Raw genomic sequence first — 57,671 nt, forward strand, 5'->3', positions numbered from 1 at the left:
AAGCGCGGGTTGGCCTGCACCTCGGGCGGGAAGTAGGTCGGGTTATCGACGAAGTTCTGCGCGACGGCATTGACCTGCACGTTGTGCGCGGCCAGTTCCACGCCGATCGCCTGCACATAGGCCAGTTGCGCGCCGCGCGCGGCACTGTAGGTGGAGGCGCGCTTCATGCCGCGCAGGGCCGAGGCGCTGCCCATAAGCAGGATCTTGCCCGCACGGCGCTCGACCATGGCCGGCGCAGCGGCGCGCACCAGGCGTGGCAGCGGGTCGACCAGCGCAGCGAAGACGTCGCGCCATTCGGCATCGGTGACCTCGACCGCGGCGGTCGATGGGGCCTTGATGGCCAGGTTGGCGACCACGACGTCGATGTGCCCGGCCGCGCGCACCACGCGCTCGGCCGCATCGACCACGGCAAGATCATCGGCGCTGGCGACGACCTCCGCGCCCTGCTCGGCGAAGACTTCGCACAGCACGGGGCCCATGAAGGCATCGGCCTGGGTGATGAGGACGCGCTTGCCGGCGAGTGCGTTTTCCATGATCTGTTTCCCCCGCGTGGTTACAGCGCCGGCAAATTCGGGCTGCGTCCCCTTACTTATAGCAAGCAGACGCGCGCTCGGCTTGCGCTCGCGGCGGGCAGCGAAGCGCGCGAATCGGCACTATCGGGGAGAAACGGGCCGGTTCGGCTCCGGCTCAGGGCAGCGCGCTGAGGAAGGACCTCACCATGGCAACGACTTCCGCCTCGCGCTCGCGATGCGGCACATGGCGCGTCTCGGCCATCAGCGCCAGCTGCGCCGGGCCGGCGCTGAGCTCGGCAATCAGCGCCGGATGCGCTGGGGAGCCGTACTCGTCGTCGATGCCGTGGATCACCAGGCTCGGACACTTGACCTCGGGCAGCACGACGCGCAACGACCAGGCCGCGAAGTCCGGGTGCAGCCAGGAGCCGATCCAGGCGTCGAGCACCCAGCGCGCCTTGTCACCGTGGTAGCGCGCGAGACGTTCGACCTGGCCGGGGTCCTTGAACTGCTCGCGCGCGTCCTCGATCCCCGCGACGGTGCGGTCCTCGACGAAGGCCTGGGCGGATTCGGTGATCAGGGCGACGCATGCCGCGGCATGACGCACGGCGCAGTTCACCGCCATGCCGCCGCCCACGCTGTGGCCGAAGACGATGAAGCGCGCGAGATCGAGCTGGTCGATGACGGCGGCGAAATCGGCTTCGGCCTCACTGGCGATGAAGTCCTGCGCCAGCCTGCCCGGATGCGGGTCGGAGCGGCCGAAACCGAGGCGGTCATAGGCGAACACCTGGCGGCCAGTGGCCTTGCACAGCTCGGCAGGAAAGCCGCGCCACAGCTCGACGCTGCCGAGCGAGTCGTGCAACAGCACGATCGGCGCCCGCGCCGAAGGCTCGGTAGGCATCCAGCTGCGCACGAAGAGGCGGCCCTGGCGGCCGTCGACCCAGGCGTCCTGGCTCGTTGTGTGTTGTGGTTTAGCGTTCAAGCGGGAGTCCCGACAGGGAAGGTCAGCGTTGCGGGTCGGCGCGATTGCCCTCGTCCATGCGGCGGATCGCCTGCTCGCCCTGGCTGGCGAGCGCGGCGAGGCGGTCGATCTGGGCGTCGAGCCTGGGCAGGGCCTCCTGGCGGTAGCGCGACAGGTCGTCGATGGCGCCAATGACGTCGGCAAAGGCCTGCTCGAGCTGACCCATGTCGAGCATGGTCGAAGCGGCACGCTTCTGGATGTCCACGCCCTGGGTGCGCAGCGCCTGGGCGGTGCCGGCAATGAGTGCAGAGGTCGTGTCGTTGAGCGCTGCAACGCGGTCGAGCACCAGGCGCTGGTTGGCGAGGCCCAGCGCCACCGTGACCGCGACGTTGAGCGCCGACACCGTGACGTTGATTGCGCGGTCCACGCCACGGATCAGCTCGCGATTATTGCGGATCACCACCTCGAGCGCGAGCACGCCCTGCTGGCTCACCGCGACCTGCTGCTGCAGGTCGATGATGCGCTGGCGCAGCGGGAACAGGAGCTCCTCCTCGACGAAGGCGCGGCGCGCTGCGGGCAGGCCGGTGGCCGCGGCCTCGCGGGCGAGGCGGCGGTCGATCATGCGGCCGAGTTCGACCTGGCGCTCGAGCTGGGCGAGGATGGCGCGCAGGGACTGCTGGTCGTCGGCCAGGGTAAGATTGTCGCGGCGCAGCATGTCGGCACCGGCCTGCAGGTCGCGGATGATGGCGTCGAGTGCATCCTGTGCCTTCTCGTACTTCTGGAAGTAGCGCTGCATCGGCTTGCCGACGCCGGGGATGAAGGACAGCGCACGCGACAGGCCGTCGCCACTCAGCGTCTGGCGCGCAGGGTCGAGGTCCTGCATCTTGTCGCGCAAGGCCATCAGGGCCTGGGCCACCGGGCCGCCTTCGTCGCCCTGATGGGCAAGCTTGCGGATCGGCGCCTGCAGCATCTCGCTGCGCCAGGCGGCCTGGCGCTGCAACTCGACGCCCATGGTGTCGACCGCCTCGCGCTGGCGCTGCAGCTCGGCCTCGTCGACGGCGAGGACATCGCGCACGAAGGCGTCGGCGGTGGCGGCGAGTTGGGCGTCTTCGGGCGCCTCCGCAGGCTGGGGCGGCACCGCTTCGCGCGCGATGTCCTCGATCGGGGGCAGTGACAGGCTCATTGCAACACTCCTCGGTTCAGGGCTGGCGGCCGTACAGACCGGCACGCTCGGCAAAGCGGCGCAGCTCTTGCAGCGCCTGCTCCATGTTGCCCGCACTGCCGGACTGTGTGCGGCCAGTGTCGATGCGGGCGACCGCGACCGCAACATGGTCGAGCGCGGTGAGCGCGGCCTCATTGCCGGCGGCAATCTCGGCCAGCCGGCGCTCGGTCTCATCGGCAATCGCCAGCCGGCGCTGCAGCGCTTCGCGCTCGGTGGGATTGAGGCGCGCGGGGGCGCGCTCGAGACGCTCGCGCACGAAATCGGCATCCAGGCCGGCGCTGCCGTGCACCAGCTCGACCATCGCACCCAGCCCGGCGCTGGCCTCGCGACCTACCTCGGCGACCAGGCCACGGGCGCGCTCGTAGGTGAGCTCGCGCGTATCGAACTTGTCGTCCAGCACGGCGAGCGCGCGCTGGTAGCGGGTGAACAGGCGGTCGGCCTGCACGGCGAGGTCGGGGCGGCGCAGGCCGACAAGCTCGCGCTTGACCTCCCACAGCTGCAGCACCACCGCATCGGCGTTGGTAGGCGCGAGGGCGGGATCGAGGGTAAGCAGGTCGCGCTCGCGGTGCGCCTGGGCCAGTTCGTCGCGCTGGCGCTCCCGGATAGCGGCACGTTCGCGCCCCGCCCGTGCCGCACGCCAGCGCCACCAGCGCCGCTCAAGGAAAAGCGCTGTCGGCACCGCGACCAGACCGGCGAGCCAGCCGCCCAGGCTGGCACCGAACCCACCCCACAGCGAGGTCAGGAACAACAGCATCGCCAGCGCAGGCATCGCCACCGCGTAACGCAGGATCACCTGCCAGCGCGTGGCAAGCTCTTCCGGCACGGCCAGGCGCGGATCGTACAGCCCGGCCACGAACCAGGGCACGAAGGTGACGAACAGGCCAAAGGCAAAGCCCTGCAGGAATTCGAACATCGATGCCTCCGCTTCCCGGCGCCCGGGTGCCCTCAGGTCGGTCCGTTCTTCGCCTCGGCGGGCGAGGCGCCCTGATCCGAGCGTTCGTTGTGGCGCCTGGCGATGGCCGTCTTCCGTCGCCCGCTCAGCCGCGCAAGGCGGGGTTGAGCGTATACGTGCCTGTCAGCTTCGCCTCGGCGAGCACATGGCCGGCAATCGCCGCACGCACGTCCTGGCCCGTGAAGCGCCCATCCACGGCACAACGCGGGACGTCCAGCGCGTAGAGCGTGAACACGTAGTGGTGGATGATCTCGTCGTTCCAAGGCGGACAAGGGCCGTCATAGCCGTGGTAGTCGCCCTTCATCGCCTCGTCACCGGCAAACCAGGCAGTGTAGTCATTGACGCCGTGGCGTGCGCCGAGCGCAGTCTCGGGCCCGGGCTTGCCGCCGGGCGTGACCTCGCCCGAGAAATGGCCGGCGTCGATCGCGCGCAGGTCGGCGGGCAGGTCGACCACCACCCAGTGGAAGAAATCGACACGCGGCAGGCTGGCGGGCACGCTGCGCCCCTCCTGATTCACGTCGTCACCCTTGCTGGGCACATCGGGGTCGTGGCAGATCAGCACGAAGGACTGCGTACCCGCCGGCACCTCTGCCCACGACAGCTGCGGATTGCGGTTGCCGCCCAGGCAGACGTGACCTTCGTCGGCCGGAATGCAGAACGCGAACTCGCCCGGGATGGGGGCGCTGTCGGTGAAGCTCTGGCTGCTCAGTTTCAAGGCTGTCTCCTCGCTGGTTGAAGCTTGTTGGGAAGGCTGTTCGGCATCGCAGGCGCGCACATCACGGGGCCGCGCCTCAGGGCGCCTCGCACAGGCAGTGCAGGTACATGTGCTGAGGATCGTTCCAGCGCAGCAGTTCGCCCGCCGCGGTCTGCACCTCGTCGATGACGAGCGCGAGCGCCCCCGGACGCGAGCCACCGCCCAACTGCAGGCCAAGTTCGATGCCAAGCTCCTCGCCAGCACGCATCAGGCGGCGCAGCAGGCGCTGCTCGAAGGATTCGCGGGCCTCGGGCCACACCACCTCGTAACGCTCGATGCCTGCACGCCGCGCTGCCGCATCGACCGCCGCCTGCAGGCCACCGAGCTGGTCGACGAGGCCAAGCTCGGCCGCCGCTGCACCCGTCCACACCCGGCCACGCGCAACCGCATCGACTTCGTCGGGGGTCATGCCACGCGCCCGCGCGACCGTCTCCAGGAAGCGGCGGTAGCCGTGCTCGATGCTGAGCTGCATCGCATCGGCTGCCACCGGATCGAGCGGCCGGCGCGGGTCGAGGGCGCCAGCCAGCGGCGCGGTGGCCACGCCATCGACGCCGATACCCAGGCGGCGCAGCGGCTCGGCAAACTCGGGGAACATGCCGAAGATACCGATCGAACCGGTCACGGTGGCCGGCACTGCCCAGATCTCGTCGGCCCCGGCCGCAATCCAGTAGCCGCCCGAGGCGGCGACCGAACTCATCGAGGCGATCACCGGCTTGCCCGCCTGACGGGTGAGCTCGAGCTCGTGGCGAATGAGCTCGGACGCCCAGGCGCTGCCGCCGGGGCTGTCGATGCGCATCACCAGGGCCTTGATGCTGTCGTCCTCGCGCACCGAGCGGATCAGGCGCGCGAAGGTGTCGCCAGCCACTACGCCGGAAGGCTCCATGCCATCGACGATGGTGCCCTGGGCGACGATGACGGCGATGCGCTCGTCCGCGCTGTCTGCCTCCTGGCCGACCAGTGCCAGGTAGCGGCCGACGCCGATGCGGCGGATGTCATCATTGTCGGGATCCTTGCCGACCCGTTCGATGAGGCGGGCGCGCCATTCGTCGCGGGTGCTGAAACGATCGACCAGCCCGGCAGCCAATGCCGCCTGCGCCGCATCACCGGCGCTCGCAGCGAGCGCGTCGCGGATACCGTTTACATGCGCGTCGACCGCCTCAGGGCTCAGCTTGCGGCTGGCGGCGATGTCGTCGCGCATCACCTGCCACAGGCCTTGCAGCAGATCGCGCGAGGACTCGCGATCCTCATCGGACATGTCGCTGCGGGTGAAGGGCTCGGAGAAGGACTTGTACTCGCCAACGCGGAACACATGCACCTTCACGCCGAGGCGATCGAGCGCGTCCTTGAAATAGGTGCCGTAGCGCGCCAGGCCGCGCAGCAGTACGAAACCGTCCGCCGACAGGTGCAGTTCGTCGGCCACCGACGCAAGGTAGTACTGCGACTGGGTGAAGCGTTCGCCGCGCGCCAGCACGGGCTTGCCCGAGGTCTTGAAGTCCTCGATGGCGGCACGAAGCTCGGCGAGCTTGGACAGGCCACCACCAACCAGTTCGTCGGTCTCGATCACCAGCGCGGCAATGCGCTTGTCGTCGCGGGCCGCCTTCACCGCCTCGACCAGGTCGGCAAGCCGCATCTGGCCGGCCGGCGCGCCGCCAGCGCGCAGCAGCGCGAGCGGCGGCTCGAGCGCGGCCTGCTCGACGATCATCCCCACCGGACGCAGTACCAGCGCCGAGCCCTCCCGCACCGCCGGCTCGGGGCGCAGGAAAAAGGCGACGAGGGCGCCGATGCCGAAGATCATCAGCGCATAGAAGGCGCCGCGCACGACGAGGTCGAGCAGGCGCACGAACATGCGCAGCATGTTGAAGAGAAAGCGGAACAGGCCTCGTATCACGCCTTGGGGTCCTTGCTCGGATGGGTCGGTCGGGCTGCGTCGGTGGGGGCAGGATCAGTCGCTACGACGGCGATACACCAGGTCCCACACGCCGTGTCCCAGCCTGAGACCACGGTTTTCGAATTTCGTCAGCGGGCGATAGTCGGGTCGCGGCGCGAAACCGTCGGCGGTGTTCTGCAGCAGGGGTTCGGCCGAGATGATCTCGAGCATCCAGTGCGCGTAGTCCTCCCAGTCGGTTGCGCAGTGGAAGTAGCCGCCCGGAGCGAGCTTCTGCGCCACCAGGGCGACGAAGTCCGGCTGCACGATGCGACGCTTGAAATGCCGCTTCTTGCGCCAGGGGTCGGGGAAGAACAGATGCACACCCGCGAGCGCGCCGTCGGCGATCATGTCGCGCATGACCTCGACCGCGTCGTGCTGCATGATGCGCAGATTGCCCAAGTTGCCCTCGGCGATCAGCTTGCACAGCGCACCCACGCCAGGGGTATGGACTTCGATGCCGAGGAAATCGCGGTCGGGCATCGCCGCAGCGATGCGCGCCGTGGTCTCGCCCATGCCGAAGCCGATCTCGAGGATCTTCGGCGCCTGGCGTCCAAAGGCCGCATCCAGATCGAGCGGCCCGACGCGGTAGTCGATACCCACCTTGGGCAGCACCTCGTCGAGGTAGCGCTGCTGCGCCTCGGACATGCGCCCCTGGCGCAGCACGAAGCTGCGGATGCTGCGGCTGGAGAAGCGGTGCTCGGGGCTGTCGCGGCCGATGATCTCGACCTGCGCGTTGTGCGTCTCGCTCATGAACCGATCAGCCCCTGGGTCGGCGAGCTCGGGTCGGCCGAGTAGAACTTGCGTGGCATGCGCCCGGCGAGGAAGGCCTCGCGTCCGGCCTCGACCGCCTTCTTCATCGCACTCGCCATCAGCACCGGACGGCCGGCGGCGGCGATCGCAGTGTTCATCAGCACGCCGTCGCAGCCAAGCTCCATGGCGATCGCCGCATCCGACGCGGTACCCACGCCGGCATCGACCAGCACCGGCACCTTGGCGTTGTCGATGATCAGGCGCAGGTTCCAGGGGTTGAGGATGCCCATGCCGGAGCCGATCAGCGAAGCCAGCGGCATGATTGCGCAGCAGCCGATGTCTTCCAGCATCTTCGCCTGGATGGGGTCGTCGGCGCAGTACACCATGACGTCGAAGCCATCCTTGACCAGGGTCTCGGCGGCTTTCAGCGTCTCGGGCATGTTGGGGAACAGGTTCTTGGGGTCGCCAAGCACCTCGAGCTTCACCAGGGCATGGCCGTCCAGCAGCTCGCGCGCCAGTCGCAGCGTGCGCACCGCGTCGTCGGCGGTGTAGCAGCCGGCGGTGTTCGGGAGGATGGTGAACTTCTCCGGCGGCAGCACGTCGAGCAGATTGGGTTCGCCCGGGTTCTGGCCGATATTTGTGCGGCGGATGGCGACGGTGACGATGTCGGCGCCGCTGGCGTCGATGGCTTCGCGCGTCTCGGCAAAGTCCTTGTACTTGCCGGTGCCGACGAGCAAGCGCGAACCGTAGGCCTTGCCGGCGATGACCAAGGGGTCGTTCATGATGGTATGAGCCTGTGCTGTTCCGTATTGTGGGGATGCGCGCGAGTGGCGCGCCTGGATCTTGTCGTGATCGCCGCGCCGGGCTCAGCCGCCGCCGACCGCGACGACAATTTCGAGCCTGTCGCCGTCGGCGAGTTTCACCTCTGCGTGACGAGCCTTGGGCACGATCTCGCCGTTGCGCTCGACCGCGAGGCGCTTGCCGGCGAGCCCGCGGGCCTCGAGCAGGGTGAGCACGGTGAGATCGGGAGCCAGCATCTCGGGCTGGCCGTTGAGGATGACCTGGATCATGGTGTTCGGAGGTATCGGCGGGCAAAAATCTTATCACGCCAGCGCGTTTGACTTTTGGCTGGCCCGGCGCTAACTTCCATCCACCTAGCGCCGATTTGATCAACAGCTTGCGGGCGCTCAACAAATACGGCTAAAGCGAGGGCACCCAGTCCGCGTTTGCAGCCGACTGGGTTTTTGTTTTTGCAGATGACGAAGATGATCCCTCCCCAATCGGTCGGCGTGGTCACGCCGCAGCGGGCCGAGTTCACCACGCCGCTTGCGCTGCGCGGCGGCGGCACGCTGGACAGCTACCACCTCATCTACGAGACCTACGGCACGCTCAATGCCGAGCGCAGCAACGCGGTGCTGGTATGCCATGCATTGTCGGGTTCGCACCATGTTGCCGGCACCTACGCCGACGCGCCGCACAATGTCGGCTGGTGGGACAACCTGGTCGGTCCGGGCAAGCCGCTCGACACGCGCAAGTTCTTCGTCATCGGGGTGAATAACCTCGGTGGCTGCTACGGCTCGTCCGGCCCCAACCAGATCAACCCCGCCACCGGCAAGCTGTGGGGCGCAGACTTCCCCTTCGTCACCGTCGAGGACTGGGTGGAGTCGCAGGCTCGCCTGGCCGACCAGCTCGGCATCCGCCGCTTCGCCGCGGTGGTGGGCGGCTCGCTCGGTGGCATGCAGGCGATGTCGTGGGCGCTGCAGTATCCCGAGCGCGTCGGCCATGTGGCGGTGATCGCCGCCGCACCCAAGCTCACCGCGCAGAACATCGCCTTCAACGAGGTGGCGCGGCAGGCCATCCTGACCGACCCCGAGTTCCACGGCGGCCACTACTACGAGCACGGCGTGGTGCCGGCGCGCGGGCTCAAGCTGGCGCGCATGGTGGGCCACATCACCTACCTGTCCGACGATTCGATGGCGGAGAAATTCGGCCGCAGCCTGCGCCACGGCCGCAACACCTACAGCTACGACGTCGAGTTCGAGATCGAATCCTACCTGCGCTACCAGGGCGACAAGTTCGCCGGCTACTTCGACGCCAACACCTACCTGCTGACCACCAAGGCGCTCGACTACTTCGACCCCGCTTTCGAATACGGCGGCAACCTGGACGCAGCCCTGGCGCGCGCCACGGCCGACTTCCTGGTGGTGTCGTTCACCACCGACTGGCGCTTCTCGCCCGCACGCTCGCGCGAGATCGTCTACGCGCTGCTGCACAACAAGCGCAACGTCAGCTACGCCGAGATCGACTGCCCGGCCGGCCACGACTCCTTCCTGCTCGACGAGACGCGCTACCACAAGCTGCTGTCGGCCTGGTTCGACCGCATAGAGGTATAAGATGACTGCGTACCGCTACGACTACGACGTGATCACCCAGTGGATCGAGCCCGGCGAGAAAGTGCTCGACCTCGGCTGCGGCGACGGCGAACTACTGCGTCACCTGATGGAGGTCCGCCAGGTCCAGGGCTATGGCGTGGAGAACGACCCCGACAAGCTGCTCGGCAGCGTGAGGAACGGGGTGAATGTGATCCAGATGGACCTGGAAAAAGGCCTCGTCGGGCTCGAAGACGGCTTCTTCGACCACGTCATCATGAGTCTGTCGCTACAGGCCATGCACAACACCCAGGGCATCCTGCGCGAAATGCTGCGCGTGGGCCGCGAGGCGGTGGTGAGCTTTCCCAACTTCGGCTACTGGCGCCACCGCCAGAGCATCCTGAACGGCCGCATGCCGGTATCGGAGAGCCTGCCGCACCAGTGGTTCAACACGCCCAACGTGCGCTTCTTCACCATCGCCGACTTCGACGCCCTGTGCGAGATCAATGGCATCGCGGTGCGCGAGCGGCTGGCCTTCGACGAGGGCAAGCTGGTGCTGGAGGAACCCAACTTCCTCGCCAGTGTTGCGGTCTACCGGCTCGGCCTCGAGCGCTGAAACGAACTGCGGGGGCAGCCGCCCCCGCAGTTCCTTACCCGCAGCAGCCGGGTGACCTGTCGTTCAGCCCACCACGAACGAAACGACGTCGACACGAACGGCAGGACGGTCAAGCGCCGCCGCAACGACGACGGCAAACTTCTTGGCCCACTCGGCGCCCTGCTCGAAACGGCTCTCGCCGCCGTACTTGGCCACGTTGAGGATCATGTCGAGCACGAGCACCTTGCCCATCGGGTTCGACGGCGTACACTCGAGCGCCTCGAACTCCTTGGCCAACCAGCCACGCGCCTGATCCTTGGTCACGGCGGCAACCTCGCTCTCGTGCAACGAGAACTCATACTCACGCTCGGCGCCGAAAACGACGGTCACGTTATAGGACATGCAGACTTCCTCCTCGAAGCATTGGGTTCGACTGCGCGCATTGTTGGGGCAGATCGCCCCTGATTGCAAGAAAAGTACGGAATTGTGTTGACCTTGTCCGCTTCCGCCCTCCGCGGGTAACAGCCACCCCTTCATCGGCACGCTCTGGCAAACTGCCGGCGGGCGCATACGCGCCCCACCCGAAGACGCCCTCTAGCCGCCATGCCGCATCAAACCCCGGACCCCTCGCTGCCCGCCGAGCTGCAGATCGCCTACCTGGGCGGCGTGCTCGACCACCTGCCGCAAGGCATCAGCGTGTTCGACGCCGAACTGAAGCTGCTGTACTGGAATGCCCACTTTCTCGAGGTGCTCGACCTGCCCGCCGACGCGGTCCATGCCGGCGTACCGTTCGAGGATCTGATCATGTTCCCGGCTTCGCGCGGCGAGTACGGCCCCGGCGACCCGGTCGAACATGTGCGGGCGCGCAAGGCACTGGCGCTGCGCTTCGAAGCACATCGTTTCGAGCGCACCCGGCCCAACGGACGTACCCACCTGGTCTCGGGCGAACCCCTGCTGATCGACGGCCAGCTGGCCGGCTTCATCACGACCTACACCGACATCACCGACCGCAAGCGGATGGAAGAGGCGCTGCAGATCAGCCATGCCCGCCTCAGGAGCATCATCGACAACATTCCCGGCGGCGTCACGCTGTTCGACGACAACCTGCAGCTGCTCGCGTGCAACGATATGCTGCGCCGACTGCTCGATTTCCCAGACGCCCTGTTCGCCAATGGCCTGCCCTCGCTCGAGACGCTGTTCCGCTTCAACGCCGAACGCGGCGAGTACGGACCTGGCGACCCCGAGATCATCGTACGCGACCTGCTGGCGCGCGCGCGCCAGCGCATTCCGCACATCTTCGAGCGCGTGCGCCCGGATGGCACCGTGCTGCTGATCCAGGGCCAGGCACTGCAGGATGGCAGCTTCGTCACCGTCTATACGGACATCACCGAGCTGCGCCGGGCCGAGGAGCGCCTGAACCATCTCGCCCACCACGACCCGCTCACCGGGCTCGCCAATCGTCTCACGCTCGACGAACACATGCGCATGCGGGTCGCCGAGGGCACGCGCGACCAGCGCCGCTTTGCCGTGCTCTTCCTCGACCTCGACCGCTTCAAGACCATCAACGACTCCCTCGGCCACCAGATGGGCGATGCCTTGCTGGTGATGGTTGGTCGTCGCCTGCACGCCGCGGTGCGACAGACTGATCTCGTCGCGCGCCTGGGGGGCGACGAGTTCGTCGTCGTACTGAGCGCGGTCGAACAGGAAGCAAGCATCGCCCACGTCGCGGCGAAGATCCTTACCGCGCTCTCCGCGCCCTACGTCGTCAATGGCGAAGTGCTGCACGCGCCACCCTCGATCGGCATCAGCGTGTTCCCAGACGACGCACAGGACGCGGTCTCGCTGCTGCGTAACGCCGACACCGCCATGTACCACGCCAAGGCCCAGGGGAGAGCCAACTACCAGTTCTACTCCGAAGAGCTCAACCGCTCGGCGATGGCACGCCTCGATCTCGAGCGCAAACTGCGCAACGCCGCTGCAGGCGGTGAGTTCGAGCTCTGGTACCAACCCCAGTACCGCGCGTGCGACGGCCAGGCGATCGGCGTCGAGGCCTTGCTGCGCTGGCGCCACCCTCAGGACGGATTGATCCCACCCGACCGCTTCATCCCCATCTGCGAAGACAACGGGATGATCCTCGACATCGGCCGCTGGGTCATGGAGAAAGCCTGCGCTCAGCTCGCCAGCTGGCGCAACGCCGGGCTTGCGCCACTGCGCATGGCGATCAATGTCTCTGCCCGCCAGCTGCGCGACACGCGCATCATCGATCTGCTCAGGGCGCAGATCGAGCGTCACGGCATCGGACCGGGCGAACTCGAGTTCGAGGTCACCGAGAGCAGCGTGATGGAGCGGCCCGACGAAGCCGCTTTCATCCTCGGGCGGATCAAGGCGCTCGGTGTCAGCCTGGCGATCGACGACTTCGGCACGGGGCATTCCTCGCTCGCCTACCTCAAGCGCTTCCCGCTCGACCGCCTGAAGATCGACCGCTCCTTCGTATCGGACATCGAGCACGATTGCAACGACGCAGCCATCGTCTCCGCAGCCATCTCGCTCGCCCATGGGCTCGGCCTCGAGGTCGTCGCCGAAGGCGTGGAGTCCGCCGTGCAGTGGGCGCAGCTGAAGGCACTTGGCTGCGACGAGCTGCAGGGCTATCACTTCTCGCGCCCGTTGCCGGCCGAGCAGCTCGAACCGCTGCTGCGCGCCGCGCTCAACCTGCCTGCAGCCGGGGCGACACCTGCTGCCCCCCAGGATCCCGCATGCCCCTAGCCCGTCCCGCCTGGCTCACCGCCCTGCTCAACCGGCGGATGCTGATCTGCATCTTCACCGGTTTCGCTTCGGGCCTGCCGCTCTACCTGCTGCTCAACCTGGTGCCGGCCTGGCTCAAGACCGAGGGCCTGTCGCTGAAGGCGATCGGCGCCTTCGCACTGATCCAGTTCCCCTACACCTGGAAGTTTCTGTGGGCGCCCCTGCTCGATCGCTACGGCATCCTGCCCTGGCTGGGGCGGCGGCGCAGCTGGATGTTCGTCTCCCAGCTCGGCCTGCTGGCGTCCATCGCCTGGCTCGGCCAGCTCTCCCCGGTCGACCACCTGGCGCTGGTGGTCGGCCTCACGGCCGCGCTGGCGCTGCTGTCGGCGACCCAGGACATCGCGCTCGACGCCTTCCGCCGCGAGATCCTGCCCGATGCCGAGTTGGGGCTGGGCAACGCGATCCACGTCAACGCCTACCGCATCGCCGGCCTCGTACCAGGCTCGCTGTCGCTGATCCTGGCCGACCATCTGCCGTGGAGCCAGGTGTTCGTGATCACCGCCGCGTTCATGATCCCCGGCCTGGCGATGACGCTGCTGGTGAAGGAGCCGCTCGCCGCGGCCGGCACGCCGCGCACGCTGCGCGACGCCGTGGTCGAGCCCTTCCGCGAGTTCTTCGGCCGCCACGGCGTGCAATCGGCGCTGCTGGTGCTCGCCTTCCTGTTCTTCTACAAGCTCGGCGACTCGCTGTGCACCGCGCTCGCCACGCCCTTCTACCTCGACATGGGCTACAGCAAGACCGAGATCGGCGTCATCGCCAAGAACGCCGGGCTGTGGCCGATGGTGATCGGCGGCATCCTCGGCGGCATCTGGATGCTCAAGCTCGGCATCAACCGCGCGCTGTGGATCTTCGGCGTTGTGCAGTTCGTCACCATCCTCGGCTTCGTCTGGATGGCCTGGCTGGGCCCGGGCGAGTCCACGCCGGCACGGCTGGTGGTGCTCGCCACGGTGATCGCCGGCGAGGCGATCGGCGCCGGGCTGGGTACCACCGCCTTCGTCGCCTTCATGGCGCGCAGCACGCATCCGGCCTACACGGCCACCCAACTGGCGCTGTTCACCAGCCTGATGGCGGTGCCGCGCACCTTCATCAACGCCACCGCCGGCTGGCTGGTCGAAGCGCTGGGCTGGACCAACTTCTTCTGGCTGTGCTTTGCGCTTGCGGTGCCGGGCATGCTGCTGCTGTTCAAGGTCGCGCCCTGGCACGGCGATCGCACCCCGCGCACGGAAGCCGCCACCGCCTGAAGCCACCGTGACATCCGTGCGCCTTCCCTCCCGTCTCGGCGAGTTCCTCGCTGGCTGTCGTGACGAATCGCCGCTGCTGCTGGGCGTGGCGCCCTTCGGCATGATCTACGGCATCGCCGCACTCGCCGCCGGCGTGCCGGCCTGGATCGCGCAGCTGGCCTCGGCGGTGGTCTTTGCCGGCGCCGCCCAGCTCGTCATCGTACAGATGCTGGCAGCGGGCGCAGGCTTCGTGCCGATCGCGCTCACCTCCGGCCTGCTCAACCTGCGCCACATGCTCTATAGCGCCTCGATGGCGGAATACGTGCGCCACCTGCCGCGGCGCTGGCGCCTGTTGCTCGCCTACGTGCTTACCGACGAGGCCTATGCGGTGGCCGTGCTGCGCTACCAGCGCCGCGACGCGCCGCCAGCGGACGCGCCCGACTACCGCCACTGGTACTTCCTTGGCGCCGGCTTCACGCTGTGGGTGGGCTGGCAGCTGTCGACCGCCGTCGGCCTGGTGTTCGGCGCTACCATCCCGCCCGAGTGGGAGCTGGACTTCGCCGTGCCGCTCACCTTCATCGCGCTCCTCACCTTGCTGCTGCGCGAGCGTGCCGGCCAGGCCGCCGCCGTGGTGGCCGGTGCGGGGGCGCTGCTGTTCGCCGCCCTGCCCTACAAGCTTGGCCTGGTGGCGGCGATCCTGCTCGGCCTGGTGGCCGGGGCATGGACGGTGCATCGGCTGGAGCGCGCACGATGAGCAACACCGGCCTGCTCCTGCTGCTCGGCGTCGTCGGCGTGCTCACCTACCTCTATCGCTACGCAATGATCGGCCTCTTTGCCAGCCGCAGCCTGCCCGTCTGGCTGCATGCGCTGTGCCGCCACATCGCACCGGCGAGCTTCGCCGCACTGACCGCAAGCGCACTCTTCGTCACCGCTGGCGAAGTCACATTTGCCTTCGACACGCCGCGCCCTTGGGCGGCTCTGGTCGCCGTGCTGGTGGCCTGGCGCACCCGTAACGTGCTTGCGACCATCGCCGCCGGCATGGCCGCGCTATACCTTTTCAAGTTCCTCGCCAGCCTGCTGCTCGCCGGCTGATCCCCACCCGACCCAACAGCCACTCATGACCGCACAGCCCCTGATCGACGCAGCCCGCAGCCTCTCTGCGCGGGTAGATGCGATGCGCTTCGCGCCCCCCGTCAGCCATGTTTACAACCCGCTCGACTACGCCTGGGCGGTGCACCAGCGCTATCTCGAGCGCTTCGGCAGCGGCCGCAAGCGCGTCGTCTTCGTCGGCATGAACCCCGGGCCCTTCGGCATGGCCCAGATCGGTGTGCCCTTCGGCGAGATCGCCAGCGCGCGCGACTGGCTCGGCCTGGAAGGCCCGGTCGGCCAGCCGCGCGAGACCAACCCCAAGCGCCCGGTCGAGGGCTTCGCCTGCGCGCGCTCGGAGGTCAGCGGCCAGCGCCTGTGGGGGCTGTTCCGCACCCGCTTCGGCACCCCCGAGGCCTTCTTCGCCGAACACTTCGTCGCCAACTACTGCCCGCTCGCCTTCTTCGAGGGCGGTCGCAACCTCACCCCAGACAAGCTGCCGGCGGCCGAACAGCGCCCCTTGCTGCAAGCCTGCGACGAACATCTGCGTACCCTTGTCGACACCCTCCAGCCCGAATGGGTGATCGGCATCGGCAACTGGGCGGAGAAGCGTGCCAGCGAGGCACTCGCCGGCACGGCAGGGCTCAGGTTCGGCCGCATCCTGCACCCCAGCCCGGCCAGCCCCGCCGCCAACCGCGGCTGGGCCGAGGCAGCGACGCGGCAACTGCAGACACTGGGAATCTGGGCCAACTGATCACGAACCGGCAAGGCTGCGCAAGCCAAAGGCCGGCGCAGCATGGTCATTCAAGGCGCCAGCGGCAACCTCAGCAGCGCCCGCACCCCCCCCGATGGCGAGGGCTCGAGCACGACCTCCCCTCCATACAGGCGGGCGAGGTCGCGCACGATCGCCAACCCCAGGCCCGAGCCGTCAACCTGTTCGTCGAGACGCACACCACGGCCGAACACCGCCTCGCGCACGGCTGCCGGCAGGCCAGGTCCATCGTCGTCGATGCAGACCTGTAACTGCCCCCCGCACTCGGACGCGCTGAGCTCGACGCGCGTCTTCGCCCATTTGCAGGCGTTATCGAGCAGGTTGCCCAACATCTCCTGCAGGTCCTGTGCCTCACCGCGGAAGGCGAGCGAATCGGAACACGCCAGCAGTTGCAGCCGCAGATCACGTTCGGCATACACCTTCGCCATCAGGCGCTGCAACCCCTCCAGTACCGGGCGCATGGGCGTGCGCAGCCCAGGAACGCCGACGGCTGCTGCTGCACGCGAACGCGCCAGGTGGTAATCGACTTGGGTTCGGGCAAGTCCGACCTGCTCGCGGACGAGGCGGGCAAGCCCCCCATCGGCCGCATCGGCCGCGTTCGCAAGAACGGTGAGCGGGGTCTTGACCGCGTGGGCGAGGTTGCCGGCTTGGGTACGCGCCCGCGACACGAGCTCCGCATTGCGCGCGAGCACGGCGTTGAACTCGTCGACCAGAGGTTGGATCTCGACTGGGTAGCGGCCATCGATCGCTGCGCTGCGCCCATCGCGGACCGCCGCCAGGGCTTCCCTCAGGCGCTGCAGCGGACGTAGGCCGAGGCCGACCTGTACAACGACGGCGAACGCCAGCCCCAGGACGAGTAGGGCCAACGCAACGGCAAGAAGCCGGTTCAAGCGCATCACCGGTGCATCGACGAAAGCCGCGTTGGCGGCGACGATCAAGCGCAGCGGGGCATCTGGGGTCGCTGCCGGCCTCAGTACACGCTCGATCATGCGTAGCGGCTCACCGTCGGGCCCCTCGACACGATGTACATGGACCTCGCCATCGACAAGCTCGTCACCGGGGACGAACAGCACCACATCCCACAGCGAGCGCGAGCGCAGCAGGCCGCGCCCCTCCGCAGTCAGATCATCGATCTGCCAGTACAGCCCCGAGTAAGGCCGTGCAAAGCGCGGGTCGCCAAGCGCCATGCGCAGAGCGGCACGGCCGGTGGCATCCACCTCAAGCTGGGCCGCCAGTTGATCGAGATGAGCGCTCAGTTCCACGTGAAACTGCCGCTCCACATGCTCGTGGAAGAGGCGTGCAAGGCCCCAGCCGGCGACAAGCACCGCCACGCTCGCCCACACCAGGGTGCCAACCAGCAGCCGCAGACGAAGGGAATCCCGCCAGACGGGCCGGACAGGCGTCATGGCGGACACACGAGCCGATAGCCCAGGCCACGCACGGTCTCGATCAGCTCGGGCGGCAGCTTCTTGCGCAGGCGGGCAACGAAGACCTCGATGGTGTTCGAGTCGCGATCATGGTCCTGGGCGTAGATATGCTCGGTAAGCTCGGTGCGCGACACCACCTCGCCGCGGTGATGCATCAGGTAAGCGAGCACGCGGAACTCGTGGCTGGTGAGGCCAAGCAGCTGGCCGTCCACCGTGACCCGCCCGCCACGGGTGTCGAGGACCACCGCACCGCAGCGCAGCTCGGGGCTCGCCTGCCCTGCCGCACGGCGGATGAGCGCACGCACGCGGGCGAGCAGCTCTTCCATATGGAAGGGCTTGGTCAGGTAGTCGTCGGCACCGGCGTCAATTCCGGCCACCTTCTCGTGCCAGTCACCACGCGCGGTCAGGATCAGCACCGGCATGCCCACGCTGGCCGCGCGCCAGCGCTTGAGCACGCTCAGCCCATCGACCTGAGGCAGGCCGAGATCGAGCACCACGGCATCGTAGGCCTCGACCTCCCCCATGAAGCTCGCCTCGCGGCCATCAGCCGCACTATCTACCACATACCCCGCCGCCTCCAACGCAGCACGCAGCTGCGCGTTCAGAAGGGGTTCGTCTTCCACGACCAGGATGCGCATCAGCGTCTCTCACCGTGACCTCGCTCGGGCCTGACATCGCGCCCCTTGAGCTTGAGCAGGGTACCGTCACGGGCGTCGAGTTCGAGCTCGAGCATCTCGCCACCGCCTCGCAGCAGCTTGAGCTCATACACCCAGCGCCCGTCCTCACGCTCGAGCTCGACCTCCAGCACCTGCCCCGGATAAGTGAGCTCGACCTGCTCAAGCAACACGCGTAGCGGCATCACCTCGCCGGCCTCGAAGGCACGCCGCGCGCGCTCATGGTCGTCACGCCCGTCGGCCCTGCCGGCGGGCGCCACGGCAAGCGCGGCACAGCCGAGGCCCACCGCCAGCAGGCGATGTCCAAGCTGGCGCCGGGTGATGTCTACTGCTGCCATGGTGCCGCCCTCCCCCTATGCACGCAGTTCGGCCATCAAGCGACCGAGGTCGATGCTGCGCGCCTGCTCGGCGATCGCAGGGGCATGACTCGACTGCAGCCCCCTGGCCTGGTCGTAGAGGCTGGCGAAGGTCTGCTTGAGCATCTCCGCATCCAGGGTCCGGCCGCTGCCGTAATAGCGCTGCGCCACCTTGCCAATGGCCCAGGTGGTGGCAAAGGAGAAGCCGGAGCCTGCGACCTGGCTGCCGATGGCACGGCCTGCGCCGCCAAACACCTTGCCAAGGACACCGCCGAGCAGCTTGCGGCCGAACTGCTCGACGTACTGCCCGGTCATGCCCACGCCGAGGGTGGCGAGAAAATCGCGGATGTGGCCACGGTCGAGCTCGTAGCCATGCGCCTTGCCGATGCGATACACGAGGCGGATCTGCAACGGGATGATCGCCATCGAGGCCATCGACTGCGGCAGCAGTTCGAGCGCGCCGTTGAGGATGGCGGCGTTGAGCGTCATGCGCTCGAGTTCGGCCGCATCCGGAACCACGGACGCGGCAACCCTTGGCGTAGCGCTGGGGACCACATCGTAGCCGGGCAGGACACCTTCGAGCGGTGCATCGGCCACCGCCTCCGCCTGCACGACACTTTGCTGCGCAGCAGCAGCCTCCAGGCCCAGCGCCGCTGCCAGGCGCGCGAGGAAGGCGCGCTCGTCCGCGTCGTGGCTACCGTCGGCCTCGCACACCCCAAGCGCGAGCTCGAACGCAAGCTGGCGCAAGCCAGGCTCGGAGAGTGCAGCAACCGCCTCCTCCAGGACGACACGCCCGAGCAGCACGTCCTGGTACAGCGCAATGAAGTCGATCTGTGTCTCACGGCTCAACGACTCGGCGACCTTGCGCACGTGCTCGCGCTCGTCGGCGCTCTGGTGACCATCTGCAAAGGCCGCCATCAGGCAGATGGCGACGAGGGAACGGGTCTGCTCGGGATTCATGAGGGCTCCTGGAAGGATCGCGGACGTCGGTACTGCCGTCGCAGGGGCACGGCGGCATCATCAGGCAGCGAGATTATGCGCCTGCACCTGAACGCTGGATGAATGGTCAACGGATCGGCGGCCGGCGACGGGTCTGACTGAGCAACACGAAGCCGCAGCCGCCGCTGACGACTGCGGAATTGGCGATAATCCTGCCCTCGGAACAACCAGACGCAGGCCATGATCCGCATCGGCATAGACCTCGGCGGCACCAAGATCGAACTCGTCGCGCTTGCCGACGATGGCCAGGTCCTGTGGCGGCAACGCATCCCCACCCCGCAGGGCGACTATGCGGCGACCCTGCACGCCATCGCCGACCTGGTACGCCAGGCCGAAAACGCAACGGGCGCCACAGCCACGGTGGGTATCGGCACCCCCGGCTCGCCCTCGCGCCCTAGCGGCCTGATCCGCAACGCCAACTCGACCTGCCTCAATGGCCGCCCGCTGCAGGACGACCTGCAGGCCCTGCTCGGGCGCGAGATCCGCCTCGCCAACGACGCCAACTGCCTGGCGATGTCGGAAGCGACCGACGGTGCGGGGGCCGGCGCCGGTACGGTGTTCGCCGCCATCCTGGGCACCGGCGTAGGGGGCGGCATCGTGGTCGATGGTCGCCTGCTCGTCGGCGCCAACGCCGTCGCGGGTGAGTGGGGGCATAACCCGCTGCCGCTGCCCACGGCCACCGACCTGCCCCTGCCAGACTGTTACTGCGGTCGCCACGGCTGCATCGAAGCCTACCTGTCGGGCCCCGGCATGGCGGCGGACCACCTGCGCCACCACGGCCAGACATTGGAAGCGGCCGCCATCGCCCGCAACGCCCAGGCGGGAGACGAGGCCTGCACGGCGACGCTGGCGCGCTTCGAGGCGCGCCTGGCGCGCGCGCTGGCCGGGGTGATCAACCTGCTCGACCCGGACGTGATCGTGCTCGGCGGCGGCCTGTCCGGCATCGCACGCCTGTACGACAACGTCCCGCGGCTATGGATACCGCACGTGTTCTCGGACCACATTGCCACCCGCCTGCTGCCGGCCCGCCACGGCGATGCCTCCGGCGTGCGCGGCGCAGCCTGGTTATGGCCGGCCGCGCGTCGGGTCTGATCGGGCTGCGCCTGCAACTCATGTGGCAGGGAAGCCGGCAAGCAGCGCATCGATATCGACGGCATCGATCTGCGCCTCGGTCATGAAGCGGCGTGCATAAACAAGATGGCTTCCGGAGCGCAGGAAGAGCGCGAACAGGCCAGGATCGACATGGCCCTCCCGCGCCATGCGCGCCATGATGGCAAGCGCTTCGGACAGGGTCTTGCCCGCCTTGTAGGGCCGGTCACGCGCGGTCAGAGCCTCGAAGATGTCGGCGACCGCGATCATGCGCGCCGGCAGGCTCATCTGCGTACCATCCAGGCCCTTGGGGTAACCGCTCCCGTCCATCTTCTCGTGGTGCGAGGCCGCTACCTCGGGCACCTCTACCAGATGCCGCGGCCAGGGTAGCTGGCGCAGCATGATTTCGGTACGGATGATGTGGGCGTTGATCAGGTAGCGCTCCTCGTCGGTGAGCGTGCCGTAGCGCACGCCGAGGTTGTGCAGCTCACCGAGGTCGAGCTGCCAGTGCGGCGCTTGCATGCGGAACCCCCAGGGGTTGCCTTCCTCGAAGCGATCCTCGGGGCGACGCGGGACGCGGTGCTCAGCGCGATCGGCGAGCACCGGTTCGGCGCATGGCAAGGCGACCTCGCCCTCGGCAAGCTTGCGCGCCAGCTCTTCGCCCGACACGCCAAGACGGTCATCGAGCGTTCTCGTCCAGGTGCGCCCGGCGATACGATGCAGGCGCGCGACGTCGGCCTCGGCCATCGCCTCGACACCCTGGTTGCAGCGCGCGACGAAGGCAAACTCCTCGTCGAGCACGGCGAGTTCCGCATCGCAACGGCGTCGCCGCTCGGCGGCCTCGGCGCCGGCAATAATGTCCTGCAGGCAGCGCAGCTCCGCCTCGCGCTTGAGCACCTCGAAGCGCATGCGCACCTCGTGGATGCGGTCATAGAGTGCGTGCAGCTTGGTCGCCTTCTCGACCACATACTCGGGCGTGGTGATCTTGCCGCAATCGTGCAGCCAGGCGGCGATACGCAAGGTTTCCCAGCCACCTTCATCGAGGCTGAAACCAGCGTAGGGGCCGCTGCGCGCATCGCAGGCGGCCTGGGCAAGGAGACGCGCCAGCTCGGGTACCCGCGCACAGTGGCCGCCCGTATGCTGGCTCTTGGCGTCAATGGCTCCCGCGACCATCCGCACCAGCGCCTCGAACAGCGCCTTCTGGGCGGCGATCAGCGCCCTCGCCTCCAGCGTCACTGCAGCCAGCCCAGACAGCGCACCGATGAAGGCGAGCCGGTCATCGTCGGCGGGTGCATCGAGCAGCAGCAGCATCGCCCCCACCAGTTCATCCTGGCGGTTGAGCAAGGGCACCGCTATTGCGTGCGATACCCCGAGCGCCGTGGCCTGCGCCTGCAGGCCGAGCGCCTCCAGGTCGTGCGTGGTGAGTGCGGCAGCGCGCGGCGCGCTGGCGGCGAGCGCCGCCGTCATCAACGGGCCGACGCTGCCGAGCGCACGTGCCGCAACCATCGACCGCCCTTGCGCACGTGCCTGCCCAGGCTGCCCGGCCTCGGCGTCCGTCGCCGCCCACGGCGCGGTCTCCGGCAGGGGGCGGCCTTCGCCATCGAGGGTCACGGCCGGCGCGAGGTGCCCGTCCGCAGCGAGATAGAGTACGCCGCCCTGCGCGCGCGTTGCCGACAAGGTCTCACCGAGCAGGCGTGGCAGCAAGCTGTCGAAATCGGGCTCGCCCGCCACCACCGTGTTCAGTTCCAGGAAGCGACGAATGGTGAGCCGCATCCCGTCCATGGTGTCGCCCAGTACCGCCACCTCGCGGATACGCGAACGCGGCACCCCGACCTGGCCGAAGTTGAAGCGGCGGATGGCTTCGGCCTCGGTTGCCAGGACACGCAGCGGACGGGCTATCTGCCGTGCCAGGGCCCAGGTCAGCGGTACCGCAATCAACAGCACGAGCGCAGTCACCATCAGCGCGGCGTCGCGTTGCCGATGCGCGAGCGCCATCAGCTCGCGCTCGGGAATGGCGGTGACGATAAGCTGCGCGGCGCTCTCATCCAGCTGCAGCACGGCTGCACTGAGCAGCCAATTCTCGCCGTCCGCGGCAAAGCTGCGCACCAGATGCCCCTCGGGTGCGGCCAGGGCGGCAGCAACGAGCTTGTCCTGGCCCGCGAAGGCCGGGTGCGCGAGGTCTCCAAGAGTGGGCAGGCCGGGCGCATCGTCCGGGCCCGACCGTGTGACCATGAGGCTGGTATCGTCCTGAGCCATGACACGCCCTTGCTCATCGACCAGCGCCAGGCGCGTGCCGGGCGTGACCCGCTGCCGCATCAGGTCCTCACCCAGGGTGTGCAGCCGGATGTCGGCGCCAACCACCACGTCCTTGCCCGCCACCCTGCGGGCAAGTGTTACACCCACCTCACGATCCGAGAAGAACAGATAAGGCGGCGTGACCGACAACTGGCCGGCCTGCGGCGCATGCCTGAACCAGTCGCGGTGGCGTGGATCGAAGTCGCGCGGGTACGTGGGCCGCTCCGATTCGGCGAGCAATGCGAGCCCCTTGTCAAAGTAGAGGTAGCGCCCGCGCATGACGCCGCCGTCGCGGTCGATGCTCTGCACCAGGAAAGCCGCATCGGCTGGCGCAGCGAAACGCGCGCGTTCGGCATCGCTCGCCAGGCGGCGAACAAAGAAGAACTGCCCATCACCGTAGCCGACATACACCGAAGACAGCGCCGTCGAGCCCGTCAGTACCGCACGCATCGCCGGCAAGCGACGCAGGCGCTCGTCCAGCGTCCCGGCCTCGGCAAGCTCATCCTCCTGCAGCAGACGCAGCGCCATGTCCGCGGGCCGCAGCAGCAGATGCAGATTGCCACGAACCTCACGGTTGATGCGTAGCGAAAGGTCCTGCGCGACGGATGCCATCATGTCGCGCGCCAGATGCTGGCCGATCACGGCCAACAGCCCCCCCACCAGCAGGACGAGTCCGAGCGCAAGGGCAAGGACATGAGTGTGCAGCGGAAAAGTTCGTCCCATGTGCATGAACCGCTCCTTTTGCAGGCATCGTCGCCCCACTGCGACCCACGGGGCAGCTTGGGCGCACCGAGGCGCAGTAGACATCGCCGCTCATGATGAAGCAATACGCCCCACGATGGGGAGCCATGACGACAATTGGACACTCGGGGCCAGGGCACGACCGAAGCCACCGCAAGTCCGGCGCCGCGGTCGCGGTCAGACCTCGAGCGGGTCGACGTCGATCTGCCAGCGCAGTTCGCGCGCCGTACGCTGGCGGTAGAGCATCTCGATCCAGCTCAGCAGAAAAGCCTGCAACAGGCCGCGCTGGTCGGCCTCGACCAGTAGCTGCGCGCGCTCGCGGCGGGCCAGCCGCGTCATGCGCATCGGGACCGGGTCGTACAGGCGCAATCCCTCGGGCGCAAGCGCCTCGGCCAGGCGCCGCGCATGGCGCAGGAACTCCACGGCATCGTCGAGCGCGGGCGCGTCGGCGCGCAGCATGGCCTGGTGGGTGAACGGCGGAAAGCCCGCACTGCGCCGCTCCTGAAGCGCCATGCGGGCAAAGGCGTCGAAATCATGGCGGCCAAGGTGCTGGTAGAGCGGGTGTCCCGGGTACTCGGTCTGGATGAGCACCGTTCCGGGCAGAGTGCCACGGCCGGCGCGCCCGCCCACCTGCATGAGCTGCTGGAACAAGCGCTCCGGGGCGCGGAAATCAGCCGCATGCAGCGACGCGTCGGCGCCGATCACGCCGACCAGAGTCAGGCGTGGAAAGTCGTGTCCCTTGGCCATCATCTGGGTGCCGACGAGGATGTCGGCCTCGCCCGCAGCAATGGTATCGAGCAGCTTTTCCCACTGCGCGCGCGTGCGTGCGGCATCACGGTCGACGCGCAGCACGCGCGCCTGAGGAAAGCGTTCGGCAAGGCGCGCCTCGATGCGCTGCGTGCCGCGACCGAAAGGCTGGATGTCCTGGTTGCCGCAGCTCGGACAGGCGTGCGGGATCGATCCGTCGCAGCCACAGTGGTGGCAGCGCAGGCGGCGATCGGCAAGATGGACCACAAGGTTGGCCGAGCAGTGCGGACAGCGGCTCACCCAGCCGCAAGACGGGCACGACAGCACCGGTGCATAGCCACGGCGATTGAGGAACACCAGGCTTTGCTCGCCACGCTCCAGGCGTTGGCCGATCGCAGCCTGCAGGCCCGGGCTGAGGCCTTCGTCGAGCTTAAGACGCCGCGTGTCGATGCAGTGCACGGCCGGCAAGGTCGCCGCTACCGCGCGCTGGCTCAGGGTCTGCAACGCATAGCGCTCGCTGCGCGCGTGGTACCAGGTCTCGAGCGAGGGCGTGGCCGACCCCAGCACGATCGGCACGCCGCGCTGGCGCGCGCGCCACACGGCGACGTCGCGCGCCGAATAGCGCACCCCCTCCTGCTGCTTGTAGGACGCATCGTGCTCCTCGTCGACCAGGATCAGGCCCAGCCGCGGCAGCGGTGCGAACACTGCCAGTCGGGTGCCGAGGACGATGTCGGCGCGGCCGGTGAGCGCCTGAACGAATCCGCGCGAGCGCGCGCCGTCGGCAAGCGCGGAGTGCAGGCTGACGACGTTGGCGGCGGCAAAGCGCTGCGCGACGCGCTGCTCCAGCTGCGGCGTCAGCGCGATCTCGGGTACCAGCATCAACACCTGCTGACCTTGTGCCAGCGCATGCGCGGCCAGCCTAAGGTACACCTCGGTCTTGCCACTGCCGGTGACGCCATGCAGCAGCCAGGGCCGAAAGCCTGCCCCGCCGCCGACGATGGCCTCGATCGCGCGCGCCTGTTCGGCAGTGAGTTCGGGTTGCGCGCCGCTGGCAAGCGCGGCAACACGGCCCTCATCCTGTATTGCAGTCAGCCAGCCACGCCGCAGCACATCGCCCACCGCCTCGCCGCCAGCCATGGCACGGATCACGCTGCGCCGCCATGGCCCAGGTTCGGCAGCGAGCGCCTGCAGCAGCATGAGCGCCTTGCTCGGCCGCCGGGCGTCGGCAAGCGCACGCCGGCCGGCCTCGCCGATCTCGAGCAGGGGGTCCTCGTCGGCGTCGCTCACACCGTCGGCGCGACGCAGGCCAGGCGGCAAGGCCAGTGCAACCACCTCGCCCAGGGGCGCGTGATAGTAGCGTGCAACGAAATCGACCAACGCCAACCAGTCCGCCGGCAGTGCCGGTACCTCGCGCTGGATGTGATGCACGGTCTTGATGCGTGCTGGTTCGACATCGGCCGTGTTGCCGAGGGCGACGATCAAACCGTTGCGATCGCCGCGCCCGAAGGGCACCTTCACACACCGCCCGACGTCCGCTTCAGTAGCATCTGCCGCAGCGTAATCAAAGACTTGCGGCAGCGGAACGGGCAAGGCAACGCGGACAATGGTCATGGGATGATGGATGACCTTGTAAAAAGGCTTTTGTGTCAGGTGCTTGCAGCACCTTGATGAGACCGGATGGAGAAAACGAAGGTCAAGTCTCTGGGCCAGAATGGCCCTTTGGGCTTGTCCACAAAAGCTGTGGATAAGTTTGTGGGGAACCTGGGTGAATCAGCCCCAAACCTGCGCCACATAAGGCTTTTCGTCACAATGCCTTAACATTGCGCGATTATTTACTCTTTAATTTTCAATAACTTATTGAATGCACCCACAAGCAGCTGGTTAAGGACCCGCCAATGAGGCCGGAACCGCTGGATGTGCATAAGTCAAGCACTTTGCGCGCAATATTGTGCTTGACAGGCGGCGACCTGGACGACCCAAGTCGCCGCCCATGACGGCTTTCAGCCGCGTGCGCGCAGTTCGCGGCTGTAGGCATGCACGGTGTCGACCAGCACGCTGACGCTCTCGGGCGGGGTGTATTGCGAAATGCCATGCCCGAGGTTGAAGACATGGCCAGGGTGGTTGCCGTAGGCATCGAGGATGCGTCGGGTTTCCGCAGCTACGGCGTCGGCGGGCGCGAACAGCACGTTGGGGTCGAGGTTGCCCTGGAGCGCGACCTTGTCGCCGACCAGGCGGCGGGCACGGCCGATGTCCATGGTCCAGTCGAGACCCACCGCGTCGCTGCCGATGGCAGCGATCGATTCCAGCCACAGGCCACCGCCCTTGGTGAACACGATGCTGGGCACACGCTGGCCGTCACGCTCGCGGATGAGTCCGGAGACGACCTGCTCCAGGTAACGCAGCGAGAACTCCTTGTACGCGGCTTCGGACAGCACCCCGCCCCAGGAATCGAACACCATCACCGCCTGTGCGCCCGCCTCGATCTGGGCGTTGAGATACTTGACCACCGCCTGCGCGGTCACCTCCAGGATGTGGTGCATCAGGTCGGGGCGGCTGTAGGCCATGCTCTTGACCTTGCGGTAGTCGTCGGACGAGCCGCCTTCGACCATGTAGCAGGCCAGCGTCCACGGACTGCCGGAAAAGCCGATCAGCGGCACGCTACCGTCGAGCGCGCGGCGGATCTCGCTCACCGCATCCATCACGTACTGCAGCTCGACATGGGGATCGGGCGCAGTCAGGTTGCGGATCTCCCACTCGTCCTTGAGCGGACGCTCGAAGCGCGGCCCCTCGCCTTCGGCGAAGTACAGGCCCAGACCCATGGCATCGGGTACGGTGAGGATGTCGGAGAACAGGATGGCGGCGTCGAGGTCGTAGCGCGCCAGCGGCTGCAGGGTGACCTCGCACGCCATCGCCGGGCTCTTGCACAGGTTCAGGAAGTTGCCTGCACGGCGGCGGGTTTCGCAGTACTCGGGCAGATAGCGGCCAGCCTGGCGCATGAGCCAGACGGGCGTGTATTCGGTGGGTTGGCGCAGCAGGGCGCGCAGGAAGGTGTCGTTCTTCAGGTGGCTCACGGCGAGTCCTTTGAGGCTGGCAATCTGGCTGAAGGGGGCTGAAGGCGTGATTATCGCCTTTCCCGCGCCGCTCGGGGCTTGTCGAGCGTCAATCCAGGTGCAGCCGGGGCGCTCCTGGCGCAGGCTCAGCGCCGCCAGAAGGTGGGCGTGAGCACGACGAGGAAGGTGAAGATCTCCAGGCGGCCGAGGATCATGGTGAACGACAGCACCCACTTGTGGATGTCCTCGAGCCCCTGGTAATTGGACGCCGGGCCCACCAGACCAAGGCCGGGGCCGGTGTTGTTGAGGCAGGCCACCACCGCGGAGAAGGCGGTGATGAGTTCGAGACCGGTCGCCGACAGGATCAGCGTCAGGCTGACGATCGACACCATGTACATGAAGCTGAAACCAAGCACCGCGTGCAGGATGGTCTCGGGTACGGGCTTGGTACCGAGGCGGACCGGACGCACCGCCTGCGGATGCAGCGAGCGCACGATCTCGCGGAACACCTGCTTGTAGAGGATCATCGCGCGCATCATCTTGATGCCGCCGCCAGTCGAGCCCGAGCAGGCGATGAAGCTGCCCAGGAACAGGATCCAGATCTGGGCGAACATCGGCCACAGCGTGTAGTCGTAGGTCGCCAGGCCAAGCGAGGTGGAAATCGACACGACGTGGAAGGCGACATAGCGCAGCGCGGTGGCTGCATCGTCGTGCGCACCATGCTGCATCAGGTACACGGTCAGAAGCACGATGCTGCCGGCGAGCACGGCGAAGTAGAAGGGAATCTCGGGGTCGCGCAAGTAAGGCTTGTAGGAGCGCCGTATGAGGGCCATGTAGTGGGTCGCGTAGTTGAGACCAGCCAGCACCGCGAAAACGATGGTGACGATTTCGACGTTGAGGTTGGCGAAGTGGCCGAGGGAGGCGTCCTTGCTCGAGAAGCCACCCAAGCCTGCGATTGTGAACGCGTGTATGACCGCGTCCCAGCCCTCCAGTCCCGCCCACCACAGCGCGAAGCCGCAGGCGACAGTGAGCAGCACATAGGTGATCCACAGGCCCTTCGCGGTCTCGGCGATGCGCGGCGTCAGACTGGCATCCTTCATCGGCGTGGGCACTTCGGCCTTGTAGAGCTGGCGGCCACCGATGCCGAGCAGCGGCAGGATGGCCACCACCAGCACGATGACGCCCATGCCGCCGATCCAGTGCATGAAGGTACGCCACAGGTTGATCGAGATGGGTAGATCGTCGAGACCGGTGAGCACGGTCGCGCCGGTTGCGGTGAGCCCGGACACGGCTTCGAAGTAACCGTCGGTGAAGCGCAGTTCGGGGATATAGGCAACCAGCGGCAGGGCACCGAACACCGGCAGCACCACCCAGCTCGCGGCTACGAGCAGGAAGCCGTCATGCACGCGCAGGTCGCGGCGCCGCGAGCGCGTGGCAGCCCACAGCAGCAGGCCCGAGACGAAGGTGACGAAAATGCCCTGGTCGTAGGCCAGGGTGGCGCCATCCTCCAGCACCGCGGACACGGTGAGCGGAAAGCCCATGAGCAGGCCGAAGATCATGATGATCAGGCCGAGCGCATTGAGCGCGGGGTGGTAAGCGCGCATTCAGGCGATTCCCTGGGTCACAGGAAGGTGAAGCTGACCTGGAACAGCTTCTCGACCTTGCGCACGAGGTTCTTGCTGGTACAGAAGACAATGACGTGGTCATTCTCTTCGATCACCGTGTCGTGGTGGGGCATGATGACCTCGCTGCGCAGGATGCGCCCTTCGTCGTTCTTCACGTCACGCACGAGCGCGCCGATGGTCGCCCCCTTGGGAAGGGGGACTTCCTCGATCATGCGGCCGACGACCTTGGAATCCTTGCGGTTGCCGTGGGCGATGATCTCGAGCGCCTCGGCAGCACCGCGGCGCAGGCTATGCACGGCCACGACATCGCCCCTGCGCACATGCGCCAGCAAGGTACCGATCGAGGTGTGGGCCGGCGAGATGGCGATGTCGATCGGCCCGCCCTGCACGAGGTCGACATAGCTCTTGCGGTTGATCAGCGCCAGCGTGCGGCGCGCGCCCATGCGCTTGGCGAGCGAGGCCGACATGATGTTGTCTTCCTCGTCGTTGGTCAGCGCGACGAACAGGTCGGTCTCGTCGATGCCCTCGTTCTCGAGCAGCTTCTCGTCAGTCGAATCGCCGCGCAGCACCAGGGCGTGGGACAGGTGCGAGGCCAGCATCTCTGCACGTACCCGGTTCAGTTCGAGGATCTTGACGTGGTAGTTCTCCTCGATGGACTGCGCCAGACGGAAACCGATGTTGCCGCCGCCCGCGATCATGATGCGCCGCATCGGCCGGTCCGAACGCCGCAGTTCGCCCATGACCTTGCGGATGTGCACGGTCGCGGCCAGGCAGAAGACCTCGTCACCGGGCAGGATCACGGTATCGCCCTTGGGGATGATGGGCTCGCCATTACGGTAGATGGCGGCGATGCGCACCTCGACGTTGGGCAGGTGAAAACGCAGCGCCTTGAGCGGATGCCCCACCAGCGGTCCGCCCTCGAAGGCGCGCACGCAGATCAGGCTCACCACCCCGTTGGCGAACTCGAGCACCTGCAAGGCCTCTGGAAAGGCAATGAGACGCTTGATGTAATCGGTGACCACCTGCTCGGGGCAGATCGAGAAGTCGACCGCGAAATTGTGGTCCTCGAGCAGTTCGGGATGGTCGACGTAGTCGGTCGAGCGCAGGCGTGCGATGCGGGTGGGCAGGTTGTACAGTGTCTTTGCGATACGGCAGGCGCACAGGTTGGTCTGGTCGGACTGGGTCACCGCGATCAACAGGTCGGCGTCGTCCGCCCCGGCCTCGCGCAGCACGCGCGGCGATGCCGCGTTGCCGCACACGGTACGGACTTCGAGCCGTTCGCGCAGCGCAGCCAGGTACTCCTCGCTGGTGTCGACGAGCGTGATGTCGTTCGCTTCAGACACCAGGTTTTCGGCGACCGACGCACCGACCTGGCCGGCGCCGAGAATGATGATCTTCACGCTGACTTCCGCACACGAATGTAGGCTGTGGATTCTACGCCGCCCGCGGCGCAGGGTCCAAGATTTTGTTGCACCGCAGCAATCATAGCGATAACGGCTACTCAGCCCTCTTCGTGGCGCCGCCCAGCCTGCAACCCGAGCTGCTTCAACTTGCGGTAGAGGTGCGTGCGCTCGAGCCCGGTCTTTTCGGCAAGGCGCGTCATGTTGCCCCCCTCGAGGCGCAGGTGGTGCTCGAAGTAGAGACGCTCGAATGCTTCGCGCGCCTCGCGCAAGGGCTGGTCGAGCGGTACCCCGCAGCCACCGGTGGAGAGATCGGGCGGAAGCAGGCGGCGGACCTCGCCCGCGCCGATCTCCTCCTCCAGCGTACCGAGCGCGAGCGACTTCACTGCGGCGCGCAACTCGGCATATCCTCCTGGCCAGGGCAGATTGCGCAGCTGGTTCAGGGCTGCCGTGGACAAGCGCCGCAAGGGCACATCGCCGCCCTCGATCAGGTGCAGCAGAAGCTGGCTGGCCAGCTCCGGCAGGTCGTCGCGCACCTCAGCCAGAGAGGGCGGTGCCAGGCTGACCTCGAACAATCGGCTCAGCAGGCCCTCCTCCCAACCTTCGGCGACCAGCCCTTCCAGATTGCGCTCGGTGGCGACCACGAGGCGCAAGTCATAGCGCTCGAGGCGGTCGAGGGCAAAGGCGAGGTTCTTCTGCTGCGCACGCGACAGACGGGCAAGCTCGGACACGAACAGGACGCCGCCCTGGGTAGCCTGCAGCTGGCTCAGGTCGAGCGGCGCGCTGACAGCGCCCAGGTCCAGCCAGGGGGCATTGCCCGGCTGCACACTGCGGGCAACGAGTTCGGCAAGGCTGCCGCTGCCGACGCGTAGCAACAGCACGCGCGAACTACCGGATATCTGCTCGACCCGGCGCTTGAGCTCGCGCAGCGGCACCGAGCGCGTGAACGCCGACAGGGTCAAGGGAGCGGGCGCCCCCGGGGCTTGCGGCCGTTGCAGCCCACGCTTGACCGCAGCAAGCAGCTTCTGCAGTGCGATCGGCTTTTCGAGATAGTCGATCGCACCGATACGTGTCGCCTCGACCGCCGTATCGATCGTGCCATGGCCGGACATCATCACCACCGGCATGTTGAGCTGGCCGTTGGCCGCCCACTCCTTGAGCAGGGTAATGCCATCGGTGTCCGGCATCCAGATGTCCAGCAGCACCATGTCGGGCCGCAACGCATTGCGCGCCGCACGCGCAGCGGCGGCATTCTCGGCGAGCAGGATGTCGTGGCCTTCGTCGCGCAGGATTTCGGAGAGCAGTTCGCGGATTCCGATTTCGTCGTCAACGATGAGTATCTTTGCCATTGTCTTCGTCAAGCTTGTTTGTTTTCAGCCAGGCGCAAGCGGATGCGGACCTCTGCACCGCCGCCCTCGAGGTTGCTCAGGCGCACGTCGCCGCCATGCTCATCGACGATCTTCTTCACGATCGCCAGACCCAGTCCGGTGCCACGCGACTTGGTCGTGAAGTAGGGCTCGAAGGCGCGGGCGAGCACTTCAGCCGGAAAGCCGGGCCCGCTGTCACGGAACAGCAGCACAACCCGTTCGCCGTCACGGCGCGTCAGCACACGCACCTCGCCATCATCAACGCCCGTCACCGCGTCCTGCGCATTCTGCAGCATATTGTGGATCACCTGCCTTAGCTGGGTGCTGTCACCCATGACCGGCGGCAGACCGGTGGCGAGTTCGGTGCGCACACGCACGGCGGAGCTTTCGTACAGGTGCAGCACCTCCCGGATCAGCGCATTCAGATCGACCGCCGCCAGCTTCGGCGCAGGCAGGCGCGCATAGTCGCGGAAGGCATTGACCAGGTTCTTCATCGCCTCGACCTGGTTGACGATGGTCGTCGTTGCGCGCTCGAGCATCTCTCGCCCGCTGTCGTCCAAGCGGTCCGCCAGCTTGAAGGCAAGGCGCTCGGCGGAGAGCTGGATCGGCGTCAGCGGGTTCTTGATCTCGTGCGCGAGTCGGCGCGCCACCTCGGCCCAGGCGGCGGTGCGTTGCGCCGCAACCAGGCTGGAGATGTCGTCGAAGACGACGACCAACCCGCCGCCGCCGACCGCAGGCAGACGCGAGCCGTGGATCAGCAGGCTGAGCGGCGAGCTGTCCTTCACCGGCAGGTCGATCTGGGTCTGCCAGTCACCCTCGTTGTTGGCGAAGCCCTCGACCAAGGTGTCACGGAAGAGGTCGAGGCGAGGCCAGTCCTCCAACGCGAGATCCTCGAACCCGGCAAGGTCGTCGGCCAGGATCTGCAGCGCACCATGGTTGGCCGCACGCAGCTGGCCGTCCACCGAGAAGGCAAGCACACCGGTGGACAGGTGGGCCAGCACGCTCTCGAGGTAAGCGCGGGCGGCTTCGACCTCGGCACGGCTACGCTCGGCCGCGCCGCGTGCATCCTGCAGTTGCCGCGTCATGCGGTTGAAGGACTGCGTCAGCACGCCCAGTTCGTCGTTGGCCGGCAGGGCCTGGCGCGGGCTGAAGTCGCCTTGTGCCACCGCCTGTGTGCCCTCGGCCAGGATGAGCAGAGGCGCCGCCAGCCGGCGGGCGATGAAGAAGGCGACCGCGAGTGCGGTCAGCAGCGCGAGCAGCAGCGTGAGGCTGAGCGTGATGGTGTAGATGCGCTTGAGCCCGCTGCGCCCGAGGGTGAGCTGCTGATAGTCACGATAGGCCTCCTGGACAGCCTCGGCGCTGCGCCCGAATGACTCCGGTACCGGTTGAAGGAGCATCAGCAGATTGGGCTCACCCGCCAGCGTGCGCAGCGGGATGGGGGTGACGACGCGAATCACCAGACGTCCGTCGGGGCGACTGTCGACACTCTGGAAATGGCGCGACTGGCGGGCCTGGCGCAGTTCGGCGACCGACGGCAGGTCGGGGATGAGGCCATGACTCTGGTCGGCCGCCGTCGCCACCACCTGGCCATTGGCGCTGATGATGGTTGCGCTGCTGATGCCGCTCTGCTCGCGCAGGCGGTTGAGCAGGGCGGCCGACCCCGCTCCTGCGCTGGCAACCTCGAGTTCGAGCACCATGTCGTCAGCCTTGTCGCGCACCTGGCTGACGAGGTAGTCGAAGGCGCTCTGGCCCAACGCAATGCCACCCTCCAGCGCCGAATCGACGCGTACGTCGAACCACGACTCGATGCTGCGTACGACGAACTGCAAGGACACGCCATACACGAGCACGCCGGGCACCACGCCCATGAGCGCAAACATCAGCACCAGGCGCATCTTGAGCCGCGAGCCGAACTCACGGCGGCGGTACTCGCGCCACAGCTGGCGCAGCTGAATGCCGACGAGGGCAGCCATCGCAACGACCACCGCGCCGTTGAGCGCAAGCAGGAACGGATAGCTGCCTGCAAAGAGCTCGGTATTCGCGCTCGCCGAGGCCAGCAGGAACAAGGAGATTCCGGCAAGGGCAGCAACGATGACGAGATAGGCGCGTTTCATTGGAACCCCGGCGCTCCGGGCAGGAAGGTCCAGCGCAACCAGTCGGTGCCCAGGCTCCAGTCACGGCTGCCGATCGCGGTCACCTGGAAGGGCTTGGGCAGCTGGCTGGTGTCGAGTCGAAAACGCAGTGAGGCTTGGTGAGACTGCCCCGCTTCGAGGGTGTCGAAGTCGGCGACCTGCCAGTTGCGCACACGCTGCATGGTCATCACCGCCGCCTCGAGGCTGTCGAAGCTCTGGTGGAAGCTGCCGATCGACAACCGGTAGCTGCGCGTAATGGCGTGGTAGTGCAGCCGGTAATCCAGACTGCGATCGACCACGACCTGATTGAGCCAGTACCAGCGCGGGCGCTCGATGAGCAACTGAGTGGTGAAGTACAGCGACACGCCACGCGAAACGGCATCGACGAGTCGAGGGTTGAGCTCGATGTCGATATCGGCGTTGAGGACATAGCCCGAATCGCCACGCACGATCTCTGCGTTGCGGATCTCGCTCGAGTCCGCATGCGCGAACACGACGATGACGCTAAGCAGGGCAAATACGATCGTACGCAGCAGGCGTTCAGGCCTGCTTGCGAAGGAGCGCGTAGTAGAAGCCGTCATGTTCGGCATTGGGCAACAGCTTCAGGTCGGGCTCCCCGCAAACCGGGACACGTTCGGCATCGGCATGCAGGGCGCAGAAACGGGCAATCTGCCCGGCGTTCTCTTCATCGAAAACCGAGCAGGTGACGTAGAGCATTGTGCCACCCGGGGCCAGCGTCTGCCAAAGCGCATCGAGGATCTCCGCTTGCTGTGCGGCGAACTGCGCGATGTCGGTCTCCCGGCGCAGCCACTTGATGTCGGGATGCCTGCGCGCAACGCCAGACGCAGAACACGGCACATCGGCCAGGATACGATCGAAGGGGCGTCCATCCCACCAGCGCTCGACACGCCGGCAATCGGCAACCTGTACGCGGGCAGTCAGGCCCAGCCGCGCCAGATTGCTGTCGACACGCTGTGCACGCAGCGAGTCGAGCTCGAGCGCGAGCAGCTCGACGTCAGCGCACTCCAGCAGATGCGCCGTCTTCCCGCCGGGGGCCGCGCAGGCATCCAGCACACGCTCGCCCGCAAGCGGCGCAAGCAGCCGTGCCGCCCACTGTGCGCCCGCATCCTGCACCGAAAGCAGGCCGTCGGAGAACCCGGGCAGGCGGCCTACGGGCACGGGGCGATCGAGCAGGAGCGCATCGTTATCGAGCCGGCGTACGACCAGCCCGGCGCCTTCGAGCCCTGCCAGCACAGCGTCGATCGTCGTCCTGCGCGTATTCACACGGATGGCCATGGGCGGACGCTGGTTGCCGGCTGCAAGCGCCGCCTCCCAACTCTCACCGGCCGAGGCACGCAGGCGGGCGATCCACCAGCGCGGAAAGCCGAGCCGGGCCTCCTCATCGGCCTCGGCCCAGGACGCCCACTGATCACGCTGGCGGAGGGCGTTGCGCAACACGCCGTTGACCATGTTCTTGAGCCCGGGCATCAACTCGAGTGCGGCCTGGACCGCCTGGTCGACGACGGTGTGCGCCTGCTCGGGCCGCTGGCGCAGACGTGTGAGCGCAACCAGCAGCAGGCCATGGATGGCCGGCGCAGGTGGCGTGTGCAGGAGACGATCGAGCACGACGCCGCTACGGCGAAAATCACGCAGCGTGGACCAGGCCAGGTCGCGCACCGCGCCCCGGGTTGCATCCGGCCACCCCGGATGGGTGGCAAGCATGTGCTCGAACGCTTCGGTAAGGTTGCCGCCACCAAGCACTGCGCCAACAAGCTCGGCTGCACGCGCCAAGGCCATGGCAAGGCTGTCATCGGCAAGGGTGGTCCGAACGGCAGCGGAAGCGTCTTGAGGCGGTCTGCGATTGCGCGCGCCCGGCGCGGAGGAGCGCGAAGGGCGCTGATTTCTGGGCGGAGAGGTCACGATCTGGAATACGGGAGTGGACGCGGGACACGCGCCCCATGGCTCAGGCCAGCAAGGCGCGCAGGTGATTGGGCAGGGCAAACTGGGCCCGATAGACAGCCCCGTTCAGATGCTGGAGCCGGCTGATGCCGCGCGTGGCAATCACGCGCTCGACCTCTTCCTCGCTCAAGCTCAGCGGATCGAGGGTATCGGAGGCACAGGCCAGGCCCCACAGGCTGCCGTAAAGCGGAATGTACAGGAAATAGGGGCGCACGCAGGCAAACACGGCACGCAGACGCTCGATCAACAGGCGCACCCGCTCCGGCTGGAAGACCGGTGTGCCGATATGCAAGCTCAGGGCACCCCCGGGCGTGAGCAGCTCACGACAGGCGCGGAAGAAGGCCTCGGAATAGAGCGCCTCGGCAGGACCGACCGGATCCGTCAGATCGAGCACCACGATGTCGTAGCGATCGCCGGCTGCAGGCGCGTCCTCGAGCACGTACTTCATGCCGTCGCCAATACGGATATCGACACGCGGATCGTCCAGGGCGCCGTGGTGAACGGCCTGGAGATGGCGGCGGGAGATGTCGATCACCTTGGCGTCGAGTTCGGCAATCACAACCTTGTCGATCGACGGGTACTTGAGCAATTCTTCTGCCGAGCCGCCGTCCCCGCCACCGATGACGAGGGCTCGACGCAAGCCCGCGTGAGCGAGCCCCGGCACATGGATCAGGTTCTCGTGGTAGTAGAACTCATCGCGCTCCGAAGTCATGAAGCAGCCATCGAGGCGGAACAGGCGCCCAAACCGGGGCGTGTCCCAGACTTCGTAGGACTGCCATTCCGAATGGCCTCGCTCGAGCAGCCGGCCTGCCTTCAGAAAATAGCCGGCGTCGTCGCACAGAAACTCAGGAATGAGCTCCGGCGGCCACCCTTCCACATGCACGCTCACGAGGTGACACCCTGCTCGAGACGACCGCGGACAACCTCGTGACTGACGATTTCCTCAGGCGCGAGCGCATCGATCACGGCAGCGAACACCTGGCGAGCGCGACCGCTGTTGTCACGCGAAAAATTGCACACGTAAACATCGAGTGTCACATCGCCAGTTTCCGGCCAGGTATGGATGGCAAGGTGCGACTCCGCGAGCACGACGGTACCGGTCACCCCGGCAGCGTCGCCCTGCTCGTCCAGAAACTGATAGAAGTAGGCGCCCAGCGGTGTCAGGCCCGCATTACGGCAGCCTTCCACGCACAAAGCCTCAAGCTCGGCGCGTTCGGTCAGCAATCCAGCAGAAGATCTGCAGCGGTAGATGTCAGCGATGAGATGCAGTCCGTTCATGTCCTCGGTCTTGTTGTACAGGTGACTGAAGCTGAGGATTTTATCATGCGGGGCTAAGGTAATATTTTTGCAAATATTCCCAGCGCTCCGGCGTGCCCTCGCCCACCCCGCCCCTGGCTGCCTCAGGGTGCCCGCATGTTCCACGTGAAACACAGCGAGGCTCAGCGCAGGAAGGTGTCGTAGGCCAGGCGTGCGATCAGCACCGTAACCACGGCCAGGAACATCTTCCTCACGAACACGACGCCGTGCTTCAGGGCCATACGCGACCCAAGCAAAGCCCCCGCAAGGTTGCACACCGCCATCACTGCGGCCAGTTTCCACAGCAGCTCGACATTACCCACGAAGAAGGAGATCGCCGCTGCATTGGTTGCGACATTGAGAATCTTGGCGGTAACGGATGCCCGCAGAAAATCCATGCCCAGGAAGCGGATGAACAGGAAGATCAGAAAGCTCCCCGTTCCAGGACCAAAGAAGCCGTCGTAGAAGCCGATCACAGCGCCAATCGTCGCTGCAAGCAGCGCCGAACGGGCACCATGAGCGGGCTCCGCCGAGACCGCACCAAGATCCTTGCGGATGAAGGTGTAGGCGGCTACGGCGACGAGCAGCACGAGGATGAGCGGGCGCAGGATCGCCGGATCCAGGTAGGCAACCGCCTTGGCGCCGTACCACGACCCGACCAACGCGGCGGCAGCGCCAGGCAGCGCGACCCGCCAGGGTATGCTCACGCGGCGCCCGTACTGGATCGCAGCGCTTGTCGTACCGACGATGCTGGCAAGTTTGTTGGTACCGAACAGGGTTGCCGGCAACGCGTTGGGCAGCGCCGTGAACAGCGCAGGCAGCTGAATCAGCCCGCCGCCACCCACGACGGAATCCACGAATCCGGCGAACAATGCGGCAAGCCCCAGGGCCAGGAAGAGGAATTCGATTTCCATCGGGACGTTTCACGTGAAACATCCGCAGCGGCTCGTACCGATGCGGACGGGCAATCCGGGGAACCCTACTTGCCGATACAGAAGCGCGAGAAGATCTCGCCCAGCAGATCATCTGCGCCGAACTCGCCCGTGATCTCACCCAGGCGCTCCTGCGCAAGGCGCAGCTCTTCCGCAAACAACTCGAGCGCTGCAAGCTGCTCACCCGCCGCGCACACGTGCCCGAGCGCCATGCGCAAGGCCTGGAGGTGGCGCTCGCGCGCGAGCACGACATCCTCTCCATGCGCGTGCCAACCCGCGACCCGCAGCAACTCGGCGCGCAGCAGATCGACGCCCTCGCCCGTTCGCGCCGAAACGCGGACCGTGACCTGCCCCGCCTGCTCCTCACGGCCAGCAGCCGCCGACACCAGGTCGATCTTGTTAACCACCGTGATGCGCTCAACCCCGCCAGGCAAGCGGCCAGCGAGCTCATCGTCTGCAGTCGCCGACACGCTGGCATCGACAAGACGCACGATCACGTCCGCACGCTCGATCTCCCGCCAAGTACGCTCGATGCCCAGACGCTCGACCGTATCGGCCGTGTCACGCAAGCCTGCAGTGTCGATGACGTGGAGCGGGATACCCTCGATCTGAATGGTCTCGCGCAGCGCATCACGGGTCGTACCGGCGATGTCGGTGACAATCGCACGCTCCTCACCCGCGAGCTGGTTGAGCAGGCTCGACTTGCCGACGTTCGGTGCACCGACGAGCACGACATTCAGCCCGCTGCGCAGCAATGCGCCCTGCCCCGCACGATCGAGCAGCGCTTCGAGCTCGCCACGAACACCCTCGAGCCGTGGCATTGCGCGCGCACGCTCGAGAAACTCGATCTCTTCCTCGGGAAAATCCAGCGTCGCCTCGACCAGCATGCGCAGATCGACCAGACGATCGACGATACGATGCACTTCTTCCGAGAAGCGCCCGGACAGCGAGCGGACCGCAGAACGCGCCGCCGCCGCAGTCGACGCCTCGATCAGGTCCGCCACCCCCTCCGCTTGGGCGAGGTCCAACTTGCCGTTCAGGAAGGCCCTGCGGGTGAACTCCCCCGGCTCGGCAAGACGTGCACCCAGCCCCAGGCAGCGCTCAAGCAGCAGCTGCATGACCACCGGGCCACCATGGCCCTGCAGTTCGAGAACGTCCTCGCCCGTGAACGAGGCAGGAGCGGGGAAGTAGAGCAGGATACCCTCGTCGATCGGCCGACCTTCGCCATCGACAAAGCGGGAAAACTGCGCCAGCCGGGGTTGCGGCTGGCGACCGCACAAGGCCTGCGCAAACCCCAGCAGGCCCGAGCCCGAGACACGAACGACGCCGATGCCACCGCGGCCCGGCGCCGTCGCGACTGCGGCGATGGTGTCAGGCGCTCTTGGCGGCAGCCTTTCCACTCTCGATCATCCGCGTGATCTGCCACTGCTGGGCGATCGACAACAGGTTGTTCACAACCCAGTACAGCACCAGGCCGGACGGGAACCACATGAACATGAAGGTGAAGATGATCGGCATCGCCATCATCACCTTGGCCTGGATCGGGTCCGGCGGCGTGGGGTTGAGCTTCATCTGGACCAGCATGGACGCGCCCATGATGATCGGCAGGATGAAGTACGGATCCTTCGACGACAGATCGGTGATCCAGCCCAGCCAGGGTGCGTGCCGCATCTCGACGCTGCCCAGCAACACCCAGTAGAGCGCGATGAACACCGGGATCTGAACCAGGATCGGCAGGCAACCGCCAAGCGGGTTGATCTTCTCGGTGCGGTAGAGATTCATCATCTCCTGCTGCATCTTGGCCTTGTCGTTACCGTACAGCTCCTTCATGCGCTGCAGGCGCGGACCGAGCACGCGCATCTTCGCCATCGACTTGTAGCTGGCTGCCGACAGCGGGAAGAACACCAGCTTGATCGCCACCGTGACCAGGATGATCGCCCAGCCCCAGTTGCCGGTCAGGCTATGGAACCACGACAGCACCCAGAACAGCGGCGCCGCGATCACAGTCAGCCAGCCGTAGTCCACCACCAGGTCGAGCCCGGGGGCGATGCTCTCGAGCTTGTCCTGCTCCTGCGGCCCGGAATACAGACGCGAACCGATCGTCGCCGTGGCGCCCGGCTCGATACTGGCCACCGGTACGATGAGGCCCGCCGAGTACAGACCGCCACCGATCGAACGCGCGAAGTACTCGCGCTGCACGCCCTGCTCGGGCAACCAGGCGCTGACGAAGTAATGCTGCACCATCGCCACCCAGCCATCGGCAGTGGCCGCCGGCAACTTGGCCTTGCCGCTGGCGATGTCGTCGAAGTCCACCTTCTGGAACTTGCCGAGGTCGGTGTAGAAAGCCGGCCCGGTGAAGGTATGCACGCCAAAGGCCTCGACCTGCTCGGCCGGATTGCCGTCGCGGGTGAGCTGGAAATACGCATGCGGCGAGATCGGCTGACCACTCTCGTTGACGATCTCGTAGGCCACGTCGATCAGGTAGCTACCGCGATGGAAGGTCATCACCTTGGTGACCTGCACGCCGTTCTGCTCGGGCGCGCGCAGTCGCAGCTCGACGCGGTCTTCGCCATCCTTGAGCACCAGTTCGCTCGCAGGCAGCTCGAACATCGTGCGATGGTTGGGCAGGCCGTCACCGATCAGGCCTGCCTGCGCTGCGTACTGGTGGCGCGAGCCATCGTCGAGCAGCACGAAGCTGTCTTCGCTCTTCGCGCTCGCGCGATGCTGCTTGAGCTCGAGGCGAACGATGGCGCCACCCTGCGCGGAGACCTGCGCACGCAGCAAGTCGGTCTCGACCACCGTGCGGGCAACCGCCGCCGCGGCAGCCGTAGCCTGCTGCTCGCCAGGCACAGCCGCCTGCCCGACACCGAGGTTTGCCGAGGGCGTCGGCACCGAACCGTCCGTCGGCGCGGCCGCGCCTGCGGCGGCCTGCTGCACCGTGGGTGCGGGCTGGTTATGCTTGATCCAGCCATCCCACAGCATGACGAGGGCGAAGGAGAAAACCAGGAAGAGGAGTAGGCGGCGTTGATCCATCGGAATCGGTCTGTCTCAGGTCAGGGAACGGGATCATACCCGCCCGGATTGAAGGGGTGACAGCGTCCCACCCGCCGTGCGGCCAGCCAGCCGCCGCGCAGCGCGCCGTGACGCTGGATCGCCTCGATCGCGTACTCGGAACAAGTGGGATGAAAACGGCAATTGCGCCCCAGCATCGGGCTGATCGCGTAGCGGTAGAAGCGCAGCAGGGCGATCATCAGGGTCTTCATTGCCGGGGCAGCCTTTGCAGCAGAGCGAGCAGGTCAAGGTTCAGTTCCGCACGGGTGGCCTTGGCCACCGGCGCATGCAGCCTGACGACGAGATCCATCGCAGGCAGACCTTCACGATGACGCCTGAAGGTTTCGCGCGCAATACGCTTGACCAGGTTGCGCACATTCGCACGCTTGGCCAGCTTCTTGGCGACCACCACGCCGAGGCGCGCCGTGTCGAGCTCGCTGGGCCGGTAGTGGAGCATGTAGAAGCGGCCGCGCAACGCCCGCCGAAAAGCAAAAACGGATGAATACTCATCCGTTTTGTGCAATCTGTGAGCGCTGCGGAAACCCTGGTCAGCGCCCGTGGGCAACGTCACCTCAGACGGCGAGGCGATGACGGCCCTTGGCACGACGTGCGCGGATGACCGCACGGCCGCCACGGGTCTTCATGCGGACCAGGAAGCCGTGGGTGCGCTTGCGACGGACGACGGAGGGCTGATAAGTGCGTTTCATGATCGGACTGCCAGTGTTAGGTCAAACGCGAGAGTTAAATGGATAATCCCATGTTTGTCAATAAGAATTTTTGACCCAGCCTGTGGATAAGTCGCTCTTGCGGGTTTAGAATACAGCTCTTCGCGTGCCTCCGGGTAGCCTCAGCACCCGGGCCCAACAATGCCGCCGCAAGAGCGCAAGCTGGCACGACACCCCGCCCACGCCGCCTTCCGGCACCGCAAACCCGCGGTACGGTACCGGTATTTTCGTCTTCAACTGCAAGCTCGCCATTACCCATCGCGCCTCCGTGACTCAAGATCTCTGGTCCTTCTGCCTGTTGCGCCTTGAACAGGAGCTGCCCCAGCAGCAATTCAACATCTGGATCAAGACCCTGCGGGCCGAACTTGGTGACGGCAGCGCATGGACGCTGATTGCGCCCAACCGCTTCGTGCTGCAGTGGGTGCGCGAGCGCTACCTGCGCCGCATCCAGGAGCTGGGCGAAGAGCATGCGGGGGTCCCGGTCCAGATCGAACTCCAGCTCCCGCCGGCAGGCAGCGCCCCGGCCAAGCGCAGCCCGTCGACAAGCCCCGCAGCCAGCGTCGCAACGCCTCCGGCCGGCGCTAGCCAGGCCAGCGCGGACACCACGGCAAGCACGCCAGCAGCCGAACCGGCGCCCATCGACAATACGGCGTCCGACACAGCAACGGCCGTGCGCCGCCGCAGCGTCGCGAACGCGACCGGCACCCGCGACACCGAGCCCGCCAGCGGCCTCGAACTGGCCTACGACAAGACCCGGCTCAACCCGGACTTCACCTTCGACACCCTGGTCACCGGCCGCGCCAACGACCTCGCCCGCGCCGCCGCCATGCAGGTGTCGCAGAACCCGGGCACGTCCTACAACCCGCTGTTTGTTTACGGCGGCGTCGGCCTCGGCAAGACCCACCTCGTACACGCCATCGGCAACGCGGTGTTCCGTCACAACCCGCGCGCGGTCATCCGCTACGTGCACGTCGAGGACTACTACGCCGACGTGGTGCGCGCCTATCAGCAGAAGAGCTTCGACGCCTTCAAGCGCTACTACCGTTCGCTCGACATGCTGATCATCGACGACATCCAGTTCTTCAACAACAAGAACCGGACTCAGGAAGAGTTCTTCCACGCCTTCAACGCCCTCACCGAAGCGCGCAAGCAGATCGTCATCACCTGCGACACCTACCCCAAGGACATCCAGGGCCTGGAAGACCGCCTCATTTCCCGCTTCGACTGGGGTCTGACCGTGCAGATCGAGCCGCCCGAGCTGGAGATGCGCGTCGCCATCCTCAAGAAAAAGGCCGAGGCGCTGCGCGTGCTGGTCGACGACGACGTCGCCTTCCTGATCGCCAAGAACCTGCGCTCGAACGTGCGCGAGCTCGAGGGCGCACTCAACAAGGTGGTCGCCTACGCCCGCTTCCACGGCCGCCAGATCGGCCTGGAGGTCGCCAAGGAGGCGCTCAAGGACCTGCTGCACGCGCACAACCGTCAGTTGTCGATCGAGCACATCCAGAAGACCGTCGCCGACTACTACAAGATCAAGGTCGCCGACATGCACTCCAAGAAGCGCACGCGCGTGATCGCACGCCCGCGCCAGGTGGCGATGTGGCTGGCCAAGGAGCTCACGCCGATGTCGCTGCCGGCCATCGGCGAAGCCTTCGGCGGCCGCGACCACACCACCGTGCTGCACGCCTGCCGCACCATCACCGAGCTTCGCCTCGGCGACGCTCAGCTCAACCACGACGTTCACGTGCTCACCCAGGTCCTGCGGGGCTGAGCACACACCCGACACCTCCGATCAACCCAACGACCTGATCTGACGCCATGCTCCTGCTCACCACCACCCGCGATGCGCTCCTGGCCCCGCTGCAGTCGGTTGCCGGCATCGTCGAAAAGCGCCACACGCTGCCGATCCTGTCCAACGTGCTGATCGAGAAGCATGGCGACCAGCTCACCATGCTCGCCACCGACATCGAGATCCAGATCCGCACCACCACCGGCGGCCACATCGGCGGCGAAGACGCCGCCATCACCGTCGGCGCACGCAAGCTGCAGGACATCCTGCGCGCCCTGCCCGACTCGGCCGAGATCAGCCTCACGCTCGACGACAAGCGCCTCACGGTAAAGGCCGGGCGCAGCCGCTTCCAGCTGCAGACCCTGCCCGCCGCCGACTACCCCAGCCTCAACCCGCCCACCGACGCCACCGCGCGCCTGTCGATCAGCCAGCGCGCCTTCAAGCGCCAGCTCGCCCAGGTCTCGTACGCCATGGCGCAGCAGGACATCCGCTACTACCTCAACGGCCTCCTCATCATTGCCGACGGCGGCGAACTACGCATGGTTGCCACCGACGGCCACCGTCTCGCCTACGCCGCGTCCGACCTCGACGCGCCGCTCGGTTCTGAACACGCGCAGCGCTACGAAGCCATCCTGCCGCGCAAGACCGTGCTCGAACTCGCCCGCCAGCTCGCCGACAACGACGACCCGCTCGAGATCGTGCTCGCCGGCAACCAGGCCGTCTTCCGCTTCGGCCCCATCGAACTCGTCACCAAGCTCATCGACGGCAAGTTCCCCGACTACGAGCGCGTCATCCCGCAGGCCCACCCCAAGCTCATCAGCTTCGCCCGCCAGCCCCTGCTCGGCGCCCTGCAGCGTGCAGCCATCCTCACCAACGAGAAGTTCCGCGGCGTGCGCATGGTGCTCGAAGACGGCATCCTCAAGATCGTCTCCACCAACGCCGAGCAGGAAGAGGCCATGGACGAGCTCGAGATCGACTACCAGGGTGACAAGCTCGACATCGGCTTCAACGTCACCTACCTGCTCGACGTGCTCAACAACCTCTCGTCCGAGACCGTGGACTGGCGCTTCAACGACGGCAACTCCAGCGCCCTGATCACCCTCCCGGGCAACGACAAGTTCAAGTACGTCGTAATGCCGATGCGCATCTGACCCCCTTGTAGGAGCGGCGCCAGCCGCGAGCCTTTGTGCGCCAGGCCCAGACAACCCACGGACCACCGCAGCAAGCTCGCAGCCCGCGCCGCCCCTACAGGCACCCGCAACACCTTGCGCCACGCTCCACCGCAGCACCCCGTTCTTTACGAATCACCGAGATGACCATGTCCGAACCGCAAAACATGCCGGCCCCGCAAGCGGGCAACGACTACGACGAATCCAGCATCCAGCAGCTCGAAGGGCTGGAGGCCGTGCGCAAGCGCCCAGGCATGTACATCGGCGACACCTCCGACGGCACCGGCCTGCACCACATGGTGTTCGAAGTCGTCGACAACTCCATCGACGAGGCCCTGGCCGGCCACTGCGACGACATCGTCATCACCATCCACGCCGACAACTCGATCTCGGTCACCGACAACGGCCGCGGCATCCCGGTCGGCGTCAAGATGGACGACAAGCACGAACCCAAGCGCAGCGCGGCCGAGATCGTCATGTGCGTGCTGCACGCCGGCGGCAAGTTCAACCAGAACAGCTACAAGGTGTCCGGCGGCCTGCACGGCGTGGGCGTGTCCTGCGTCAACGCGCTGTCGAAGTGGATGCACGTCACCGTGGCGCGCGACGGCAAGCGCCACCTGCTCGAATTCGAGCGCGGCAAGCCGCAGAACCGCGTCATCGAGCTCGTCGACGGCGTCGAGGTCAGCCCGGCGCGCGTCATCGGCGAGACCACCAAGCGCGGCACCAAGGTGCACTACCTCGCCGACGACGAGATCTTCGGCACCGTCGAGTACCACTACGACATCCTCGCCAAGCGCCTGCGCGAGCTCTCCTTCCTCAACAACGGCGTCAAGATCCGCCTCATCGACCAGCGCACCGGCAAGGAAGAGGACTTCGCCTTCGCCGGCGGCGTGAAGGGCTTCGTCGAGTACATCAACCGCGCCAAGACGGTGCTGCACCCCAACGTCTTCTACGCCACCGGCACCACCCGCATCCCCACCGGCCAGGGCCACGAAGCCGAACTCTCGGTCGAAGTCGCCATGCAGTGGAACGACAGCTACCAGGAACAGGTGCTGTGCTACACCAACAACATCCCGCAGGCCGACGGCGGCACCCACCTCACCGGCCTGCGCGCGGCGATGACGCGCGTCATCAACAAGTACATCGAAGAAAACGAGATCGCCAAGAAGGCCAAGGTCGACATCACCGGTGACGACATGCGCGAAGGCCTGGCCTGCGTGCTGTCGGTCAAGATGCCCGACCCCAAGTTCGCCAGCCAGACCAAGATGAAGCTGGTGTCGTCGGAAGCCCGCCCGGCGGTGGAAGAAGTCGTCGCCAGCAAGCTCGGCGACTTCCTGCTCGAAAACCCGATCGACGCCAAGACCATCTGCAACAAGATCGTCGAGGCCGCGCGCGCGCGCGACGCCGCCCGCAAGGCGCGCGAGATGACGCGCCGCAAGGGCGTGCTCGACGGCGTCGGCCTGCCCGGCAAGCTCGCCGATTGCCAGGAGAAGGACCCCGCGCTGTGCGAGCTCTACCTCGTCGAGGGCGACTCCGCAGGCGGTTCGGCCAAGCAAGGCCGCGATCGCAAGTTCCAGGCCATCCTGCCGCTCAAGGGCAAGATCCTCAACGTCGAGAAGGCGCGCTTCGACAAGCTGCTGCAGAGCCAGGAGATCGCCACCCTGATCACCGCGCTCGGCACCAGCATCGGCAAGGACGACTACAAGCCCGAGAAGCTGCGCTACCACCGCATCATCCTGATGACCGACGCCGACGTCGACGGCGCCCACATCCGCACCCTGCTGCTCACCTTCTTCTACCGCCAGATGCCCGAGCTGGTCGAGCGCGGCCACATCTACATCGCCCAGCCGCCGCTGTACAAGATCAAGCACGGCAAGAGCGAGATGTACATCAAGGACGACAACGAGCTGTCGAACCACCTGCTGCGCCTCGCCCTCGACGGCGCGGTGCTCGTACCGCGTGAAGGTGCGGAAGCCATCGGCGACGAGGCCCTCGGTGGCCTGGCACGCACCTACCTGCTCGCCGAAGCCGTCACCCGCCGCCTGGCCAGCTACATCGACCCCGAAGTGCTGCAGGTCATGCTGGCGCACGACATCGAGGTCAGCCTCGACGACGAGGCCGCCGCCCGCGCCTCGGCCGAACGCATCCAGCCCCACCTGCCCGAAGGCCTGCAGATCTACGCCGAGTACCACGACGAATCCGAAGCCTGGCGTCTCACCATCGAGCGCCTGCACCACGGCAACCGCAAGTTCGGCTGGGTCGAGCACGACTTCCTGGTCTCCGGCGACTACCGCGCCATCCGCAACGCCGCCGAAGCCATCAGCGGCCTCATCGGCCCCGGCGCCGAGATCCGCCGCGGCGAAAAGCGCCAGACCGTCAGCCGCTTCGCCGACGCCATCAAGTGGATGCTCGCCGACGTCGAGCGCGGCATCAGCAAGCAGCGCTACAAGGGCCTGGGCGAGATGAACCCCGAGCAGCTGTGGGAAACCACCATGGACCCCGCCGTGCGCCGCCTGCTGCGCGTGCAGATCGACGACGCCATCGCCGCCGACGAGATCTTCACCACGCTGATGGGGGATAACGTGGAGCCGAGAAGGGCGTTCATCGAGGGTAATGCGCTGTATGCGCAGAATATTGATGTGTGATTTCAAGCTACCTGTAGGTTCTCACTCGTTCTGAAATTTTTCTCACATCGGTGAAATAGATTTCTCAAGAACGTTGAAATTGACCTACTGCCACACGAGAGCCAGAGGGCGCCGGCGGAAACGTGGGCGCCCTCAGTTCTTTCAGCGCTGAAGCAGCTTTTTCAGCGGGACCTCCTCAGTGAGGCCAAGTGGCAGGCCGACCAAGGAGCAACAAGGGTAAGCATCGGACATCCATCGCAAACGGTCGAGAATCGTCGGTTTCCCGATCGCGCAAAAAATCAGTTCAACAATCTTTTCAAGCTAGCGGATCAGCGTCCTTACCACACTGGCCTGCTTGCGATGCGTCAGCCAGGCAATCGGTGCTTGATGGCAGCGATTACCTTTGTCACATGCTCGTCTGTGGCAAGCCCTACTCGCGGCCACTCGAATTGGCCGTTGGTCTGGACAGGGCGACCCGTCGTTGCTCGAAGCTGCGAAAGGAACGAGAGCGTTTCGGACTCGGTAAGAAATGTCATGAAGATGAAGAGCAACATGCTGGCCCTCGTGCTGACGGTGCTCGTGAGCTGCACCGTAGGAGCCTTGCTGTGGTGGGACGCGCAGCGCACGGTCCCGCAGTTGAAAAACGTAGCACCAAGCACGACCACGCCCGAAGCAAGGTCGCGGCTCGCCCCGCCCAAGGGGGAAAATGCCCCAGCCGTCAGCCGGGAAGCAGCGCCGCCGGTAAACGGGCTCTACCGCTGCCAGGGCCCGAAAGGCGTCCTCTACCAGGCGGAACCTTGCCCGGGTGGAACGAAGCAGGCTGCCGTGGAGGGCGGGACCATGAGCGTTGTATCGCCTCCGCCGGTTGTGGTGACGCAGTCCTCGCCGCCGTCCCCACGCGACGAGGGCAAATCCGTCGGATTGATCACGCGCACCCCCGCGAAGGCGAGCGGGAAGGAGTCCACCTGCGAGCAGCACGAGCAGAGCATCAAGCAGATCGACACCGCTGGGCGGATCGGCGGCACGTCATGGAAGATGGAACGCCTGAGGGAGCAGCGCCGGTATCACACCGACGCGATGTGGCGCCTTGGTTGCGGGCGATGACAGAGTCAGCATTCACGACGCCCCTTTTACGCTGTCGCCACTGCGACAGACCTGCACAAATCGAAAGCTCGGCAACGCGCGTGGCGATGCAGATCTCAGAAACCCAAGGCACGTCCGGCACCCTCAGTAACTGATTCGCAAGATCAGGAGGGAGCGCCGAACGGCACTTAATCAAACTCTGCGTTCTTGAACCTCAGCACGTTGCAGTTCTCCCTCACCGTGCGCTGTAGTCCGTCCTCGAAACCCGCATCACTCTCAGCCTCAATCTCGATCGAGATCCTCACCTTCACGCCCGGCTTCGCGGTGAAGTTCAGCACCACCTCGTCAATGATGTCGGCGAACTGCCGCTTCGCCATAACGGGGTCGAGGTCGATCGTTCCGAAGAAGTGTGTCCGAGGCGCCGTGGTGGCCGCGGCTGGGGTAGAGGAAACACGCGTGGAGGCGCCCGAGTCGGCAGCCTTCTGCGCACTGGGAGGCGCGCCAAGCGGATAGGTCACCGCTGCAGCGCCAACCGCCTCTTGCGCGCGTTCGGCCGCGATGCGCTCGGCCTCGGCCTGTGCGAGCGACGGTTCAATCAGGAGCAGCGCGGTGTCCAGAATGGGCGTTGTCCGCTTCGCAAAGCTGAAGCCCAGGTAGCGACCGTCCTCCTTGCCCTGCGCGAAGCCGAAGAAATCCCGGCTCTCAGCACCCGCGGCCAGCGTGTTGTGGAACACGGCGTCGTCGCGGAGACGCGGCAGGTATAGCTGCTGGCAGCTCTGCTGCCAGACGTTGAGGGCATTAGCCTCGCCGGTGCCGTCCTTCCAGAACCAAGCCTTGAGCACGTTGTGCAGGTGGATCGGCGCCCACTCGGTGATCAGCAGCTCGTTCTCGCGCAGGACTCGTTCAAGCTCCTGCGTCAGGTTCTGCGCACCGGTGTTGATCTGGAAGGGCTCCCATTGCAGTTCGGACAAGCCCTTGCCGCGCTCGGCGAACTGGGCTGGGGCCAGCATCCAGCGGTAGGTCTCCTTCACCATTCCGCGCAGTGCCTCGTTGGCGTCGTCCAGGCTGCGGCTTGCCTGCCGGGCTTGGTACTGGTCGAGGTTGAGCTTCATCTCCTTGATGTCGGCGACGATCGACTGCCAAGCCAGTACTGAGCGCACCTGATCCTTCAGGCGGCTCACACTATCGACATCGGGGGCGAGGAAGATCAGACGGTTCTGCTTGAAGCGCGGCTGATCGCCGCGGTGCTTGAGTATCTCCGTGGCGTAGCGGATCGCCGACTGGTCGCCGCTGCGGCTGTAGCCGGCCGTCGGCGGCAGCACGATCAGGCGCAGCGCCCAGTCGTCTGGGATGTCGGCACTGGCGGTGAACACATGCACCCCGCTGAACACCCCGGGCGCCAGGGTGCGCTGCACGCGGTCGCGGACGGCAGGGATCACATCGTCCTTGTCCTGGAAGCGCCGCTTGCGGTCTTCCATTTCGCGGCGCAGGTTGGGCCGCGTGTCGAACCAGAAGCGGTTGTTGCCCGAGTTGAGGTAATGCAGGCGGTCGTTGAGGCGGCGCAGCGCGTCCTTGAACACACCCAGCTGCTGCCCCGGCTGCACGCAGCCCAGCAGCACCCGCTCCAGTTCGATGCCGCGCACCATCTGGTTCGCGGTCGATGGCGCACTACCAAGGAAGATCGTCCGCGCGGTGCGCCGGCACGCCTGCACGCTGCCCAGTCGGGTGTCCACGCTCTCCAGCTCGGTCGTCTCCGCCCGCTCGCCGTCGACGTCGCGCTCCAGCACGGGGTCCCAGCCCTGCGGCAGGTAGTAGATCGACTCGTTGCGGGTGTCGGCGTCGTACAGCGGCAGGCTGCCGGGCATGATCAGCAGGTCGGAGTTGTTGTCCTTCCACAGCCGGTGGATGATCTTCGCCATCAGCTTCAGCACGCCGCGGGTGCGCTGGAAGTTGTCGAGCGAGGACCAGTCCTCGTAAAGGCGCACGAAGACCTCGGGGTGGATCGGGTAGGCGTGCATCAGGCGCTCGAAGTAGCGCGCCTCCTGGGTCTCATGCGGCAGGTCGGCGGCGTTGGCGATGTAGTAGTCGGCAAACGCGCGGCACACCGCCTCGGCGCCCAGCTTGTCGCCGATGCTCGAGAAAAGCCGACGACGCACGATCTCGAAGGCCTCTTCGGACGAAACCGGCTTCCACAGCGCCTGGACCCGCCCGAAATAGTGCGACAGCGTCGCCAACGCCTTCACGCCGCGCTGGCTGCCGGCTTCCTTGTCCGATTCGGGCAGTGAGGCCAGCAACACCGCCGTGGGCACGGCCTTCAACGCCTCGGTGAGCGCCTGCACGAAGCTCAGGTTGGAGTCGAAGGACCCGCCCGACAGCGTCCTGCCCTCCTCGAACTGGCGGATGTAGGCCACCAGCTCGTCAATCAGGATCACGCACGGCGCGTAACGTCCGAGCAGATCCGCGAGCACGCCCTTGCCGGGCGAGGTACCGGACTCGTCCGCCTCACGCACCATGGCGTAGCCCTCAGCGCCACCGAGTTGCCAAGCCAACTCGCCCCACAGCGTGTTCACCGCCAGCCCGTCGCGCTTCATCGGCTGGTTGGGCGACAGACGGATGCCGTCGAGCACAGCGATGCGCGCCCGAGGCATCTCCACCACGCCGGCCGCGTTCAGGATCGACGGAATGCCGGGCATGTCCGAGGCCGACACCTCGCCCTTGGCCAGGTGATACACCGCCAGCATCGTGTGCGTCTTGCCGCCACCGAAGGCGGTCTGCAACTGGATCACCGGATCGCCACCGCGGCCGGTCAAGCGATGGACCACCGAGTCGAGCAGCAGGCGCATGCCTTCGGTGATGAAGGTGCGCTGGAAGAACAGCGACGGGTCCTGGTACTCAGCGGTCGCCGTTCCCAGATGCACGCGCGACAGGTCGGCCGCGAACTCGGCCTGCTGGAAGGTACCCTTGAGCACGTCCTCGTGCGGAACGGCGATCTCACGCCACGGCTTCAGACTCACTATTCTTCTCCATCAGGCTCGGACACGGGCGGCAACGCACCCAGTGCAACCTGTTCGCGCGCCCGCTGCACCGAGCGGTGCAACTGCTCGCGCAGCAGTTTCATGTCGGGAATCTTGTCCAGGTACTCGGCCACCCGGATGTTGGCGCTCCCCAGATCCAGCAGTTCGACCTGTTCGCTGTCGGCTTGGGCGCACAGGATCAGACCGATGGGTGACTCCTCGCCCGCGGCGCGGTCGTACTTGTCCAGCCAGCGCAGGTACAGTTCCATCTGGCCCTTGTGGGCGGGCTGGAACTTCTCCAGCTTCAGCTCCACCGCCACCAGCCGGCGCAAGTGCCGGTGGTAGAAAAGCAGGTCGAGGTAGAAATCGTCACCGCCCACGCTGATGCGCTTCTGGCGGGCGACGAAGGTGAAGCCCGCGCCCATCTCCAGCAGAAAGCGCTCCATGTCGCGCAGGATCGCGGCCTCCAGGTCGCGCTCGCTGTAGCCGTCGGGCAGGCCCAGGAAATCCAGCATGTAGGGATCGCGGAACACCATGTCGGGCGTCATCTGCCCGCCCGCGCGCAGCTTGACGAGCTCGGCATCGACCAGCACTTCGGGCTGCTTGGTCAGCGCCGTGCGCAGGTAGAGCTGGCTGCCGATGCGTTCCCGCAGGGTATGCACGCTCCAGCGCTCGATGCGGCACATCTCGGCGTAGAACTCGCGCTCCAGTGGCTTTTTCAGCGGCAGGATCTCGATGAAGTGGCTCCAGCTCAGGTGCGGCGATAGCGATGCCACCACCGCCTCGTCCGGGAACACCTCGGCAAATTGCACCATGCGGCGCAAGCTGCGCACGCCAAAGCTGCGGCCGTACTCGCGGACCAATTGTGTCGACAGCGTCGACACAATCTGCTCGCCATACTCGGCGCGCTCGTTCTTGAGCACCTCGCTGCGGATGCGCAGGCCGACATGCCAGTACAGCATCGTCACCGCACTGTTGGCCGTTTGCGCGATGTGCTGACGGGCCTGTTCGATCAGGCCGCGCAGCTCGTTCAGCAGCAGGGTGTCGGGGGTGCTCGGGGCCGACATTTAGATGTCCAGGTTTCCCTGCGACCCGACATGCCCCGCCTCGCTCGCCCCGCGCTCCACCCCGCTCCAGGCGGTGATCAACTCGTTGTAGGCGCGGGCGTCTTCGGCCCAGCCCTTGCGCTCGCACAAGGTGTAGAGGCGGTAGGCGAGCGCGCGGATGGGCTCGGCGCGGGCGGGCATGCGGGCGAGCAGGCTGCCGGCGGCGGCTTCGCCGTCCTGGTTGAGCGCACGGATCAACTGGTGCAACGCCTCCCACACCGGCACGCGGGTGTCGGTTTCCGGGTTCCAGTCGCGCGGCATCTCTGCCCATTTCAGCAGGCGCAGGTCGCCCTTGCCGGATTCGACCACGCCGGCCTCCGTCAGGCCAGTCACGCTGGTGCCCTTGGCGCGGGCGAGCACGTCGGCCTCGCCATACTTGCCGGTAGCCCAGCCCTGGCCCTCGAACCAGTGCAGGCAGAACTGGGTGTCGTGGTCGAAGTCGTCCTCGGCGAGGAAGCGGTTGATGAGCTGCAGCGCGGTGCGCACGCTCATCGGCTTGCCGTCGGCTTCCAGCACCGCGCCGTACTGGCTGAAGATCGCCATGCCGGGGCCGATGATGGCCTGGGACAGATCGACCGGCGCCACCGGGCTGTTGATGCCGCCGCGGGTCATGTCCATCAGCGCCTCAGGCAGCACGGCATTGAGCTCGCGGAGGAACTCGCGGCGGCCGACGGTGGCGGCATCGGCGTCGCGCTTGCGGCAGACGAGGACGATGCTGGAGGCCAGCGCGTTGGTGCCGGAACCGATCATGCGGTTGCCCAGTTCGGTGCGCATCGGCCAGGTGCCGGTGAGGGCGAAGCCGGCGCGGATCACCGCGTCGAGGAAGGTTTCCCACCCGGTGCTGGAGGTGCCCGCGTCGCCCTTGGTTTCTGCCTGTTTGAAGGCGTAGTAGATCGTCACCGGGAAGGCCGGATGCGCCTGCTCAGCCAGGTTGTGGATGGCGCGGGTCATGCCGTCGAGGAAGAAGGCTTCGGCCTTTTCCTTGCTGCCGTGGCGGTAGGGGGTGGCGACCAGCTCCTCGGCCTTGGGTACGGCCAGGGTGGCGTACAGACCGGGGAAGATCGGTTTCAGGCTCTTGCGTAGCCAGACGTAGAAGAAATCCGACAAATCGGCATAAGCAATGTTGTCGTAGTAGGGCGGGTCCGTGGATACAACTTTATTTCTGCTGACGGTCTGTGACTGGGCGTCAGCTTGAAACACCCACCCAGGAACCAGAGTCGGTGAAAGCTCAATTACCTTCCTGGCCCACTCGACACCACTACTGATATTGCCTGCAGAATCAGAGAATGCGTTGGTCTCGGCATAGTCCCAAGTCATCGGAATGGCCTGCCGGCCAAATGTGTTTCGAATCAGCTCACGGCTGGAGTGCCAAGTGCATATCGATGACCAGTAGTCTGTAGCCTTATCAATCGCAAACCCCAGATACAGCCCCACCCCCTGCGCATACGCCGTCGCACCACTGCCGCCGGCATCCAGCCCGGTGCCGTCGTCGGCCAATCCTGCGGTCAACGCGTCCTGCCGGCACTTTTCGATGGCCTCCTGCACCAGATCGGAAAAGGTGGTCAGCGCGACCAGTTGGCGGGGGGTGAAGAGGTCGCCGAATTTGCTCAGGCCGTAATTCAGTGTCCAGAAGTTGCGCGGATCGTCGGGTAACGGTGTTTCCGGCTTCCATTCAGGCTGTGCCTGACGCGCAGTGGCTTCATGCAGCTCGGTCGGCGAAAGATAGACACGGCTGCGTACACCTTCGGCGACGACTGCCATCAGCCGTTGCCCGAGTCGTCCAGCAACACCTTCCGCCTTGATGTGCTTCGGTTCGATCGGAGTATCCGACAGCAGGCATTGGAAGTTCGCACCCCGCCCGAGCTTGGTGCCGTCCTTCGCGCTCTCCGGCGGCGTCCCTACCTTCACCGTAAAGCGGTAGCTATCCCCTGCGACCACCGGCTCCACATACGCCTCCTTGCCCGCCTTGCTCGACAGCACGAAGGTCGAGGCCAGCGGCACCTCGGCATGGCTGAAGGCGGGGTTGGGGCTTTTCACTGTGCGCGCCCACAGCCAAGCGATCACGGTGAGCGATTGCCCCATCAGCGGCTTCAGGTCCGGGCGCTCGGCGACCATCTCGGCGGTGACTTCGATCTTCGGGTACAGGTGGCCGATGCGCTTTTCTGCCTCCGCCCGCATCCAGGCGCCGTAGCGGCGCACGTCCTCGGCCAGCCCCTTGGCGCCGGACCAGTCCTCAGCCAGCTTGCCCTGCTTGTCGCCGGGGATGCGCGGCCCCACCGGCGCACGTCCGGCAAAGCGTGGCGGGATCTCGATCATCGCCTTGTTGATGGTCACCGCCACCGGGTTGAGGTCGCTGGCGTAGCTCTCCAGCCCCAGGCGCTGCGCCTCCAGCGGCAACGCGCCTCCGCCCGCGAAGGGATCGTGGAAGGCGGGCAGCTTGTCCGAGTTGAAGAGCTCGGCCGCCTGCGGGTGACCCTTGTTCAGCGCGCAGGTCTCGCGCCAGCTCTTCCAGATCTCCTCGCGGGCGCGGGCGAGCACCTCCTCGTTGTTGGTGTTCTCCCACTGCACCAGGTCTTCGATGATCTTGAACAGGCGCTCACGCTCGATGGCAGCCTTTTCCTTGTTCACCCCGCGTCCCAGATGGCGCTCGTAGCCGGGGTCATTGACCATCTGCGCAAAGATCACCGCCCGCGCTGCAGCCAGGGGCCGGCGTGCCCACCACAGGTGCAGCGTGCTGGGGTGGCCGTGCCGGATCGACTTCTCGCGCGCCGCGGCGACGTTGATGGCGTCGAGCGGGAGGGCGACTTCGATGAGTTTCTTGGGGGTTTTGATGGGGGTCATATCAATGGCCGTCCTGAGCACGGCGAGGGCGTTGCGGTGTATTGCTCTTGAGTTCGCGTGCTTGCGAGGCAAGCAGCTCGGTTTGCAGCAGGCGCTCGACGATGTCGATAACGAGATTCACCTCGTCAGGCGATGCTTGATGTCCACGGTGCGCGGATGCGTGGCCGGCATCGATAGCAGCCTCGACAATTTCCCGATCGCGCTCACTGATTAGATTGGCTGAAACCAGAGCCTCAAGCCCGTTTGCAAAGTTTCCCTTGTCACCCACAGCGTTTACGACGACGAGATCGATCAGCGCTCGGGCTCCCATCATTGCCAGACGACGGCTATCTGCATGAAGCGCCGTATAAATCTCGTCCAAGAGCTCGACATATCCGCGAGGAACCTCCAGATGAGCGATCCAGGCCGGTTTTCGGCGGGATACGCGCGGCGGGAAGTAGGTTGGTCGATGTGGGCCGTCGTAAGGATCGTCTTCGGAGCACCAGTCAAACCTCTTCAGGGATATGTCTTCACAGCCACGACATTTAAGCACCGTCCATCGCGAACCGACCTCTACGGTGTATCCGTCATCGCCAAAGCTCCGGCTCCTGTCGATCTCGATCAGCAGGTCGTGTTTAGTTTCGTGCCCACACTCATTGCAATGGGACCACACGAAGTCGGAAGCAGCGCTCATCTGAGTCCGTAGGACATCGTGGACCACAGCAGGCGTCGAATGAGATCCATGTTCGTAATAGTTGTCACCGACTCATCCTGAAGAGGGCTGGAAGGCTAGTCGCTGCTGCGTTGCCTGCGTCGCGTAGGGTATTCATATGAGCGCGTCTTTTGGGGCTGATGGAAACGTTCCCAATGATTTCATTCATGCTGGCTCTGCAATGCTATCGGCGGATTCATCCACGGCCGCGAGCAGCCCGAAAAGTTTCTGCGCCAACAAAGCACGACGCGCGCTGACCCATTGCGGCAATCGGTCGAGCGCGTAGAGCGCGGGGTCTTCAGGGAGACAGTGAAATGCGCGCGCTTCGGGCGACAAGCTGGCCGCCCATTGCTCGAAAGGCAGCGCGAAATAGCTCTCCTGCTCGCGAGTATCAAGCGCGACACCGAGGATCAGCTTGTTGGCAAAGCCCTGGACGGCCGGCATCAATGCGTCGGGTACGCCAGCGCGATGCAGCTCATCCGGCATGAAGAAGCGCGACTGCACGAACGGCAGCGCGCGACGCCTCAAGTTGGGCAGATCGTCGGGGTAGATTAGCGACAGCAGGGCCTCGGCGTTCGAGGCTTCGATGGGCGTCGAGGTCCAGGCACGCAGGTCGCTCTCGCCGAACTCCAGCGAACGGCCCATGCGACCGAACCCTTCAGCGATCTCGGCCAGCGGAAAGTCGCTGCGGCCTTGAAGGTTGCGCCGGACCACGTTGCGATAGGTCGTGAACGTCGTCCCGGTCTGCAGGCTCAGGAGGCTCTTGAAGTCGAGCAGCACGAGCCAGCGGCGGATGCGCTGCCGGTCAATATCGGCGAGTCGAAGCTCGGCCGACGGGTTGCTGCGATGCAGGTAGTAGGCCAGCAGCATGACCACGTTGGTGCTGAACAGGCGATCGCCGTAGAAACCCATCTCGCGCAGGACCCCGGCAGTGAAGCGCAAGACCTCCTTGGTTCGCTCCCAGCTCTGCTCGAGCACGCGGATATTGGCCGGGACGAAGTTCTGCACTTTGATCGAGAAGTCGAGATCGTTCAGGAACAAGGCGGCACGCAGTACGAACTCACGAGTGATCGCGCGCTTGGGGTTCAGGGACTCCGTGAGCGCATCGATGAGCTCTTCCGTTTCTTCCCTTGCGTTGAAACGCTCCCAGCGCAGCGTGATTACCGACATCAGCAGATCACTGCGGCTCAGTCGCGTACCGCCGTCGTTGGCGCGGATGAAAATGTCGAGCACGCGGTCGTATGAGTCACTGTACTCGGTGAAGTAGGCCATCGCCTGGTCATGCCAGACCGCGTCCCACAGGCGCAGCAGGTTGGCGCGTGCCATTGCCCTGCCGGTTTCGCTGAGATTGAGGTTAGCCTCGACCCAGTTCTGGACCATCACGTCGCGCTGCTCGGGCGTGGGCGCTGCCAGGATGAGCCCGACCTCGAACCAGAGTTCGTCGCCCTTGCTGACTGGGGGCTGGGTCTGATCCACGAACTCGAAGCGGTAATGCTCGGCGATCGGGCTCATCTCCTCGTTTTCCTCGTCGGCCTCCATCTCTGGCGCGTGCGCGAGATCGATGAAGAGGATC

The 57,671-nt window shown here is 66.2% G+C and carries 48 protein-coding genes (2 of these 48 cut by a window edge); 12 read left to right on the top strand and 36 right to left on the bottom strand.

Annotated elements, in window-relative coordinates; all coding sequences use genetic code 11:
• From B447_RS02185 to thiS, 9 genes are all read right to left on the bottom strand, one after another.
• Positions 1-533, bottom strand: the 5' portion of a protein-coding gene (locus tag B447_RS02185; protein WP_002926105.1) for an SDR family oxidoreductase. 148 nt of this gene lie to the left of the window's left edge; only the first 533 of its 681 coding nucleotides appear in the window; it begins with the start codon at positions 531-533; the stop codon falls past the left edge of the window.
• Positions 534-687: 154 nt separating this feature from the next.
• Positions 688-1,410, bottom strand: coding sequence for an alpha/beta fold hydrolase (locus B447_RS02190; RefSeq protein WP_002926106.1), 723 nt, complete (start codon positions 1,408-1,410; stop codon positions 688-690).
• A 103-nt stretch (positions 1,411-1,513) separates the two neighbouring features.
• The gene (locus B447_RS02195) at positions 1,514-2,653 is read right to left on the bottom strand and encodes a toxic anion resistance protein (RefSeq protein WP_002926107.1); all 1,140 of its coding nucleotides are present in this window, start codon (positions 2,651-2,653) and stop codon (positions 1,514-1,516) included.
• Positions 2,654-2,669: 16 nt separating this feature from the next.
• The gene (locus tag B447_RS02200; RefSeq protein ID WP_002926108.1) at positions 2,670-3,605 is read right to left on the bottom strand and encodes a hypothetical protein; all 936 of its coding nucleotides are present in this window, start codon (positions 3,603-3,605) and stop codon (positions 2,670-2,672) included.
• Positions 3,606-3,729: 124 nt separating this feature from the next.
• Entirely contained in the window at positions 3,730-4,359 is a 630-nt protein-coding gene (locus B447_RS02205) for a YbhB/YbcL family Raf kinase inhibitor-like protein (protein ID WP_002926109.1), read from the bottom strand.
• Positions 4,360-4,435: 76 nt separating this feature from the next.
• A complete protein-coding gene (gene sppA / locus B447_RS02210) occupies positions 4,436-6,286 on the bottom strand; it encodes a signal peptide peptidase SppA (RefSeq protein WP_002926110.1) in 1,851 nt (616 codons plus the stop codon).
• 54 nt (positions 6,287-6,340) lie between these two features.
• Positions 6,341-7,075 (bottom strand): tRNA (guanosine(46)-N7)-methyltransferase TrmB, encoded by a 735-nt coding sequence (trmB, locus tag B447_RS02215; protein ID WP_002926113.1) that lies wholly within the window; start codon positions 7,073-7,075, stop codon positions 6,341-6,343.
• Positions 7,072-7,857: a thiazole synthase gene (locus B447_RS02220; protein WP_002926116.1), complete on the bottom strand. Its 786-nt coding sequence runs from the start codon at positions 7,855-7,857 to the stop codon at positions 7,072-7,074. Before B447_RS02220 ends, trmB begins: the two co-directional genes overlap by 4 nt.
• Positions 7,858-7,941: 84 nt before the next feature.
• Positions 7,942-8,145 (bottom strand): sulfur carrier protein ThiS, encoded by a 204-nt coding sequence (thiS, locus tag B447_RS02225; RefSeq protein ID WP_002926118.1) that lies wholly within the window; start codon positions 8,143-8,145, stop codon positions 7,942-7,944.
• A gap of 195 nt (positions 8,146-8,340) precedes the next feature.
• Between thiS and metX the strand changes: the two genes are divergently transcribed.
• Complete coding sequence (metX, locus tag B447_RS02230; RefSeq protein ID WP_037982233.1) at positions 8,341-9,468, top strand: homoserine O-succinyltransferase MetX; 1,128 nt, start codon at positions 8,341-8,343, stop codon at positions 9,466-9,468.
• Between the two features lies 1 nt (position 9,469).
• The gene (gene metW, locus B447_RS02235; RefSeq protein WP_002926122.1) at positions 9,470-10,060 is read left to right on the top strand and encodes a methionine biosynthesis protein MetW; all 591 of its coding nucleotides are present in this window, start codon (positions 9,470-9,472) and stop codon (positions 10,058-10,060) included.
• 63 nt (positions 10,061-10,123) lie between these two features.
• Here metW and B447_RS02240 read toward each other — a convergent pair whose 3' ends face one another.
• Positions 10,124-10,441: a hypothetical protein gene (locus tag B447_RS02240; RefSeq protein ID WP_002926124.1), complete on the bottom strand. Its 318-nt coding sequence runs from the start codon at positions 10,439-10,441 to the stop codon at positions 10,124-10,126.
• A gap of 201 nt (positions 10,442-10,642) precedes the next feature.
• On the opposite strand from B447_RS02240, the gene B447_RS02245 reads away from it, so the two are divergent.
• Genes B447_RS02245 through B447_RS02265 form a run of 5 tightly spaced genes read left to right on the top strand, consistent with a single transcriptional unit; the run spans position 10,643 to position 15,901 of the window.
• Positions 10,643-12,802, top strand: coding sequence for a putative bifunctional diguanylate cyclase/phosphodiesterase (locus B447_RS02245; RefSeq protein ID WP_002926126.1), 2,160 nt, complete (start codon positions 10,643-10,645; stop codon positions 12,800-12,802).
• Positions 12,793-14,082, top strand: coding sequence for an AmpG family muropeptide MFS transporter (locus tag B447_RS02250; RefSeq protein ID WP_002926128.1), 1,290 nt, complete (start codon positions 12,793-12,795; stop codon positions 14,080-14,082). The genes B447_RS02245 and B447_RS02250 overlap by 10 nt, the downstream gene beginning before the upstream one ends.
• A gap of 16 nt (positions 14,083-14,098) precedes the next feature.
• Complete coding sequence (locus tag B447_RS02255) at positions 14,099-14,815, top strand: AzlC family ABC transporter permease (RefSeq protein WP_002926130.1); 717 nt, start codon at positions 14,099-14,101, stop codon at positions 14,813-14,815.
• Positions 14,812-15,153, top strand: a complete 342-nt coding sequence (locus B447_RS02260) for an AzlD domain-containing protein (RefSeq protein ID WP_002926132.1) — start codon at positions 14,812-14,814, stop codon at positions 15,151-15,153. The genes B447_RS02255 and B447_RS02260 overlap by 4 nt, the downstream gene beginning before the upstream one ends.
• 25 nt (positions 15,154-15,178) lie before the next feature.
• Positions 15,179-15,901, top strand: coding sequence for a uracil-DNA glycosylase family protein (locus tag B447_RS02265; RefSeq protein WP_002926134.1), 723 nt, complete (start codon positions 15,179-15,181; stop codon positions 15,899-15,901).
• 50 nt (positions 15,902-15,951) lie between these two features.
• On the opposite strand, the gene B447_RS02270 is transcribed toward B447_RS02265, so the two are convergent.
• Genes B447_RS02270 through B447_RS02285 form a run of 4 tightly spaced genes read right to left on the bottom strand, consistent with a single transcriptional unit; the run spans position 15,952 to position 19,336 of the window.
• Positions 15,952-17,325 carry an ATP-binding protein gene (locus B447_RS02270; protein WP_002926141.1) on the bottom strand — a complete coding sequence of 458 codons (1,374 nt, stop codon included), beginning with the start codon at positions 17,323-17,325 and terminating at the stop codon, positions 15,952-15,954.
• A complete protein-coding gene (locus tag B447_RS02275; protein WP_002926143.1) occupies positions 17,322-17,984 on the bottom strand; it encodes a response regulator transcription factor in 663 nt (220 codons plus the stop codon). Before B447_RS02275 ends, B447_RS02270 begins: the two co-directional genes overlap by 4 nt.
• Positions 17,984-18,358, bottom strand: coding sequence for a PepSY domain-containing protein (locus B447_RS02280; RefSeq protein WP_002926144.1), 375 nt, complete (start codon positions 18,356-18,358; stop codon positions 17,984-17,986). The genes B447_RS02275 and B447_RS02280 overlap by 1 nt, the downstream gene beginning before the upstream one ends.
• 15 nt (positions 18,359-18,373) lie before the next feature.
• Positions 18,374-19,336 carry a YcjF family protein gene (locus tag B447_RS02285; RefSeq protein WP_002926146.1) on the bottom strand — a complete coding sequence of 321 codons (963 nt, stop codon included), beginning with the start codon at positions 19,334-19,336 and terminating at the stop codon, positions 18,374-18,376.
• Between the two features lie 219 nt (positions 19,337-19,555).
• On the opposite strand from B447_RS02285, the gene B447_RS02290 reads away from it, so the two are divergent.
• Positions 19,556-20,467, top strand: a complete 912-nt coding sequence (locus B447_RS02290) for an ROK family protein (RefSeq protein ID WP_002926148.1) — start codon at positions 19,556-19,558, stop codon at positions 20,465-20,467.
• Positions 20,468-20,485: 18 nt separating this feature from the next.
• On the opposite strand, the gene B447_RS02295 is transcribed toward B447_RS02290, so the two are convergent.
• The 17 genes from B447_RS02295 to rpmH all read right to left on the bottom strand — a co-directional run bounded on the left by B447_RS02295 (position 20,486) and on the right by rpmH (position 41,766).
• Positions 20,486-23,488: an HD domain-containing phosphohydrolase gene (locus B447_RS02295; RefSeq protein WP_002936039.1), complete on the bottom strand. Its 3,003-nt coding sequence runs from the start codon at positions 23,486-23,488 to the stop codon at positions 20,486-20,488.
• Positions 23,489-23,677: 189 nt separating this feature from the next.
• Complete coding sequence (locus B447_RS02300; RefSeq protein WP_037982219.1) at positions 23,678-25,858, bottom strand: primosomal protein N'; 2,181 nt, start codon at positions 25,856-25,858, stop codon at positions 23,678-23,680.
• 389 nt (positions 25,859-26,247) lie between these two features.
• Positions 26,248-27,318: a uroporphyrinogen decarboxylase gene (gene hemE, locus B447_RS02305; RefSeq protein ID WP_002936043.1), complete on the bottom strand. Its 1,071-nt coding sequence runs from the start codon at positions 27,316-27,318 to the stop codon at positions 26,248-26,250.
• 125 nt (positions 27,319-27,443) lie between these two features.
• Positions 27,444-28,901, bottom strand: a complete 1,458-nt coding sequence (locus B447_RS02310; RefSeq protein WP_002936045.1) for a TrkH family potassium uptake protein — start codon at positions 28,899-28,901, stop codon at positions 27,444-27,446.
• A 17-nt stretch (positions 28,902-28,918) separates the two neighbouring features.
• A complete protein-coding gene (trkA, locus tag B447_RS02315; protein ID WP_002936047.1) occupies positions 28,919-30,322 on the bottom strand; it encodes a Trk system potassium transporter TrkA in 1,404 nt (467 codons plus the stop codon).
• Positions 30,323-30,423: 101 nt separating this feature from the next.
• Positions 30,424-31,671, bottom strand: coding sequence for a sigma-54-dependent transcriptional regulator (locus B447_RS02320; RefSeq protein ID WP_002926158.1), 1,248 nt, complete (start codon positions 31,669-31,671; stop codon positions 30,424-30,426).
• 8 nt (positions 31,672-31,679) lie between these two features.
• Positions 31,680-33,803 (bottom strand): sensor histidine kinase, encoded by a 2,124-nt coding sequence (locus tag B447_RS02325; protein ID WP_002926159.1) that lies wholly within the window; start codon positions 33,801-33,803, stop codon positions 31,680-31,682.
• Entirely contained in the window at positions 33,800-34,411 is a 612-nt protein-coding gene (locus tag B447_RS02330) for a DUF4390 domain-containing protein (protein WP_002926160.1), read from the bottom strand. The genes B447_RS02325 and B447_RS02330 overlap by 4 nt, the downstream gene beginning before the upstream one ends.
• Positions 34,362-35,618 (bottom strand): 16S rRNA (cytosine(967)-C(5))-methyltransferase RsmB, encoded by a 1,257-nt coding sequence (gene rsmB / locus B447_RS02335; RefSeq protein ID WP_002936056.1) that lies wholly within the window; start codon positions 35,616-35,618, stop codon positions 34,362-34,364. The genes B447_RS02330 and rsmB overlap by 50 nt, the downstream gene beginning before the upstream one ends.
• Before the next feature lie 166 nt (positions 35,619-35,784).
• Entirely contained in the window at positions 35,785-36,669 is an 885-nt protein-coding gene (gene speE / locus B447_RS02340) for a polyamine aminopropyltransferase (protein ID WP_002926162.1), read from the bottom strand.
• Complete coding sequence (locus B447_RS02345; protein ID WP_002926163.1) at positions 36,666-37,058, bottom strand: S-adenosylmethionine decarboxylase family protein; 393 nt, start codon at positions 37,056-37,058, stop codon at positions 36,666-36,668. Before B447_RS02345 ends, speE begins: the two co-directional genes overlap by 4 nt.
• Positions 37,059-37,219: 161 nt before the next feature.
• A complete protein-coding gene (locus tag B447_RS02350) occupies positions 37,220-37,990 on the bottom strand; it encodes a sulfite exporter TauE/SafE family protein (RefSeq protein WP_002936058.1) in 771 nt (256 codons plus the stop codon).
• 65 nt (positions 37,991-38,055) lie between these two features.
• Positions 38,056-39,408 carry a tRNA uridine-5-carboxymethylaminomethyl(34) synthesis GTPase MnmE gene (mnmE, locus tag B447_RS02355; RefSeq protein WP_002936061.1) on the bottom strand — a complete coding sequence of 451 codons (1,353 nt, stop codon included), beginning with the start codon at positions 39,406-39,408 and terminating at the stop codon, positions 38,056-38,058.
• Entirely contained in the window at positions 39,380-41,041 is a 1,662-nt protein-coding gene (gene yidC / locus B447_RS02360; protein WP_002936063.1) for a membrane protein insertase YidC, read from the bottom strand. The genes mnmE and yidC overlap by 29 nt, the downstream gene beginning before the upstream one ends.
• Positions 41,042-41,061: 20 nt before the next feature.
• Positions 41,062-41,271: a membrane protein insertion efficiency factor YidD gene (gene yidD / locus B447_RS02365; RefSeq protein ID WP_002926168.1), complete on the bottom strand. Its 210-nt coding sequence runs from the start codon at positions 41,269-41,271 to the stop codon at positions 41,062-41,064.
• Positions 41,268-41,693: a ribonuclease P protein component gene (rnpA, locus tag B447_RS02370; RefSeq protein WP_443080821.1), complete on the bottom strand. Its 426-nt coding sequence runs from the start codon at positions 41,691-41,693 to the stop codon at positions 41,268-41,270. Before rnpA ends, yidD begins: the two co-directional genes overlap by 4 nt.
• Positions 41,632-41,766 carry a 50S ribosomal protein L34 gene (gene rpmH, locus B447_RS02375; RefSeq protein ID WP_002926183.1) on the bottom strand — a complete coding sequence of 45 codons (135 nt, stop codon included), beginning with the start codon at positions 41,764-41,766 and terminating at the stop codon, positions 41,632-41,634. Before rpmH ends, rnpA begins: the two co-directional genes overlap by 62 nt.
• 286 nt (positions 41,767-42,052) lie before the next feature.
• Here rpmH and dnaA point away from each other — a divergent pair, with 286 nt between their 5' ends.
• The 4 genes from dnaA (at position 42,053) to B447_RS02395 (ending at position 48,467) form a co-directional block, all read left to right on the top strand.
• Positions 42,053-43,552: a chromosomal replication initiator protein DnaA gene (gene dnaA / locus B447_RS02380; protein ID WP_083491407.1), complete on the top strand. Its 1,500-nt coding sequence runs from the start codon at positions 42,053-42,055 to the stop codon at positions 43,550-43,552.
• Between the two features lie 47 nt (positions 43,553-43,599).
• Positions 43,600-44,721 (top strand): DNA polymerase III subunit beta, encoded by a 1,122-nt coding sequence (gene dnaN, locus B447_RS02385; protein WP_002936065.1) that lies wholly within the window; start codon positions 43,600-43,602, stop codon positions 44,719-44,721.
• A gap of 167 nt (positions 44,722-44,888) precedes the next feature.
• Positions 44,889-47,384, top strand: a complete 2,496-nt coding sequence (gyrB, locus tag B447_RS02390; protein ID WP_002926188.1) for a DNA topoisomerase (ATP-hydrolyzing) subunit B — start codon at positions 44,889-44,891, stop codon at positions 47,382-47,384.
• A gap of 513 nt (positions 47,385-47,897) precedes the next feature.
• Positions 47,898-48,467 (top strand): hypothetical protein, encoded by a 570-nt coding sequence (locus tag B447_RS02395; protein ID WP_037982222.1) that lies wholly within the window; start codon positions 47,898-47,900, stop codon positions 48,465-48,467.
• Between the two features lie 167 nt (positions 48,468-48,634).
• Here the strand turns inward: B447_RS02395 and B447_RS02400 are convergent, their stop codons facing one another.
• From B447_RS02400 to B447_RS02420, 5 genes are all read right to left on the bottom strand, one after another.
• Positions 48,635-51,460 (bottom strand): ATP-binding protein, encoded by a 2,826-nt coding sequence (locus tag B447_RS02400; protein ID WP_002936068.1) that lies wholly within the window; start codon positions 51,458-51,460, stop codon positions 48,635-48,637.
• Entirely contained in the window at positions 51,460-52,527 is a 1,068-nt protein-coding gene (locus tag B447_RS02405) for a PDDEXK nuclease domain-containing protein (RefSeq protein ID WP_002936074.1), read from the bottom strand. Before B447_RS02405 ends, B447_RS02400 begins: the two co-directional genes overlap by 1 nt.
• A complete protein-coding gene (locus tag B447_RS02410) occupies positions 52,528-55,407 on the bottom strand; it encodes a DUF1156 domain-containing protein (RefSeq protein WP_002936075.1) in 2,880 nt (959 codons plus the stop codon). It lies immediately after the preceding gene.
• A 1-nt stretch (position 55,408) separates the two neighbouring features.
• A complete protein-coding gene (locus tag B447_RS22005) occupies positions 55,409-56,080 on the bottom strand; it encodes a DUF4145 domain-containing protein (protein ID WP_083491408.1) in 672 nt (223 codons plus the stop codon).
• Positions 56,081-56,263: 183 nt separating this feature from the next.
• On the bottom strand, positions 56,264-57,671 hold the 3' portion of the coding sequence (locus B447_RS02420; RefSeq protein ID WP_002936079.1) for a DUF262 domain-containing protein. 866 nt of this gene lie beyond the right edge of the window; 1,408 of the gene's 2,274 nt are visible here — the last part of the coding sequence; its start codon lies beyond the right edge, outside the window; its stop codon occupies positions 56,264-56,266.

Source organism: Thauera sp. 27, from assembly GCF_000310125.2.
Classification (GTDB): domain Bacteria; phylum Pseudomonadota; class Gammaproteobacteria; order Burkholderiales; family Rhodocyclaceae; genus Thauera; species Thauera mechernichensis.

Bases quoted from the DNA above. Each gene is read 5' to 3' on its own strand.
- B447_RS02245 (WP_002926126.1), top strand. From the start codon at position 10,643: ATGCCGCATCAAACCCCGGACCCCTCGCTGCCCGCCGAGCTGCAGATC.
- B447_RS02250 (WP_002926128.1), top strand. From the start codon at position 12,793: ATGCCCCTAGCCCGTCCCGCCTGGCTCACCGCCCTGCTCAACCGGCGG.
- B447_RS02310 (WP_002936045.1), bottom strand. From the start codon at position 28,901: ATGCGCGCTTACCACCCCGCGCTCAATGCGCTCGGCCTGATCATCATG.
- B447_RS02395 (WP_037982222.1), top strand. From the start codon at position 47,898: ATGAAGATGAAGAGCAACATGCTGGCCCTCGTGCTGACGGTGCTCGTG.
- B447_RS02300 (WP_037982219.1), bottom strand. From the start codon at position 25,858: ATGACCATTGTCCGCGTTGCCTTGCCCGTTCCGCTGCCGCAAGTCTTT.
- rsmB (WP_002936056.1), bottom strand. From the start codon at position 35,618: ATGGCCTTGGCGCGTGCAGCCGAGCTTGTTGGCGCAGTGCTTGGTGGC.
- B447_RS02320 (WP_002926158.1), bottom strand. From the start codon at position 31,671: ATGGCAAAGATACTCATCGTTGACGACGAAATCGGAATCCGCGAACTG.
- B447_RS02325 (WP_002926159.1), bottom strand. From the start codon at position 33,803: ATGAAACGCGCCTATCTCGTCATCGTTGCTGCCCTTGCCGGAATCTCC.
- thiS (WP_002926118.1), bottom strand. From the start codon at position 8,145: ATGATCCAGGTCATCCTCAACGGCCAGCCCGAGATGCTGGCTCCCGAT.
- metW (WP_002926122.1), top strand. From the start codon at position 9,470: ATGACTGCGTACCGCTACGACTACGACGTGATCACCCAGTGGATCGAG.
- B447_RS02280 (WP_002926144.1), bottom strand. From the start codon at position 18,358: ATGGCAGCAGTAGACATCACCCGGCGCCAGCTTGGACATCGCCTGCTG.
- B447_RS02270 (WP_002926141.1), bottom strand. From the start codon at position 17,325: ATGACGCCTGTCCGGCCCGTCTGGCGGGATTCCCTTCGTCTGCGGCTG.
- yidC (WP_002936063.1), bottom strand. From the start codon at position 41,041: ATGGATCAACGCCGCCTACTCCTCTTCCTGGTTTTCTCCTTCGCCCTC.
- B447_RS02290 (WP_002926148.1), top strand. From the start codon at position 19,556: ATGATCCGCATCGGCATAGACCTCGGCGGCACCAAGATCGAACTCGTC.
- B447_RS22005 (WP_083491408.1), bottom strand. From the start codon at position 56,080: ATGAGCGCTGCTTCCGACTTCGTGTGGTCCCATTGCAATGAGTGTGGG.
- metX (WP_037982233.1), top strand. From the start codon at position 8,341: ATGATCCCTCCCCAATCGGTCGGCGTGGTCACGCCGCAGCGGGCCGAG.
- B447_RS02275 (WP_002926143.1), bottom strand. From the start codon at position 17,984: ATGCGCATCCTGGTCGTGGAAGACGAACCCCTTCTGAACGCGCAGCTG.
- B447_RS02260 (WP_002926132.1), top strand. From the start codon at position 14,812: ATGAGCAACACCGGCCTGCTCCTGCTGCTCGGCGTCGTCGGCGTGCTC.
- B447_RS02345 (WP_002926163.1), bottom strand. From the start codon at position 37,058: ATGAACGGACTGCATCTCATCGCTGACATCTACCGCTGCAGATCTTCT.
- B447_RS02285 (WP_002926146.1), bottom strand. From the start codon at position 19,336: ATGAATCCCGAGCAGACCCGTTCCCTCGTCGCCATCTGCCTGATGGCG.
- B447_RS02220 (WP_002926116.1), bottom strand. From the start codon at position 7,857: ATGAACGACCCCTTGGTCATCGCCGGCAAGGCCTACGGTTCGCGCTTG.
- B447_RS02410 (WP_002936075.1), bottom strand. From the start codon at position 55,407: ATGACCCCCATCAAAACCCCCAAGAAACTCATCGAAGTCGCCCTCCCG.
- B447_RS02200 (WP_002926108.1), bottom strand. From the start codon at position 3,605: ATGTTCGAATTCCTGCAGGGCTTTGCCTTTGGCCTGTTCGTCACCTTC.
- yidD (WP_002926168.1), bottom strand. From the start codon at position 41,271: ATGAAGACCCTGATGATCGCCCTGCTGCGCTTCTACCGCTACGCGATC.
- B447_RS02350 (WP_002936058.1), bottom strand. From the start codon at position 37,990: ATGGAAATCGAATTCCTCTTCCTGGCCCTGGGGCTTGCCGCATTGTTC.
- B447_RS02240 (WP_002926124.1), bottom strand. From the start codon at position 10,441: ATGTCCTATAACGTGACCGTCGTTTTCGGCGCCGAGCGTGAGTATGAG.
- B447_RS02405 (WP_002936074.1), bottom strand. From the start codon at position 52,527: ATGTCGGCCCCGAGCACCCCCGACACCCTGCTGCTGAACGAGCTGCGC.
- B447_RS02265 (WP_002926134.1), top strand. From the start codon at position 15,179: ATGACCGCACAGCCCCTGATCGACGCAGCCCGCAGCCTCTCTGCGCGG.
- B447_RS02195 (WP_002926107.1), bottom strand. From the start codon at position 2,653: ATGAGCCTGTCACTGCCCCCGATCGAGGACATCGCGCGCGAAGCGGTG.
- B447_RS02330 (WP_002926160.1), bottom strand. From the start codon at position 34,411: ATGCCGAACATGACGGCTTCTACTACGCGCTCCTTCGCAAGCAGGCCT.
- B447_RS02295 (WP_002936039.1), bottom strand. From the start codon at position 23,488: ATGCACATGGGACGAACTTTTCCGCTGCACACTCATGTCCTTGCCCTT.
- B447_RS02190 (WP_002926106.1), bottom strand. From the start codon at position 1,410: ATGCCTACCGAGCCTTCGGCGCGGGCGCCGATCGTGCTGTTGCACGAC.
- dnaN (WP_002936065.1), top strand. From the start codon at position 43,600: ATGCTCCTGCTCACCACCACCCGCGATGCGCTCCTGGCCCCGCTGCAG.
- rpmH (WP_002926183.1), bottom strand. From the start codon at position 41,766: ATGAAACGCACTTATCAGCCCTCCGTCGTCCGTCGCAAGCGCACCCAC.
- gyrB (WP_002926188.1), top strand. From the start codon at position 44,889: ATGTCCGAACCGCAAAACATGCCGGCCCCGCAAGCGGGCAACGACTAC.
- trmB (WP_002926113.1), bottom strand. From the start codon at position 7,075: ATGAGCGAGACGCACAACGCGCAGGTCGAGATCATCGGCCGCGACAGC.